Source organism: Bradyrhizobium sp. BR2003 (assembly GCF_009720285.1).
Taxonomy (GTDB): Bacteria; Pseudomonadota; Alphaproteobacteria; order Rhizobiales; family Xanthobacteraceae; genus Bradyrhizobium; species Bradyrhizobium elkanii.
On the sequence record NZ_SMYJ01000028.1, the window covers coordinates 171,059 to 227,371 of the forward strand.

Consider the following 56,313-nt stretch of genomic DNA (forward strand, 5'->3'; position numbering starts at 1 on the left):
CGCAGCGAGCCGCCGTCGTCGAGATGCTGCGGCACCACCAGGCTGCCGCGTTGCCAAAACTCCTCGAAGCTCGGGGCTTCGAGCCCGCGCGCGGCGAGCGCCTTGCGGGTCGGTTCATAGAGATGGTCCAGCCATTGCCGCGACGTGCGCCCTTCGGTGAAGGGCTCGCGGGCGCCAAGCCGCTCGGCGAGATCGGCGAAGATCTCGTAGTCATCGCGCGCAAGGCCGAACGGCTCGGCGATCCGGTGCATCGCGACCATCAAGGGATCGTTGCTGGAATAGCCGATGTCCTCGCGCTCCAGCGTCATGGTCGAGGGCAGCACGATGTCGGCGTGGCGGGCCGTGGCGGTCCAGGCCAGCTCGTGCACCACCAGCGTGTCGAGCCGCGCAAACGCCTTGCGCAGGCGGTTGAGGTCCTGGTGATGGTGGAACGGATTGCCGCCGGCCCAATAGACGAGGCGGATGTCCGGATAGGTCCGCGTCTCGCCGTTGTAGCGATAGGCAGTGCCGGGATTGAGCAGCATGTCGGCGATGCGCGCCACCGGAATGAAGTCGGCGACGCCGTTGCGGCCCTGCCCGAGCGTCGGTCCGGGCACCGCATTGACGCGGCGGCCGTAATAGCCGATCGCGCCGAGCGAATAGGCGTAGCCGCCGCCGGGCAGCCCGATCTGGCCGAGCGCCGCCGCCAGCACCATGCCCATCCACACCGGCTGCTCGCCATGCTCGGCGCGCTGCAGCGAATGCGAGACGGTGATCAGCGCGCGCCGCCCGGCGAGCCGCCGCGCCAGCGCCTTGATGGTGTCGGCGTCGATGCCGCAGATCGCCGCGGCCCATGCGGCGCTCTTGGGCTGACCGTCGGTCTCGCCGGTCAGATAGCGCAAAAACACCCGCCAGCCCTCGGTGTAGCGATCGAGGAAGGCCTGATCGTGCAGGCCTTCGCTGACCAGCGTGTGGACGATGCCGAGCATCAGCGCGGTGTCGGTGCCGGGTGTGGCCGTCAGCCATTCGGCGCCGGCCTCGACCGGGAGATCGTCGCGCAGCGGACTGACCAGCACGAATTCGCAACCGCGCCGGTGCGCGGCTGCCATGGCGCCGCGCTCGACATGCTTGCTGATCGAGCCGCCGGCGACCATCGAGTTCTTCAGCGGCATGCCGCCGAACGCCAGCACGATGTCGGTTTCGGCCGCGATCTGCTCCCAGGTGACGTTGCGCTTGGTGATGTCCTCGTAGCCGGTCAGGATCTGCGGCAGCAGCACCGAGGACGCGCCCGAGGAATAGGTGTTCACCGAGCGGACATAGCCGCCGAGTGCGATGTTGAGGAAGCGGTGCACCTGGCTCTGCGCGTGGTGGAAGCGGCCCGCGCTCGACCAGCCGTAGGAGCCGCCGAACACCGCGCCGGGGCCGATCGTGTCGCGGATCCGCGTCAGCTCGCCGCCGAGCAGGTCGAGCGCCTGCTCCCAGCTCACCGGGACGAAGTCATCGCGGCCGCGGCGATCGTCCGGACCGGGCCCGCGCTCGAGCCAGCCGCGGCGGATCGCAGGCTGCGCGATGCGCGCCTGGTGGCGCAGCGCGCCGGGGAAATTGTCGATGATGCGGTTCGGATCGGGATCGGCGGCATAGGGCCTGACTTCGAGACCCGCTCTGCCGAGCCGCGCCGAGAACACGCCCCAATGCGAGGTGTGCGGCTTGAACCCGTCGGACAGATCGAGGCCCGGATCGGGATGGCCAATGGTCTCGCTCATCGATGCTCCTTCATCCCAGCCCGGTTCATCCCAGGCCGGCGCCGCGCCTGTCGCAACATTCCCCGCCAGTATAATGATCCAATCGGCGCACGGTACCCGCTCACACGGATCGCACCGTGCCTTGCCGGCATGACGGCGGCGGAACTCGCCGCCGGGGCCGCGCCGCCAAAATATCGAAAACAACCCCATGCAAAGGAGCCGGCGGCTGCCCGGCACCCGACAGGGCCACTTGACGCGTCGGGCAAATCAGGGATACATTTCCAATATTCCGAAATCGTGCAAGCCCCCCTCGCCCCCAGCAGCGGGCGCGACGGATGCACGTGCGACCGAAACCCCTCCCCACAATTGACATCGCACCGGCTGGCGCAGCGAGCGATCGTTTGCGCGCTTGCCGCGCGCGTACCAGGGAATACCCGACATGACACCTGCACCTGACATCACCGTGCCGACGATGGCCGCCGCAACCGGCCAGACCCAGGCTGCCACAAGCCCGCGGATCAAATTCTCGCCGCACGGCTTCTGCATCGACCATCCTGATCCCGAGCTCGGCGCACAGCTGATGGCGAACGCACTGGGCGTCGCCGACCGCGACGCGATGGACGGCATCCTGCGGCAATTGGTCAAGGCCAGCGTGAGCGGCGGCAAGCCCTGCGAGGTCAACCTCGCCTTCATGATCTCGATGGTGAGGAGCATCGGTCCGCGGGATTCCGTCGAGGCCATGCTGGTGGCGCAGATGGTGTCGGTTCATGTGATGGCGATGCGATGCGCGCATCACCTCGCGCATGCCAGGGACCTCGCCCAGCACGACAGCGCCGCGCGTGCATTGGGCCGACTCGCCCGCACCTTCCCCGCCCAGATCGAGGTGCTGAACCGCTACCGCAGCCGCGGCGAGCCCGCCATCACCGTGCAGAACGTGAAGGTCGCGGACGGCGGCAACGCCATCGTCGGCAACGTCACGCAGCATGCGAGCCTGATCGTGTCCGACAACACCGCGGCCTCCGCGGCGCGGGCGCCGAAGGCTGCGAGCTCGCGGCGACGGCGCGATTCCGCCGATGCCGGGCAGGACGCACCGGCATGAGCATTCACGTCAACGATACCGGCCCGATGCTGGCGAGCCGGCGTTGCGGCGCCAGGACCCGCCGCGGCAGCGCGTGCCGCGCGCCGGCGGTGCGCGGCAAGACGCGCTGCCGCATGCACGGCGGCGCAAGGGGATCCGGCGCGCCACGGGCAAACCGGAACGCGCGCAAGCACGGCCGGTTCACGGGGGATGCGATCGCCGAGCGACGGCAGATCCGGGCGTTGCTCGGGGAGGTGCGGAAGCTGCTGGAGGGGATGCGTGACGGCGTTTGGCAACGGCCGCGCGCAAAATAAAGAGACGCCGGCGACGGATCACCCCCCATCGGCAAGGGTCGGCCGGCCGGACACTGCACGGCCACAGCACCGGCAAGCCGTTCGGATCGTCGATGGACATACGCGCGAGCGGATCGGGCAGGCGCGATCGGCTTTCGGGGCAAAGGCATGATCTGGAAACAGGCCGGCGCCGGGCGTGAAATCCCGGTGGCCCATTCCAGCTAAAGCGCGATGTGATTAGGTTGAATCGTCATCCCGCTTTAGCTCTTTGTTTGAGCATGATCTTTTCGGAAGACCGCTTCGCACTTTTCCGGATCATGCTTTAATGGATCATGAGGGCTGCGGCGATGCCGAACGCCGTCAGCGTTGCAACCGCCAAACTCATCAGGGTTATCGCTACAGGCCTGGGCATGACTATTAAACCCGCTGACGCAGTAAAAGGTTGCCGGTTGCCGACATTGCCGCGTTCCGCGAAGACGCCAACGCACCCCGTCGCGGCCCCGCCGGCAAGGATCCGGATTCCCGGGGTCAGTGCACGAAAGCCAGCATCAGCGCAAAGGTGACCAGCGCGTAAGTGCTGGTGACGGTGATGCCCAAGTACAGACGCTCCATTGCGGCCTCCTGCCCTCAAGGCGCCGCCCCCGCGCCATCAACCTAGCGCCCGCTCCGGCGCCGGGCAGTTGGAATTCCGGATCATGGTAGAACTACGGACCGTCCATCCGGGCTAGCCCCTGCAAGCTGCCGGCGCCAACCGGGCTCCTTGCGTCCGACTGAGGAAGTAACCCTCTCTTTCCAATTGCCGGCCTGTTGGGCCTATCACGGTGCAGACGGTGAAGGTGGAGGGCGGCGGCCGCGCTGCCGCATGCACGGGCGCCGCCACGGAACGACTGTGAAATGCGCCGATAAGCCGGATACCGCACTTGTTCTCGCATAACTCGCTCCGATAGAGTCTTGGCAAAGTCGCACGTAAAAGGTGACGCGAGTATGAAGGAAACGCGCCCGGATTGGGAGATTTACGAGCGAATGATCGCGCGTTTGATCGCGGATCAATCAGATACCGGCCTTTGCGTTACCGCGAACGCCAAGGTAATGGGCAAGATCAGCCGCACCTTTCGACAGATCGATGTATTGATCGATGCGCGGCACGATACCGACAACACGCGCCGGCTCATCGTCGATGCCAAACACCGACGACGAAAGGCAGACGTGAAAGACATAGAGGAACTGCTAGGGCTCGCGAACGATGTCGGCGCGACGCACGGCTATCTTGTGACTTCTTCCGGTTACACAAAGGCGGCTGAGAGGCGCGCTCAGCTGTCCGTATCTATTCGCATTGTGCCGGTTGACAGGCTGGAGAACTTCGACCCCTCGACTTGGCCCAAGTGCAAAAATCCGCACTGCAAGCAAGGTCGCATATTCTGGGACGGTTATGGCACGGAGCGACGAGTTCCTCGGGCCAATCGCGCCACGTTCCTCCTGGCTTTGAGGCTTGGATGCGCTTCAAATTCAAATCCGACAATTCGGAAGCTTGATGCAGCGGATCGGCTTCGCAGACTTGGCCTGCTTTCAGGCGTGGCAACTTCGAGATCGCTTGTTCGACGGTCTTGGTTTTTCGTTTCCGCTTTCGCGGAAGGCTTATGGGGCCGAGCTTCGACGCGAGAAGAACGAGCCGCCGTCTGGTTTGCGGTACGCCGAACTCCGAGCAGTCGATCACTTCATGTGAAACGCTGAATCCTTGCTTCTTCAACCGATTGACGAACTGGCTAAACACTTCTTGCTTGGCTAGGTTCGGCACGTTTTCCATGGTGATGAGGTCAGGCTGAACCTCTTCCGCCAAGCGGCCAAAATGGTTGAGAAGATTCCAGCGCCCATCCTCGGTGGTCGCCTTCTGGTGATAGCTAGAGAATGGCTGACAAGGAGCACAGCCCGCCAGCAATTTCAGGCTGCGGCCGCCCCCGACGTCCACATCTTCTGCCGACAATTCGACGACAGATTTGAGTAGAAATTCGCCATTATTGTTCGCGGTATAAGGATACTCGCACGCCGGATCGATATCGACACCCAAACGCACATCGATCCCGGCTTTGGCGAGCCCGTTGGTGAGCCCCCCTGCACCACAGAACAAATCCACGGCGACGATCTTCGGGCGATTCCTTTCCCGTGGCCGCTTGGCGGCGCCTCTTTTCTTCTTTTTGGCGACGTCACCACTTCTCACCGCAAACTCCCATGTCTCCGTTTAACCGTGGTTCGACAGATGCCCCGGCTCCGGTCCGTGCGCCGCACCTCCGCTCAGCGAAAGGGAATTCGGCGCCGATGCGGCGCACAGATTCATCTGCACGGCACCAGCACACCGTTACTGCGCCCCTCTCGGGGCCGGGCTAGGCGCCCGGCACGGCCCCCGATTCTGCAACTGTAGCGAGTGGCAGATTCCTAGCCAAGAAAAAACTAGCGCGTTGCGGGAAACGCAGGAGCACCGGCGGCGTGACGCCGCACATTGACGTCCGTCCGGTCGAGGCAATAGATGACGGTTATCATATAAGGCCCCGACCGACACCCGGGGGATCTCGCGTCCCGGACACGCCGGTTCGCACGAAGGGCGCGGCAGAAGGACCATGCGTCCAATTGTTGTGACGGGCCTGGGGACGGTGTCCTGCTGGGCTGTGGCACCGAACTAGTGTGGTCGAGGCTGCTTGCGGGATATTCCGGGCTCACAGCATTGCCGGCGTGGGCGGCCGCACTGCCGGCGCGCGTCGCAGGACAGCAAGCAAGCAAGTAACCCGCATGAGCGCAGCGACATGCGAGGACGGACCATCCCCGGATATCGCTACGCTCATCCGGGCTACGCTTGCTACGCTTGGTCGCGGCGTCAACGACGCGAGACGCTTCGTTCAGTCATAGCCGGGCTTCGTGATCAGCGCACGCGATCTTCGTCGCGCTCGCGGCGCAGGCGGCAACCGTTGTTCTTGATTCATGGACCACCCGGGACCGGCCGGGACCACCCACACAGCGGTCGGCAGGAAAAGCTCGAATTTGGGCCTGGCCCGGAGGGTATGGGGTTCGCTTTTTACGAATCTGACCGGTTCGTCAGGTCTGATTGGTTCGTCAGGCCCTTCGCCAAGATCTCGGCTTGCTCCTTGGTCAGCTTCTCGGCAAAGGGCCCATCTTTCCTGATCTGAGCCGGCCCTTTGAGTTCGCTGTCGTAGACCATCCAGCCGATGCTGCCTTGCCGGACGAGGAACCGGCCTCGCATCGGGCGTCCAATAAATTCCATTGCTACCACCTGTGAATTACAAGTTCGACATCAGCTCGCAGGATGGAGCGCGCGGCATTGAACCATGTGAATCGTGGCGATCGCTTGGACAACAATGCTTGCGCTTTCCCGTCGAATTGAAAGCGGCCCCAACCTGAGGGCCGCCAACCCGAGCAATGCGGGTTTTCCTCCGGCAGTCGGGGGGGCATGTGACCGACCGGAAGCGTCAATTAGACGTCCTGTCCTCTCGATGGTTCCTAGCCTACCGCGCATATTTTGGAGAAAAGTGACAGTTGCACAGGAGCGCGCCGACAATGGCTCCGCCGGGTCGCGCCCCGACATGATCGGACCACTCGCCTCGGCCGCTCGCGATATTCGAACAGGACCGCCTTACTCGTCCGGCTCTGTGCTGCGTCTCGGCGGCGCGTCATTGCAACGCTGGCATTCAGTTCCGGAAGGCCGGCGGCAACGTTGCCGCCTCGCACTGCTCCGTCCGGATTCACATGCGTTATTGTTGGTCGAAACCCGACATAGAGTCTTCCCACTCGCGGGGAGTATGCCGATGGATGGGCGTACATCTGCTCGAAGAGAGCCGTATTTCTGGATCTCGATGCTGCTCGGACTCGGTCCGATCTGGATCGTCGCCGGGCTCATCGTCTTCTTCAGGTGGTGATGCCGGATTCGTTCGTCCGCAGCGACACTTGACGTCCGGCCGGTCCGGACAATAAATGATAAGCATCATATAAAACGGACCGACGCCCTGCCAGTTTCGAATCCCGGCCATGCCGGTTCGCACCAGGGGCGCGACAGGAGCACCATGCGTCGAATTGTTGTGACGGGCCTGGGGACGGTGTCCCCGCTGGGCTGTGGCACCGAACTGGTGTGGTCGAGGCTGCTTGCGGGGCGTTCCGGGCTTGCCGCATTGCCGGCGTGGGCGGCAGCGCTGCCCGCGCGCGTCGCAGGACAGGTTCCTGACAAGGCCGGGGATGCCGAGGGCGGCTTCGATCCCGACTCCGCAGCGCCGCGCAAGGACCAGAAGAAGATGGATCGGTTCATCCTGTTCGCGCTGCTCGCAGCAAGCGAGGCCGTGGCGCAGGCCGGCTGGATGCCGGCCGACGCGCATGCCGAGGTGCGCACCGCCACCGTGATCGCATCCGGGATCGGCGGGTTTCCCGCGATCGCAGACGCCGTGCGCACGGCGGAAAACAGCGGCCTGCGCCGGCTGTCGCCGTTCACCATTCCCTCCTTCCTGGCCAATCTCGCGGCCGGACACATCACCATCCGCTACGGCTACAAGGGACCGATCGGCGCGCCGGTGACCGCCTGCGCCGCGAGCGTGCAGGCGATCGGCGACGGCGCGCGCCTGATCAGGTCGGGCGAAGCGGATGTTGCGATCTGCGGCGGCGCGGAGGCCTGCATCGATCCCGTGAGCCTTGGCGGCTTCGCGGCGGCGCGGGCGCTGTCGACGTCGTTCAACGACACGCCCGCCCGCGCGTCGCGGCCGTTCGACCGCGACCGGGACGGCTTCGTCATGGGTGAAGGCGCAGGCGTCCTCGTCATCGAGGAGCTCGACCACGCGCTTCGGCGCGGCGCGAAACCGATCGCCGAGCTCATCGGCTACGGCACGACGGCGGACGCCTATCACATCACCGCGGGCCCCGAGGATGGCGACGGTGCCGCCCGCGCGATGGAGGCGGCGCTCCGGCAGGCCGGGTTGCGGCCCGGCGAGGTCCAGCATCTCAACGCGCATTCGACATCGACGCCGGTCGGCGATCTCTCCGAACTGGAGGCGATCAAGCGGGTGTTCGGACGCGATGGAGGAATTGCGATCAGCGCGACCAAGTCGGCGACAGGACATCTGCTCGGCGCCGCCGGCGGCATCGAGGCGATCTTCACCATCCTGGCGCTGCGCGACCAGGTCGCGCCGCCGACGCTCAATCTGGAGAACGCCGATTCCGCTGCACAGGGCATCGACCTCGTCGCGAACGTCGCGCGGCCGATGACCGTCGAACACGCGATCTCGAACGGCTTCGGATTCGGTGGCGTCAACGCCAGCCTGGTGTTTCGACGATGGCCTTGAGGCGGTCGGGCTTTGCCCGCAATGGAAAGAAACCGCGCATGTCGCGTCATCGACGGATGAAAAGCGGAGATGCCTAACCGCCCGCTGCTGCGCTGCGCAGGCCAATCCGCTCCCCGTCCTGCTTGCGGACGTAGAGATGACGTTCCAGCACGGATTGCATGTTCTCGAACATCGAATAGAGATCGTCGCAATAGACCGACGGATTGTCGAAACCGTTCTTCCTGGAGAAGCGGTGCGGAAGATAGCCTCCGCCGCAGGCGTTCATGAATTTGCACTGCCGGCATTTCTCGCAAAGATTGACCGAGGCATCGCGCGCGGCCTTCCAGCGCGGCTCGGTCCTGACGTCGTCGATCGCGTGATCGAAGATGTTGAACCGCGTGTTGGTGAAACCGTCACCCGCAATTCGCAGCACGTCGTGGGCCTCCACCGTGCCGTCGGTCATCACCGTGCAAAGCTCGACCGGCTTGTGGCCCACGCCTTCAGTCGGCGCGTTGTTGCCGATCAGGGCAGCGACCATGTCGGAAATGATGCGAACATTCGACGTCGGCGTCGTGCGATTGGCTTCCAGCCACAGGTCGAAAAGCCCGTTATAGAACGGGGCGATGGACGACGGCTTCTCGTCCACCGTCGCGTCGGGAATCATGATGTCGTAATTGGCGATGCCGCACGCCGCGAAAAAATCCGCATACTCCTGCGGCGCGTAGGCCGGGTTGCAAACCGCGAGGGCGATCACGCCGATGTCGCGCGAGACCAGCATGCGCGCGGCACGTTCCACAGCGGCATGGGTGCCGGTACCCTGAAACGTCTTGCGGTGAGCGTCGTGAATATGTGCCGGCCCATCGATGCTGATCGCCACCGAAATATTGCGGGCCTCGAAGCAGTCGAGCCATTCATCATCGATCAGGACGCCATTGGTCGTCACCGCGATGGGGATCTCGCAGCCGGTGCGGGATGTAACGCCCTCGCAGCCTTGCGCAAAACGGTGAAAATTATCGACGCCCCAAAGCAACGGCTCCCCGCCGTGCAGGATCACGGGGAAGTCGACGAGGGAGTATCTGGCGACGTGCTGCTCGAGGCGCAGCAACAGCTGCTGCAGCACCTCCGCACTCATCAGCTTGGGCTTGTCGTAGACCGCCGCGTCGCGGAACCAGTAGCAATAGGAGCAATCGATGTTGCATCTCGCCGCTACCTTGACCAGCAACTGCGTGATCGGCTGCTCCTGGAACGCGACGGGATTTGAAGCGTCAACCGACATGCGGATACCGGCAAGCTGCGATCGGGCTAGATCATGATGCGTTTCCACGGAATCGCATCATGATCTCATCTGTTTGTTTGAGCATGATCTTTTCGGAAAACCGGCTTCCACTTTTCCGGATCATGCTCTAGTAGCCCCTGACGAAGCCACCTCGTCGGAACGCGCCTGCTCCAGGATAATATCCGCCGGCCCTGCGAAATGCGCCGGCGCCCGGATAGTAGCCGCCACCTCTGCGAAAGCCACCCGCATAAGGCCCCCTGGCAAAGGCCCCGCGCCTGAAATAGACCTGAGTCGCCTGGGGCTGTTCGGAAACCACCCCCAGCTGCAAGACGTCCTGAGGGCTCTGTTCTTGCGGGCTCTGTTCCTGAGCGCTCTGTTCCTGAGCGCTCTGTTCCTGAAGGCTCTGTTCGCGCACACCACTCAGCAATGCGTCGATACCCTGATGATCGCTTTCGATTGTCGCACCCGGCCCGTGCAGTTGCAGCAGGCTCGCCAAGACCGTCAGCGTAATCGCCATCGTCGAGCTCCTTTTCGCGATATGACAATCGAACGAAATGTCGGCGCGTGCCTTACGCCGGTCGAGCAACTGAAAGTATAGCAACGGATTTGCAGCGGAGTCTAGGTATCGCGCTTGATGCCAAGCCGAGGACCCGGCCTCCGGGCGGCGAAGCTCGCCTACCGATCATCTGCGCAGATCGGTTCGCAAGGGGAACGAACCAAGGCACAGGGTTTGCGGATGAGGGCTCAAATGGCGCTCCCTAGGGGAATCGAACCCCTGTTTCAGCCTTGAGAGAGCCGGAAATTTTTGGATCGGCAGTCCTCACTCGTTCGCCACAATCTCGTTTTATCAGTTACTTAAGCGCAGATCGTTCGCCTTCGTTCGCCCCCGTGCGCCGGTGCTTATTCGACCGATATTCGACGACTCCAAGATCGAATGCCATGACAAAAACACTCACCGAGACCCAAATCACGACCGCCAGAGCGCGCGCCAAGCTGGGGCTTGGCGTGCATTGGCGCCGCGTCGATGCCGAGGCCCACCTTGGCTATCGCAAGGGCAAGCGCAGCGGAATCTGGTTCGTGCGCTGGCGCAACCACTATGACGGCGCCAACTACAAGCAGGCAGCCGTTGGAGTTGCCAATGACGTCAACGACAGGGTGACGGAAGGAAAGTTGACCTTCGAACAGGCCGTTATCCAAGCGCGAGACCTCGTCAACCGGTACAGAACAGAAGCGGCTGCGCAAGCTGCCGGACCGGCACCCACCGTGCGAACGGCTTTAGAGACATACATCAGGGAGCGTAATGCCCGCGACAGTCGCAGGGCGGGTCGCGAGGTTCGATCCGATGCCGGTCACCGCTTGCGGCGCTACGTTCTTGGTCAAGGAGAGCGCGGTAGCCAGGAAGCCGTGGAGGCCGCCTCCCTCGCCGCAGTCGCTCTGCACGCACTGCAAGTTGACGACCTTTTGATATGGCGCGAGAACCTTCCTGTAGAGTTGAAGGCCACGACAAAGCAGCGCCTCATAAACGACCTGAAGGCTGCGCTGAACGCGGCTTGGCCTCGCCTATCGGCTGAACAGAAGAAGCTGAACCCAGCATTCCCTTCAATCATAAAGGATGGGTTCAAAGCTGAACGCATCGACGATGATGATGAGATATCCGTCGCGCGAGACAACCAGGTCCTAACAGATGCGCAGGTCAGCAACCTGCTTCGAGCCGCACGCGAGATCGACGGTGAGCAGGGATTCGAAGGCGACTTGTATCGCCTCGTCGTGTGCTTGGCAGCAACCGGCGCGCGATTTGCGCAAGCAAGACGGATGCGCGTCGGCGATGTTCAGGCAGAAGAGCATCGCCTAATGGTGCCAGGTTCCTACAAAGGCCGTGGCGGCAACGGTGGGTCCGTCCCGTTTCCCGTGGGCGAGGACATCATTGAGGCATTGTTGCAGGGAGTTTTGGACCGCCCCAAAGAGGCAACGTTATTTGAGCGATGGAGCTATGACCAGGAAGCCGGTAGCATAGTTTGGAGAAGGTCAAAACGTGGTCCGTGGAAGGCGGCAGAACTCACTCGCCCGTGGCGTTCGATCCGCGAACGCGCAAAGCTACCAGAAGCTATCCCCTACGCGTTGCGACATTCCAGCATCGTCCGCGGCTTGCGAAACCGACTACCGATTCAGCACGTTGCTAAACTGCACAATACTTCCGTGAAAATGATCGAGCGGCACTACGCCAAATACATTTCGACAGCCTTGGAAGATCTCGCTCGCGCGGCAATCGTGCCGCTGGTTCCGCGGCATGTCGAAACGGTGGTCGGAGGCACATAAGCGATTTAGCGCTCCTGCCCCCGAGCGCGATTCAGAAGCCGAAGACCTTGGTAAGAGTGGCTTGGCGGCGCCACGTTTCGCCCTTCGCCAAGACCCTGCGTGGCGGCCCAATCGCCGAGCAGTAAATTCCCAGCCGGCATGATCGTTGCTCTCCGAAGGCAAAGGTCACACGTTCGAATCGTGTCGGGTGCGCCATTTCTTCTTATTCTTCAGCCCCGATGAGTGCCCGCGAGTCGACACCTCAGCTCTGTCCGGTCGGGCGAGTAGCAATCGGGAGGAAATGCGTCAGTTCCGCTGAGCGGTCCAGTACCCCGAGCACCGCGTGCCTCCGGAATAGCCGCTCCATGTCCCGCGACCGGAGTTGCTCGACAGCCGACCTGAGCCGGACGCATATTTGTTCGGGACGGTCACCGAGGCGCGGACGGCGCCCGAGCGCGCCACCTGGCCCCTGAACTTCACGAGATTGGGATGCGTGACGACGCCGTCCGTGATGTTGACGGAGAAATTGTACGACGAATCGCACGCACCTCTTTGCGTCACGAACAAGAGGTCCCATGACCCGTCATAGGCCGAGCGGGCTTGTGCGACTGATATAGAGGCCGCCATGCAACTCGCGGCCATCGCATATGCGAGAAGCTTTTTCATTGTGTGCTCCAAGTGTCCTAGTCATTCGCTTCGTTCAAAACCGCAGCTCACTGCGGTTCGTCTAATCGGCCCCGGAAGGGGCGGCCGGTCCCCGGGAGGGGAAGGACCGGCCGCGGGAAGCCCGGCGAGGGACACGGGGGGAGACACGCGCCGGGGACCCAAACTGCCTTTCAGCAAATCGTGACAGATGCGGTGGCACCATGTTTGGCGAACCATTTGGGACCTGGCCCGCGCATGTAGTGACGCTCGGGCCGGTACGGATCGTAAGCCATCGCGATGAGCTCGCTCACTCGTCTCGCGATTTCGTTCACTCCTCGGTGAAGCGGCACAGTCGGCGATCGTCTCGCGCGCATGCTGGTCTCAATTCGGCTTGCCGAGGACGAAGGCGAAAGGAACGACGAACAGCTCATCGCCTTGGTCGTCGCTGACATGCAACACCCAGTCACGCCAATCCTCCAGGCTGCACTCGCTGGTGCGGGATCGCACGAGCCGGGTTGCATGATCGCGCGCCTCAGCGAGATCGTTCACCACCGCCCCGTGGTGATCGAGGAAAACCTTCTTCGTGGTGGAGCAGTGGAAATACACCTGGGTCATTTCCGACCTCCTTCGAACAGTGCCCCGCTCTCGGCAGCGGCCGCCGCCCGGGCCAATGCCTTGGCCGCGTCGACATGCGAAGCTTCCTTGGCTCGCCGCTCGTAGGCGTCGGCAAGAGCCTTCAGCTGAGCCGCAACTGCTCGATCGGTCATCGTGCTGGCGGAATAGAGCAAAGTCTGCGCCGTTTTCAGATATTCCCTGCCCCGTCGTGAGATTTGCAACGTCATGGAACCCTCCGTCGGCCGCCGATGAACAAGATCGCGTCGGCTTGGCTGCTGTTATGCGGAGTTCTCCCGGGCGTGGCTTTGCTCTGGTTGCCATGACTTTGTCATAGGTTGCTGTCGATGGAGGTCTGGGCATACCGCCGATGCGCCCCGGGACTCTCGAGGGGAGAGATGCTTCCCCTGGGAAAGCGAGCGGCCGCCCTGATGCTCGGCGATCGCAGTCAAAGGTGCCGGTCGTGCATCTCGTCGAATTCCTCGCGGCATGCCTCGCTGAACTCGCGCAGCAAGTCGATGGATCCGCACATTGCCATGTCACGCAGCTCGCCGAAGCTCTTGTCCGGCTCCAAATAGGTATCCATGATCGTCTTGGCGATGTGCTCGGCGCTGCGCACGACCGGCGTGGAGGACAGCACGCGCATTCGGTTGAGCTTCGCATACAACGCGACGAGGCCCGCGGTGCCCTCGCCTACGTCATGGTGTTGAAGCGCATCGATGTAACACCTCGAGGCCTCCTCAATGAAATCCCTGTAGAGGATCTGCCGCCGCTTCCTCTCATGGAGAAGCCATTGCGCGCGAAGCTGGCTTCGGTGGTTCAGCCAGTTGGCAACCCCGCTCGTCAGGCCGCCAATGGTTGCGCCGGTGAGCGCGGCGAACGCGGAGATGATGGAAGCATCCATATGGATCATCGCTGCATTTGCAGATTCATCATCTCGCCATGCGCCATCGTGTTCTCGTTCAAATTGGCCATGATCACGAGGGAGCCCGCGAGGACCAGGAATACGATGAGGACGCCGAATGCGAGCGCCAGGACATTGTGGGTGCTGTCCGGTCCCGTCGTGATATGCAGGAAGAAGACGAGGTGCACGCCCATCTGGGCGATGGCCAGCACGGCGAGGCCGGCCGGCACGCCCGGGGCCCAGATCGCCGAAGTATTCGCCACCCAGAAGGATGTGGCTGTCAGGATCGCTGCCAGCAGCAAGCCTATCGTGTAGATAAGAAAGCCGGCAGACACGCTTCGCTCCTCAGCCCGAATCGCCGGCCTGTCTCCCGGTGCGACATCCCAGCGTGTGTCGGTCATGGCAGCACTCCCATCAGATAGACAATCGTGAAGATCAGGACCCAGATGATGTCGAGCGCGTGCCAAAACAGGGAGAAGCAGTGCAAGCGGCGCACCAGGACCTGTTGGAAGCCCCGCATCGACAGCTGCACCATCATGAGAACGAGCCAGGCCAGTCCAACCGCCACGTGCAGCCCGTGGCAGCCGACCAGCGTGAAGAAGGCGGACAGAAACGCGCTACGTTGCGGGGACGCACCCACCGCAATCATGTCCTGGAATTCGCGGAGCTCGAGGTTGAGAAATGCCGCACCCAGGAGGAACGTCACCACGGCACCGAAGGCGGTTCCGAGCTGGTGCCGCGAATTGATAGCGAGGGACATTAGTCCACAGCTGTAGCTGGATAGTAGGAGAAAGGCGGTCTCCATCGCGGCGTTGCGCAAGTCGAACAACTGGCCCCCGCTCGGGCCGCTCGCTGTCGCCTTTGCGAGCACGGCATAGCTGGCGAAAAGCGCCGAGAACATTACGATGTCGCTCAGCAGGAATATCCAGAACCCAAAGCCTGCGATAATTCGCTTGGGTGCGGGCCCCGCCTCACTGACATCAAGCACTTCGGCTGTGCGGACGGAATCTGCATCGACCAGAACGTTCATAGCGATACCTCCACCGAGTGCTTCCGATCGAACTGACCAAGCTGCTCTGCCGGGATCTCGACTTCGTCCTCGGAGCGGAACATGAAGGCGAGCCACGTCACGGCGGCGCCGGCAAGTCCGAGGCCAGCCATCCACCAGATGTGCCAGATCAGAGCGAAGCCGGTAATCGCTGCGAAGAACGCGGTCGCGAAACCGGCGGGACTGTTCTTGGGCACCTCGATCGGTTCGTAGATGCGCTGCCGCCCAAGCAGGTCCTGCTTTGCGAGCACGCGCTGCTTCTTCGCCCAGAAGGCATCGATCTCATTTACCTGCGGCAGGACCGCAAAATTCCAGGCTGGCGGTGGCGACGCGGTGGCCCATTCAAGGGTGCGGCCATTCCAGGGATCGCCCGTCGTGTCGCGGAGCTGTTCGCGGTGGCGAATGGACACTACGAGCTGGATGACCTGACAAGCGATTCCGGCCATCACGATGACCGCGCCGGCCTCCGCGACCAGCAGCCAGGGCTGCCAGGCGAGGACATCGTAGTGCTGCAGGCGGCGGGTCATGCCCATCAGCCCGGTCACGTAGAGCGGCATAAAAGCGAGATGGAAGCCGATGAACCAGCACCAGAACGCAGCTTTGCCCCAGCGCTCGTCCAGCCTGAAGCCGAATGCCTTGGGAAACCAGTAATTGTAGCCGGCGATGGCCCCGAACAGGACGCCCGGAACGATGACGTGATGGAAATGGGCGACCAGGAAGACACTGTTGTGCACCTGCCAATCGACCGCCGGCAATGCCAGCAGGACTCCAGTCAAGCCGCCGAACACGAACGTCACCATGAAGCCGATGGTCCAGAGCACCGGCACCGTGAAACGGACGCGGCCGCCATACATCGTGAACAGCCAGTTGAAGACTTTGACGCCCGTCGGCACCCCGATGATCATGCTGGTGATGCCAAAGAAGGCGTTCACTCCCGCGCTTGCGCCCATGGTGAAGAAATGATGCAGCCACACGGTGTAGGAGAGCACGCAGATCGCCAGGGTCGCACCGACCATCGACCGGTAGCCGAACAGCGTCTTTTCGGAAAATGTCGCGCTAACCTCCGAATAGATGCCGAATGCCGGCAGGACAAGGATGTAAACCTCGGGGTGACCCCAGACCCAGAACAGGTTCACGTACATCATCGCGTTGCCGCCGGCGTCCAGCGTAAAGAAATGAAAGTCGAGGTAACGGTCGAGCAGCAACATTGCGAACAGCGCGGTGAGCACCGGAAATGCCGCCACGATCAGGAGATTCGAGGCGAGCGCAGTCCAGCAGAAAACCGGCATGCGCATGTAGCTCATGCCCGGGGCCCGCATTTTCAGGATCGTGGTGACGAAATTGACGCCGCTCAACAAGGTCCCGATGCCCGAGATCTGCAGGGACCAAAGGTAGTAATCGACGCCGACGCCTGGCGAGAACTGCAGCTCGCTAAGCGGCGGATAGGCGACCCAGCCGGTCTTTGCGAACTCACCGACGAAGAGCGAGACGTTGATCAGCAAGATTCCCGTCGCAGTCAGCCAAAGGCTCGCGGAATTCATCGTGGGGAACGCCACGTCCCGGACGCCCAGCTGCAACGGCACGGCAAAATTCATCAGTCCGATCACGAGCGGCATGGCCACGAAGAAGATCATGATCGTGCCGTGCGCCGAGAAAATCTGGTCAAAATGCTCGGGCGGCAGATACCCCTGCGCACCGCCGGCGGCGACTGCCTGCTGCGTCCGCATCATGATTCCATCCGCGAAGCCGCGCACAAGCATGAGCAGCGCTAGGACGATATACATTACGCCGATCCGCTTGTGATCGACCGATGTGATCCATTCGCGCCAGAGATACGGCCAGTATCCCCTAACGGTGACCCATGCGAGAGCCGTCACGACGACGGCGCCGACGCTTGCCACCGTGCCGATGATGATCGGTTCATGAAAAGGAATGGCGGCCCAGTCGAGTTTGCCCAGCAGGTTCATCGTTCTGCCCTCATGGATTTGGGATAAGCGACACAGAGGCCCGCGGCCGGCTGCATTGCGGCACTCATGATGTTCGCAAACAGGCCGCCCGCGACCGACCGATAGGTAAAGGGCGCAATCGCCTTGCTCGGCCTGACCAGACCGGCATAAGTCTGTGCGTCGAGCACGGGGCCGGCGCTGCGCGTTGCAGCCGCCCATTGCGCAAAGCTGTCGGGCGCCACCGCGTCGACCTTGAAGACCATGTCGGAGAAGCCCGCGCCGCTGTAGTTTGCCGACATCCCGCGATATGTGCCGGGATAGTCAGCGCGCAGGTTCAGCCGCGTCACCATTCCGGCCATGGTGTAGATCTGGCCGGCGAGCTGCGGCACGAAGAAGCTGTTCATGACGCCCGAGGACGTCAGTTCGAAGCTGACCGGCGTGCCGACCGGGATCGTCAGATGATTGACGCTCGCGATGCCCTGCTCCGCATAGATGAACAACCATTTCCAGTCGAGCGAGACGACCTGAATCTTGAGCGGCTTGGTGGAGGAGGCAATCGGCTTGGGCGGATCGAGGTCGTATGCGCCGATCCAGGCGACGGTGCCGACAAGGAGCACGGTCATCAGCGGGATCGACCAGACCAGCATCTCGATGCGGCCAGAATAGATGAAATCCGGCCGGTAGCGCGCCTGCTCATTCGATGCACGGAACCAGAAAGCAACGCCAAGAGTCGCGAGAGCCACCGGGATCACGATCGCGAGCATGATGCCGGTCGCGTTGAACAGGATTTGCCGCTCGGCAAGGGTGACCGGTCCCTTGGGATCGAGCACGCCGCCATCGCAGCCACCGAGTGTCGCGGCCGCCAGCAGGATCACGATAAGCGAACCGTATCGCATCTTAGGCCTCCCGAACCTTAGAAGTGCGCGCGTTGTGCGCGGCGCTCGGCTGTCGCGCGGCAGGCGAGGACGCGCTGGCCCGGTCGCCATGCGACAAACGCATCGGCGCGAATGCACCGCCGTTGTGGTCGAGCAGAAGGGCCGCAAACAGCAGGAACAGATAGGCGATGGAGAAGGCGAACAGCCTGTGAGCCGCGCGACGATCGTCCGCAACGCTCCTGTTCAGCTGACGTGCGAGCAAGGGGAACACCGCACCGCAGATCGCGACAATCACGCCATAGATTGCGCCGGCAAACCCGAGTGCCCATGGCAGCTCCGAAGCGAGAACAAGTAGGCCGCTGTAGATCAGGATCTGCCGCGTTGTTGCGGCTCGTCCGGCAACAACCGGCATCATGGGAATGCCAGCACGGGCGTAGTCATCGGTGCGATTGAGCGCAAGAGCCCAGAAATGGGGCGGCGTCCAGAGAAAGATGATGAGGAAAAGCGCAAGCGATTCGAACTCAACTTGCCCGGTCGCCGCGGCCCATCCGATCACGGGCGGCAGCGCGCCGGCGGCCCCGCCGATGACGATGTTCTGTTGTGTCGCCCGCTTCAGCCACGCCGTGTAGACGACGACATAGAAGAGAATCGTGCCGGCAAGCAGCGCAGCCGCCGCGAGATTCGTCGCCAGTGCGAGGATCGCGACAGCGATGGTGCCGAGGACGGTTCCGAAAACAAGCGCCTCAATCTTCGAGACCTTGCCGCGGGGAATTGGCCGCATCGCCGTGCGAGCCATGATCGCGTCGATATCGGCGTCGTACCACATGTTCAGTGCGCCGGCGGCTCCGGCGCCGGCGGCAATAGCCAACATGGCGATGAAGCCAGGAAGTGGCTCCAGGCGTATTGGTGCGATCATCAATCCGACCAACGCAGTGAACAGCGAGAGCGCCATCACGCGCGGCTTGGCCAAACTGATGAATTGGCGCGGTCGCTCCACCCAGCCGGACCGTGAGGTCAGCCGAAGGCGCGACACCGAAATCGCGATGCCGTTCATGGTGGGTTCCTCAAGCAGAAAACACGTCTGGCCCGTTGGAGCATTCGCTATTCGATGCGACGTCGCGGGGAGAGCTTCTCCGAACGCTTCGCGCGCAGTTCAAGGAGGTCGAGAAGAGTTTCATCTCGCTCCGCCTCAAGCTCCTCGATGGTGCGCGATCCGACCTCGGCTTGAACGCCGTCGATCAACTTCTTCTGGACCTCGGGCGTGAGCTCGGGCGTACCGAGGGTCTTCCACGTTGCGGTAAACGGGCCGGCAAACTGGTGAAGAAAATGCTCGATGCCGCCCGGGCCACCGCCGAGATGATTGAGCATCATGTTGCCCATGATGCCCCAGCGCAGGCCCGGCCCCCACGACAAGGCGTCGTCGACATCGGCGGCGCTCAGCACATCCTCGGCGACGAGGTAGTAGACCTCCCGCGCCAGTGCGCCCTGCAGGCGGTTGGCGACATGCCCCGGCATTTCCTTGTTGAGCCGTACGGCCTTCTTTCCGATCGACTTGTAGAACGCGATCGCGCGCAAGATCGTCTGTTCAGAGGTCCTGGTGCCACCGACGACCTCGACCAGCGGGATCAGGTGCGGCGGATTGAAGGGGTGGCCGATGACGCAACGTTCCGGATGCAATGCCGCGCCCGACTGAATGTCACTCATCTTGATGCCGGACGAGCTCGACGCGATGATCACGTCCGGATGCAGCAGCTCGTCGAGCTGCTTGTAAAGCTGCTGCTTGAAGTCCAGACGTTCGGGGCCGTTCTCCTGAACCAGGTCCGCGCCCGCCACCGCGGTCGCCAGATCGCGGGAGAACGTAAGACGCGACTGCGATGCGCCGGGTGCAAGTCCCAATCGTTCGAGCGCCGGCCACGCCGCCTTCACGAAGCGGCGCAGCGACGCCTCGGCATCCGGCGCGACATCGGTCGCAACGACGTCCAGGCCCTTGGCGAGGAACTGCGCGGCCCAGCTCGCACCGATTACGCCGGTGCCGATGATTGCTATCTTCCGAATTGGCTTGTTGTCAGACATATCAGTCTCCTTTTCAGGGCAGTTCGACGTAGGCGACGCCGGTGAGATTTCCTTGCGCGGCAAGAAGCATCCGCTTCTCCGTGCCGTCGAGCTTCGCCGCATAGAGCGAGCCGGCGAAATCGGTGACGAACATGCGGTTGCCGGGGACATCCAGCGCGATGCCGATACCTTCCATCAGGTCCGAGACGACGATCTGCGGCACGTTTTGCGCGGGCTTTGCATCGACCGGTGCGCGGTTCACCGTGTTGCCGCGCGGGGGATTGCCGCGGTCGGTCCAGTAGAGGACGCGATGCTCGTGATCGAGCTCGAGATCGATCGGCTCGGGAAGGCCGTTGAAGAAGACTTCGATGTCGCTGCGATCGACCGCCGTCTCACCCCTCAGGATGTCGATCCCTGCGCGCAGGATGCGGCCGACTTCGGCGTTGTCTCCGCCTTTCTGCGTCCAGTAGATCTGTCTCCGTTCGGGATCGACGGTGATCCCGACACACCATCTGCTCTGATCGCGCCGGTCACTGTCGCCCTGCCCGGTCTGGACGAGGGTCTCGATCTGCGAGCCGTCGAGATTCGAGCGCATGACTCGCATTCCCTCGCGATCGCACCAGTAGAGCTTGCCGTTCGCCTTATCGAGATGGAGCTGCTTCGGCGTGAACGTGCCGCCGGGTGCAACGATGAACTTGCGATTCTTGCCGTCTAGATCGGCGCGTTCGATGGAACCGTCGTTGCGGCTGGGAACGCCCATATTGGTCCAGTAGACGTGCCCCACTTTGACGTCGACGACGATCCCGTCGGGATGGGGGCAATCGGCCGCGATCACCTGGGGATGCGAGCCGTCCGGATCCATTGACAGGACGCGGCCGCCGCTCAAGTCGAGAAGAAACAACCGGCCTGAACGGGGCGCGTCCGATGCGGCTTTTGTCTGCGTGGCATGGAGTACGGTCATGGTCTGTCCTTTTGTGTCGCTTCGCCGACGTGGGGTCATTCGGCCGCGAGCGGCTTCGGCAGGTTGGTGAAATTAGGCGACCGTTTCTCGCGAAAGGCCGTGAAGGCTTCGATGGCTTCCGCGGAGCGCAGCCGCGCGCTGAACTCACGGCTTTCGAGCTTTGCGGCCTCTCTGAGCTGGCCGATCGACGCCTGCTTGATGAGCTGCTTGGAGGCCCGCAACGCGCCGGCCGGTTTTGCCGCGAGCTTTTGCGCCGTCGCGGTGGCGGTCGCCAGCAAATCGCCATCAGACACGACGCGGGTCACGAGACCGAGCTCAGCCGCCCGCGCAGCGGTGAATGGTTCGCCGAGCAGGAACAGTTCCGCGGCGCGGAGATGCCCGACGCGCGCCGGTACCGAAAAGCTCGAGCCGAATTCCGGCACCAGCGCAAGATCGATGAACGGCAGCTTGAACTTCGCGCTCTCGCCGGCGTAGACGAAGTCGCAGTGCGTCAGCATGGTGGTCCCGCCGCCGACCGCGGCGCCTTGCACCGCCGCGACGATCGGCTTTTCGAATGCGATGAACGCATTGATCAGGGCGGACTGTGGGGACTCGCCAGGTCCGGGCGGATTCTTGAGGAAATCCCCGACGTCGTTGCCGGCGCAGAATGCATCGCCTGCGCCGTGCCAAAGCACGACGCGGACTGCATCATTCTTGTCGGCTTCCTTGAAGATGCCAGCGAGGCTGGTGTACATGCCGGCCGTCATTGCATTCTTCTGGGCCGGCCGATTGAGCTCGACCCGGAGGATGCCGCCGGAAGTTTCCGTGATGATGTCGCTCATTGCGTGCTTCCTTGTTCGATGGGTTCTGGCGGTCAGGCCACATGTTCCTTTGCTTTGGCGACAGCGCCGCTTTCGCGCAGGCTCTCGATGCTCTTGGCGTCGAAGCCGAGTTCGCCGAGAATCTGCTCGGTGTGTTCGCCGAGATCGGGTGCGCGTTGGGCCGGCGTCTTCGTGACGCCGTGGATCTGGATCGGGCTGGAGATCGTCGAGGTCAGCTTGCCGCCCGCGCCGTTGAGCGGAACGATGATGTCGTTCGCCGTGAGTTGCGGATCGTTGATGACCTCCTGCGGCCCGCGCACTTCGCCAAAGGTGACGTTCACGCCGGCAAACACCGAGTGCCAATGCGCCATCGGCTGAGTGCCGAAGAGCTCGTCAAAGATTGCGGTGAGCTGCGGCATGTTGGCAACGACCTGCCTGGGATCGGAAAAGCGCGGATCGGTCAGCAGGTCTGAGCGGCCGATGGCGTTTGCGACAGCCGCGAGCTTGTCCGGCGTCACCATCAGAACGAACCAGCTTCCGTCGGCGGAACGATAGACGTTCATCGCCGCATTGGCGGGATGCGTGCGGTCATGCATCGGCGGAAACTTGGCGTCGGCGAGAGCGGCCTGAATCGAAACGCTCGCGGACCACACGCCCTGGGCCAGCAGCGACGTCGTGACATACGCGCCTTTTCCGGTACGCTCGCGCCGGTAGAGCGCGGTGACGATCGCCGAATAGAGACCGACGGCCGTGGCGTTGTCACCGCTGCCCCCTACCGGCCAGGTCGGCGGCGCGCCAGCATCGCGAGTCATCGACAACAGGCCGCTGCGTGCCCAGTAGGAGGTGATGTCGAAGCCTGGCAGATTGGCGTCCGGCCCGTGCTCGCCGAAACCGGTGAGGTCGGCGTAAATCAGGCGCGGGTTCCATCCTGCGACATCGTCATACTCGAGCTTGAGCTTCTTCCGCGCATGGTGCGGCGTATTGACGATGAACACGTCTGCCCAGTTGGCGAGCTCGAAGATGACCTGCTGTGCGGCCGGCGACTTGAGATCGAGGGCAATGCTGCGCTTGTTGCGGTTGGCGAGATGCCACTGATAGGCATCCTGGGCGTAGGGCTGAACCGGCGCCTTGTGCCCCTGCCGCCAAGGGTCGCCGTGTGGCGGCTCGACCTTGATGACGTCGGCGCCGAAATCGGACAGGATCACAGCGGTGCCCGGCGCCGCGACGAAGCTCGAGAAGTCGACGACTTTCAAGCCTGAGAAAATGTTTTCGTCCATCATGGTCTTCTCCTTAACGTTGAAGTTCGTAAGCAGGTGAAACGTGCCCCCGGCCGCCATCCAGTTTTTCAAGCAGCTGAGAGATCCAGCCGAGCAGACGGGTCTGGACGTCGCGGCGGTTGATCTCGTTGAGCATCTCGTGCCGCCCACCCGGATAGAAATCGAACGCAATGTCATGCAGGCCGGCGCGATGGTAGCGGTCGATCACTGCGTGAACACCGCGCAGCTGCTGCCCGACGGGGTCTTCGCTTCCCGAGAACAAGTAGATCGGCAGATCGGAGCGTATCTTGCGCAGCGCCACCAGGTTGGACAGCCGCGGCGCGGTGCCGAGGAAGGAAGCAAGAGCTTCGGGGCCAAGGGCCGCAAAGCAGAGGGGATCGGCCATGAACGCGTTAACGACAGCGTGATCGCGACTGAGCCAATCGAAGGGCGTGCGCGCCGGCTCAAAGGCGGCGTTGAGGAGATTGCTGCCCGGAGATGCCTGAAGCGCCGCCCGGGCGAGCCCATCGAGCGACCCCGACCCCGAGAGGACCAATCCGTCGATCTCGTGGCTGTAATCGATGACGTATCTTTGCGCGGCGAAGGATCCCATGCTGTGCCCAAGCAGGATCAGCGGCAGGTCAGGGTTTTCATCCCTGGCCAGTTCACTCAGGCGCAGCATGTCCTGCACAAGCAATTCGAAACCGCCTTCGCCGAATTCGCCAAGGTGCGATCGGGAACGAGCGGTGAGGCCATGTCCTCGGTGATCGCCAGCGTAGACGGTCAGGCCAGCCGAAACGAGGACATCAATGGTGCTCGTATAGCGCCCGATGTGTTCGCCCATCCCGTGGGCGATCTGAACCAAGCCGCGGGCCGGGCCGTCGCTGTCCCACCGTGCGCATGCCAGGGACAGCCCGTCGGAGCTGGTGAGCCGAAACGGCTCGGTAGGTGCGTGGGAGGGTTGAGGGGTCGCCATGGCTCGTTCCGGTTGCGTTGAGGTTCACCGTCCGTGAAATTGCGGCGCGCGCTTCTCGAGAAATGCGGAGGTGCCTTCCTTCTTGTCCTCCGTTCCGGCGCACAGCCCGAAGTAGGAGGCTTCGAGGGCCAGACCTTCGGCCTGGCTCGCCTCCATTCCGTGGTTCACGGCATCGAGCGCGTATTTGACGGCGATCGGCGCGTTGGCGGCGATCTCGTTCAGGATTGCCTCTGCGCGCGTGATCAGATCCGCGGCCGGGACGACCTCGTTGACGAGCCCGATGCGGTAGGCCTCCTGTGCGCTGATGATGCCGCCCGACAGGATGAGCTGGAGGGCACGGCCCTTACCGACGAGCCGCGGCAGCCGCTGCGTGCCGCCACCTCCGGGAAGCAGTCCGAGCTTGACCTCGGGCTGGCCGAACTTCGCGTGCTCCACGGCGATGCGCATGGTGCAGGCCATCGCGGTCTCGCAACCGCCGCCGAGCGCAAAGCCGTTGATCGCGGCGATCACCGGCTTGCCGAGGTTCTCGATCAGATCGAGAACCTGCTGTCCGATGCGGCTGGACCGCTCGGCATCGACCGCGGTCGCTTGCGCGAGCTCGCTGATGTCGGCACCAGCGATGAAGGCCTTGTCGCCCGCTCCCGTCAGAATGATGCCGCGCACGGCCGGGTCGTCTTTTGCGTTGGCGAATGCGGTGCGTAGATCTTGCCATGTTGCGGTGTTCAAGGCGTTGAGCACCTTGGGCCGATTGACCGTGACATGAGCGATCGCACCACGCTTCTCATAGAGGACATTCGCGAGCGTCATGGCTTGCGAAACGGTGGGGACGATCGCCGGTGACGGCGAAACTACTGCTGTCGACATATCGATTGTTCCTGTCTGAGGTGTGAGCCGGCCGGCGCGCAGGCGCCGGCCTGGTCCGCGAGATCACACGAAGGCGCTGAAGCCGGTAATCGCCTTGCCGACGATCAGGTTCTGCATCTGGTAGGTGCCTTCGTAGGAGTAGATCGCCTCGGTGTCGGCAAAGAAGCGCGCCACGTTGTAGTCGACCAGGATCCCGTTGCCGCCCATCGCCTCGCGGGCCCAGGCGACCGTTTCACGCGCCTTGCTCGTGCAGAACGCCTTGACGATCGCGGCCTGCGCATCCGTCAGCTTGCCTTCGGTTTCCAGCTGCACCGAGCGGACCAGCATGGACTGGCAGGCCACGATGTTGCCCAGCATCTTCGCCAGCAGATTCTGAATCAGCTGGAACGATCCGATCGGCTTGCCGAACTGCATGCGCTCCTGGGCGTACTTGAGAGCGTTCTCGTAGGCGCCCATCTGCGCGCCGGTGATTTCCCAGCCGACGCCATGCCGGGTGCCGCGCAGCACCAGCGCAGGGTCGCGGAACGAACCTTGGCCGTCCTGAAGACGATTCGCATCGGGCACGCGGCAGTCGGTCATCGTGATCTGGCCGTTCTGCACGACCTTCAGCGCAATCTTGTTCTGCATCTTCTCGACACTGAACCCGGGCGTCGTCTTGTTCTCGACGATGAAACCCCTGACCTGGTTGTCGGCGACGTCACGCGCCCAAACGATCGAGATGTCGCACCACGGAGCGTTGCCGATCCAGCGCTTCTGGCCGTTCAGGATCCAGGTGTCGCCTTCGCGTTTCGCCGTGGTCGTCAGACCGCCGCCGGCCCCGGAGCCGACCAGCGGCTCGGTCAGCGCGAAGCAGCCGATCTTTTCCAGGCGCGCCATCTGCGGCAGCCACTTCTGCTTCTGCTGCTCAGTGCCCGCGAGGTAGATGGAATTCATCGCGAGACCGGTGTGGACGCCATGGAAGGTGCAGAACGAAACATCGGTCCGCGCGATCTCGAGTGCGACCAGGCCGAACAGCAAGGGACTTCCGGCGGGGCAGCCGTAACCATTGATGCCGAGACCGGCGATGCCGAGCTCCTTGTACGACGGCAGCAATTCGAACGGGAACGCGTCCTCGACCCAGTATTTGTTGATGATGGGTTGAACCTTCGTCTCCATGTAGGCGCGCACCTTCTTGACGACCGCGCGTTCCTCCTCGGAGAGCAGTTCGGCGAATTGAAAGAAGTCGGCGTTCGGCGCCGGAAGCTGTTTCGGTGCCGAAGGCTTGAGCGCAGCAGCAGTTGCCATTTTCGATCTCCGTTCGATGTTCGGCCTGCGACTGCAGCAGGCGCCTCGTTCCAACGCATCGAACATAGTGGAGCGGCCGGCAGGCGGCTTTGCATCGAGTGCTGTCATTTTGTCATTTGTTGCTGGCGAGCGAGGCGGCAGATGCCGACGCGGGATAATGGCCGCGCCCTGCTCAAGACTGTCTGAGATGGTGAGGGTTGCAAGATGCTGAAGTCGCACGTGCTGCCCAGAGCAAGGAGCGCAAGTGTTCAAGCCCGTCACGCTGACGAAGCTCCGGCACCGGATGACGAGGCGGCCGACGGAGGCAAGCACGCCTTATCGCCCAGCGCAGATCGAACCGCGAGCAAGTAGAATGTATACGGTCTCCCGAACAACGCGACCAACGACGCGCGTATGACGCGGAACAGGAAGCCTTTGGCAGTTCCTCAGATAGGACTACCTGCTACTCCTGCCGAGGCGGGGTCATCGCCGCCCTCAAGCCGCCCGTGCGGCTCATCGTTTCAGCCGATTTGACAGGTCTTGCCAACTCCGGAGATATCGCAACCGCCCTGCTCACGAAGCGACCCTGCACCGGTTTTGGCGTCAGCTCGACCACCGCTGCATTGGACCCGCCCGCCTGAGCGACCATATCGGTGGTGACGAGATTGGTCAGTCGCAATTCGTCCCGAGACAGCTCATGCAGATCTTCCCACGGTGGGACGTTCAGCGACAGCGACAACAGATCGCCTGCGCCGCCCATATCGAAGGTGTATTTGGCGAGACGCCCAATATCGCGTTCCACGATCACCAGATCATCCGCGCTGTAGGTTGCGGACTTGGCGTTGTCGGCGCGGTCGCCGAGCCAGATCTGATGCACCCGGACATGGGCAGTCTCGGGCACGTAACGCGTCTTGCCCGACAGCAGAAGGAATACGCACATCGATTCGCAATAGGCTACGGGCGCCATATTGGCAGGAGCACTGTGGGCGGTATTGGTCTGGACGCTGACGCCGACGGTAGTCAGTGCCCCAAGCTCGCGGAAACGCCTTCCAAGCGCGATCGAGGCATTGACCGAACCGCCGCTCGAATCCAGCACAATGGTCGCGCCGCCGAGCTCTCGCCCACGGGCGAATTCATCAAAATCCCTTGGACTGTCGGCAATCACGATCCCGGTCGCGCTGACCCAGCCCCGGCAATTTGGCTGGCAATCGACCCAAGTGAACTTCATCGGCAATTTGCGTTCTTCGAGGGCGATGCCAGCATGAGCCGAACCGCTCAGCACGGCCATCAATGCAATGCAAAGGCCGGCGCCAACGAGCAGCATCCATCCGCGGACTTCCGCCCAACGAGCGCGATTAGAGGCTCCACGGGAGATGCGGATGCGCTCCGAGGGTTCGACCCTCGAGATTGTCGCCAGGTTGATCAAGAGCGAGACGGCAAGCAGGTACACCGGTATCACGAACATGATCGCGTAACCTCGACTGGCTATCGGATGGGGTTGGCCGTGCCGCGACGGCGTACATACACCGGCGACGGCTGATGGTGCCCGGCCGACGCTACGGCTTCAGAACCGTGCTTGGTCCGCCATTTTGGGCCGGGGCCGCGCATGTAATGCAGTTCGGGCCGGTAGCTGTCGCGCACGTCCATAATCAGGTTGTGAACGACGTCGACGAAGTCGGATGCCGAGTTAGCCGTCTTGCGAACAAGACCCGACAATGCGCTTGCATCTATGATTCCCATCACGAAGTTCCTTTTAAGTTGAGGCCATCAGCGTTGAAGAGTGAAGCGGTTGCGACCTGCGGATTCACGCTAGCATCGGAAGAGTCTGCCTGATGGCAGCCGATGCCGAATCGTATTGTCGCGATTCAAACTCGCGGCGATATTGGCCGGGCGCCCGACCTGTTGCTTGCCGGAATGCGCGCGTGAAACTGGCCTGGTCGGAAAAGCTGAGCGCCAGCGCAATATCCACCAACGGTCGATCACCTTGCATCAACAAGGCTTTCGCGCGATCAAGGCGCCTGATGCTGACATAGCGATGAGGAGAATGTCCGACGGCCTGCTTGAAGGCGCGGGCAAAATGGTATCGGCTCAGACAGGCGATCGAAGCCATGCCATCAAGGGTAATATCGCCTTCCAGGTTTGCCTCGATGTAATCCAGCACACGGGCCAGCCTGCGACGATCAAGGCCTTCCTTTGAAGCCGAGACGGTGGGCTGGCGTGTCGGTGCAGTGGAGTGCGTTTGAACGAGCCTGGCCGCCATGCTGTTGGCCAAGGATTCAACCAGCAGCCGGCCGGCCGAGGTCTCATCCTGCAGCTCCGACGCAACCGCGCGGGCGATCTCGCCCAGCAGCGGATCCCGGAACGCGTTGTCATATCTCAGCGCGCCGATCACGGACTTGTCGACGTCGAGGCCGAGCCTGCCCGGGGTGAACTGGCTCAGGGGAAGATGAATGTGCATGATCTCGGGCAGATCACCGGCGATAGCGATGGAACCCTCATTCCAGCTGGGAGGAGTGAGCCAAACAGTATCCCGCAGGGCGACAGTCGAGTCCTGGATCGCGGAGGCGCACCGTGTGACGAGCGACCCATTGCCGCACACATCGACGCAAACTTCGACGTCGGACAGCGCACCGCGCCAGGGCATCACGCCCTTTCCAACGTACCGCATTTCGGCCGACAAGCACGACCAGTGACGATTTTTCGAAGACAATACCAGTTTGGTCTGGCCACCAGCCGTCCAGGTGTCGCAACAAGGCTGCGGTTCATTTCGGTTCACAGCGGGCGGCTGTTCCAAGCTGATTTCCAAGGCGGCCTCCTACCCTTCCTCGCAGGTTTCCACGCATGGAAGGTAGATGCCCCAGGGGGGGAGCGGCATCCGTCAAATGACCAGTCCGATGGCAGGCCCGGTCATTGGGCCGTGTTGCCGGCTGCAGCCAGAACGGACGACAGGCCGGATCGCGAGGTGATCCCGATCTTCGAGAAAACCCGCTGCAGATGGTAGCCGACGGTCCGGTGGGACAGATAGAGTCTCGCCCCGATAATCTTGTTCGAATGCCCCTGGGCCGCGAGCTGCGCGATGTGCAGTTCCTGTGGAGTCAGACTTTCCCAGACTTGTGCGGTCCGGCGAAGGCTGGCCTCGCCGGCTGCGCGCAACTCCTCCCGCGCGCGATCACTCCAGGGCGAAGCGCCGAGCGCGTCGAAGACATCGCGGGCCTGGCGAAGCGGCGCCCGCGCATCGGCAGAGCGGCGCTGCCGGCGCAGCCACGCGCCGTAACCGAGGAGCAGGCGTCCCCGCAGGAAAGGCCAATTCTTCGCAGCCGGCCCAAGTCCCTTCAGGAAGTATTGCTCCGCCTCTTCATTCGTCGCGATCAGCGCCTTGCCGTAGCATAACATCGTTGCGACCCACGGTACCGGGTCCGGAGCCGAGATGCGTTCCACCTCATCGATAAAGCGACGCGCATCAACCGAATGATCGGAATAGACGGCTGCTTCGACAAAGTCGGCCAGCGCAAAAAACTGCAGGCCGGAGTTGAAGGCTGGATCGGCCGGCGAAAACAGGCGCCGCAGATGCTCGAAGGCCTCCAAATGCCGGCCGGCTCCGATGGCCGTTATACCGCGGCCCAATTGCAGCATCGCTAGCAGAAAACTGGCACCGGTGGCCAAGACAAGACGCTCCGCTTCCGTCGCGTATGCCTCAGCCTGTTCGAGCCTGCCCTGCATACCCGCAAGCTGCGCTTTCACGATCGTGGCCGCTGCCGTCCATACAGTGGATCCGGTCTCCTCGGCGAAACGGGCGGCTTCCTCAGCTTCTCGCCTCGCCCCGATCCAATCGCCGACTTCCATTTCAGCCCATGCCTGAGCGAACAACGCACGCGCCAAATTGCCGATTCGCGCCTGTTTGCGCAGCCCCGCGGTGGCCTCCGCCAGAAAACTCACACCAAGATCAAACGCGCCGATGACGTTCGCAGTGCTTCCCAGGATTCGTGCAACATGCGGATTGTGGCCTCCCTTTTGAGAAAGCGCCTTCAGCCCCGCGTATACCTCGCTGCTTCGTCGAAGCGGCTCGGAATAGGCGGATATGGCGATGCCACGTGGGTCGAGCTCCGACAACTCAAGTGATCTTGCCGCGGTAAGGACGCTCGCGCGAAGCTCGCTGCTCGCGTTGCTCCACCAGCAGCGTTGCGCCGCTCGCCAGAGAAGATTGCTCGCCAACTCCTTCGCACCAGCCACGCGCGCCTGGTCAGCAAGATTTACAAGCGTGGAAATCTTGCCGATATCAACGACCATGAGCGGCTGACTCATCTCGCGGCACCATCCGACGCGGGCGATGCCCAGCTTGTCCGACGGTTCCACCTCGGCGCCCCGCAACAGGTGCTCCAGCAATCCCGGCCGCCCAAGGTCGGTGGCAATTTCCGCGGCCTGCAAGAAGCGTTCTCTCCTGGCCTTCGTCGTGCTGCTCAGCTTTGCCGCGATCTGCAGAACCTCGATGGCCATGGTGTTGGCACCACGACGCTGCGCGCGGTTCGCCATGAGATCGAGTTCGGCAGCCAGGTCATCGTCGTGCCCAACTGTCGCCGCGGCGCGATGCCAAAGTCGTCGATCTTGATCTTCGATAATCGCCGCGAGCGCAGAGTGAACCTTTTGGCGCATTGCAACGTCGGCGGCCTGATGGATGGCGGATCGCACAAGCGGGTGTCGAAACCGCACCTGCATTGCATCGAGATCGATCAGCTGGGCCGAAACGGCGGGTGCAAGAGCGTCAACTCCGATCGCCTGGGTCAGCAGTACTTCACCAGCCAGCAGGATTTCGTGAAGGAATGTTGCGTCGTTTTCAGCAGCAATCTTCAACAGCGTCTGAGTGACATCGGGAAGACCGGACAAGCGGCTGGAGAAGGTGCGTTCAAGCCGCTCCGTCAATGGAAGCCATGGTGCCTCCCCATCGTCCTCCATTCGCAAGCTGCGCGGTAGCTCCACTAACGCCAATGGATTGCCGGCGGCTTCCCTCAAAAATCGCGTGCGTAGATTCCCGGACAGGCCGGAGGCCTGAATGTCGAGCAAGCGGACCGCATCGGCATCGCCGAGCGGTGGAATGACGTGCCGCAACGTATCGGCGGCATCAAATGGAAGTGAGAAACCCTCGCGTAAGGCGAGCAACAGAACGATGGAGTCCGAACTCAAGCGCCGGGAAACGAAAGACAGCACCTCACGCGTCGCCTCGTCCAACCATTGGGCGTCGTCAACGACCAGCAGGATCGGTTTGTGACTTGCGCCTTCAGTGAGCAGCGTCAGCGTCGCAAGCGCGACGAGCCAGACATCCGGGGATTCAGCGGCGTCCTCGCCAAGGCCGAACGCGCTTAGCAGGGCGGACTGCTGGCGAGGAGGCAAAGACTTTGCCTGCTTCATGAGCGGACGCAATGCCTGTTGAAGCCCAGCGAAAGCCAAACGAACTTCGGCGAGGACGCCTGTCATGCCCAGAACGACGATGCCCCGTTCACGCGCCCGGTTCCTGGCCTCCTCGAGGAGCGCCGATTTTCCAATTCCCGGCGCCCCGCTGATGAAGAGAGTGGTTCCACCGTGATCGATCCGGTCGAGAAGCTGCTCGATCAAGGCAATCTCGGTTTCTCGCCCAAGCAAGGACGGCCCCGTCGTTAGCGGGGCACGCGCGCGCTGATTTCGCTGCGGTGACGCAGTTTTTTTCAGCCGTTTCGCCATATCAAGGCCCGGGGCAGTCCGTTGGGTTGAGTTCTCAACCAGAACTCCAGGCAACATCCTACCATGCGCCGGCGATGAGGGCATCCGGTGCTATCCCCCTGCTTAAGCGGCGAGGTGGGAAATGCCTAAGTCTGGGCGTGTGTTCCGAGCCTCGATGGCCTTGACGGAGCTTTCAAACGCCTTTTCCAGAACTCCCTTGCCGATGGTCCCGAGCACGAAGCCGAGCAGCCGACCCATCAGGTTTTTGCCGTCGCGGATGACGACCACATCAATGTCGGTCGTGCCATCGGGTTGACGATTGAAGGTGTAGATGTGGCCAGATGCACCACCCCACACATTGGAGTCGGTCGTCGTGAGGACGACACGGTTGGGATCAGACCAATCGTAATGCAGACGCTCCCAGATGCCGCCCGAACCTTCGGTGACATCAGCAAAGGAGTCGCCCCGGTGATGCACCTTGAGATAGGCATCGGCGCTGTTGCCAAAGAGCTTCGAGCGACCAGGCCCGAAATCAGTGAGGCCGGCAACGTACTGTTCGGGCGTTGCCGTGGTCGTCCGCTGAAGGTGGATGGTAGACATGTGCAGTTTCCTTGCTGCATTCCGCTCAACTGGCGCACCCGTTCAACTCGAAATTCAGTTCGAGGCGGTGTGCGCGTTGCGAACGATAACGCTGTCGCCCTTCCGGCTGATCTCGATCGCATCAGCTTGTTGCGGTGTCGAGAGAACCACGCGCTGACCGGGTGCCAGAACGGATACGACGCGGAACGGCGTCCCGGCCTCGCCCTGCGCGAGAGTAGTGACGACGTGAAATCCATCACGCTCGACAGTGTAATAAGCGATGCCCGATACGCCGCCGAGGTCGATGCTCTTGCCCTGATTTGGGCGCAGTCCGTCTGCGTGGGCGGTCGTCAGAGAGGCGATACCGAATGCAGCGGCGAAAATCATGTTGCGGATAGACATGGCGATTTCTCCTGATGGTTGACTATCGAGCATGGGCAGGTCGTTGATTACGACAACGGTTCGCTGCCTCGGTGAATCCAGGTTCCGTTCACGACCATCGGTGCGTTGTCAGGCTGCTTGCTGACGGGATCAGCCGGCGGGAAGACGCTGTCGTACATCGCGCGGGCTTCTCGGATCAGGCGGAGCCGTTCGCGCTCGGCCTTCGAAACAAACTGGATAACTTCACCCATCTTCGCCTCCTATTCGTAACGCCGGTTTCCGGCGGGTCATGAATGGGAGGTGGGGCGAGAGGCCCGGGCCAACAGGCGTGGAAAACGGGAGTCATCCTTCCGGATTTTGGAAGCTCGAACCTGGCGCGGATCATCTCTGCCAGCGCAGCCGAGCAACCCGGGCGGAGATCACGAGCAGAGGCGGCACGTTTTGCGCCGAAAACGATCGTATCGTCTCAAGGCGGAGCTCGCGCTGTCGCAGCCTACTCCGCGAAGACGCGCTTGAGCCGCGGCGCTGCGAAGTCGAGAAAAGAGCGGACTTTGATCGGCAGGAACCGGTTGGCCGTGTACACGAGATTCACCGGCATTGAGGGTGGCTGGAATTCGTCCAGCACAGTCGTCAATGTTCCTTCCTCCCGTGCGGCCTCGATCTGATAAGCAAACGCGATGGAAATTCCTATGCCCGCGCGGGCCGCGGTACAGGCCGCCTCAGCGCTGCCGACAATCAGCCGCGTGTGCACCGGTGATGCGATCGTCGTGCTGCCTTTAACGAATGTCCAGGCATCGGGCAGCGAGAAGCCGGGATAACTGATGCAATCATGCCCGGCCAGATCTTCCGGCGTGCGCGGCGTTCCGCGTGCTGCCAGATAGGCGGGGCTGGCGCACAGGACTCGCCGCGTCCGGCCGAGGCGTAACGCTACCAGGCTCGAATCCGGTAACTCGCCGATGCGGACCGCGACGTCGATTTGCTCCTGAGCCAGACTGAGCTTCTGATCGGTGGGGATCATCCTGACCTTGATGTCCGGATAGGTCTTGAGGAAGTCCGCGATGATCGGCATGAGAACGATACGCCCAAGGCCCAATGGCGTCGTCACAGCCAGTTCGCCTGTGGGCGTGGTGTACTCACCGGACGCGATACGCTCCGCTTCGGTGACGTCGGTGAGAATGCGCTTGCAGGCTTCAACGTAGGACGTGCCTGCATCCGTGAGCACGAGCTGCCGGCTCGATCGGTTGAACAGCTTGGTCCGCAGGCGAGCTTCGAGCTCTGATACGTTGCGGCTGATTGTCGTGAGCGGGGTTTTCAATTGCCGCGCCGCCGCGGACAGGCTGCCCTGCTCGACCACGGTCAGAAAGGTCGACATCGCTTCCAGGCGATCCATCGAATTCCCTTCCATAATTTGGAAGCTTACCTTCCGATTTTGTCATATCTCCCCGGATTTCGGAAGACGACGTTGCTTGCGGGTGAGCCGGATTCATTCCGTCGACCTTCCGATCCTCGGAAGGAGCGTTTCCACGGACGGCCCTTTTCAAGGCTGGCTGTCCAATCGATCTCCTCGGGAGACGGCGACAAAACCGTCTTCAAACGCAAGGAGAGTTCGATGACGAGACATATCGAATCCTATCGGTACGAGATTCTTCACGGCGATGACGCCGACTTCGTCACGTATCAACGCAAGTCGACCGACGGCAACTGGCAGACGATTTCGACGTGGATGATTCCGGATCCGGCGGACTACTGAGTGCCGGCCGGCAGCTGCATAGCTCGCGGTCTTTCGCGTCAGCGGGCTTCGAAAATCCGGCGACGCACGACATTGCTCTCGGTGCAATGCTTTAATTGCACCGAGAATTATTTCGGATCATTCTACAGACCGAAGGGCAATGGTGCCGCGAAGCGCGGCGATTTTACGTGCCTGGAGCCATTCGTCAGCGCCATCCGCGAAATCCGGAGCTCGGAGCATTGAAGACTTAGCTCGGAGCATTGGAGACAAGAAATGCCTGCCATCCTTTCAACGATCATCGTTCCTGCTGTTACCGAAGGGCCCGGCATGGCGTCTCGGCTGCTCGTCGGCGCTTGCGAGGAGGTCTCGGGCTATCTCAGCCGTCGGACCGCCATTGTATGCCTTCATGGTCTTGATGACCGGCACTGCGGGACATTGGCCTCGCCCGTTTTCAGATCGAGGCCGCCGTCCATGGTCTCATCTCGTTTCCAGGCCGAGCGGACGAAGCGATGATGAGCTTTGTCCCCGCGGCGAATTCGCGCAAGCGCCAGCACCCGCCAACCATGGGGGCGGCGCCATGGAGCTGACCGTCGCCACGATCCTGGTCACGTTTGCCGGCGTGTTCCTGATCTGCTTCATGAAGGGCGCGTTCGGCGGCGGATTCTCGATCGTCGGCATTCCGCTGTTGTCGCTCGTGATGGATCCGGTCACCGCCGGCGGGCTGCTCGCTCCATTGTTCATCGCGATGGATCTGTTCGCGCTGCGTTACTGGAAGCCTTCGACCTGGTCGAAGCCCGACCTTCTGCTGCTGTTGCCCGGGCTCGTGACCGGCATCGGATTGGGCTACCTGCTGTTCCGCTTCCTCGACCATCGCGCCATCGCGATCGCGATGGCTGCGACCACGCTCATCTTCGTCGCGCTGTGGCTTGTTGCTGACGCGAAGGTGACGGTTCGTCCGCGCTCGACGCCGAAGGCGATCACGGCCGGCCTCGCCTCGGGGATCACGACCATGGTGGCGCACTCCGGCGGACCGCCGCTTGCGATGTATCTGCTGCCACTCGGCCTCAGCAAGGACGTCTACGCCGGTACGACCAGCCTATTCTTCACCGTCGGCAACGTGACCAAGGCGGTGCCATGGCTGCTGCTGGTGAAGCCGACAGGCAACGTCTGGACCTTGATGGCGATTTGCCTGCTCGCCATTCCCGCGGGCGTATGGGCGGGTTTGCGGCTCCACGGAAGCCTGGACCAGCGCCAGATCTATCGGGTCTGCTACGGATTGCTGGTCGTGACGGCGCTGAAATTGTTGTGGGACGGAGTCGCCGGTTATCTCGTGTGAAGCCAACCGGCGAGATCCCAGCAACAAATGACAAAACCATAGCAGCAGATGCAAAGCCCGCGGCCGGTGATTCAACTATCTCCGCATTCGAGAAGGCAACGAGCGTAGTCGCATCAAGTGGCGGTCGCTCGGCCAGCCACTACGGGTCTGCTTGCTATGCCAATACGCCAGTACTTTGTGTGGGTGGGAAGCGTCCTTCTGTTGGCCTTATTTGCCGCCGATTGGTGCCTTCCAGATCTCCCTGCACATCCACATTCGGCCCCTCCTCCCAACGAGAGACTCAGTCTGCGCATCCGTTCGGACCACAAATGGCCGGAACGGATAGAGTTCGACACGGCGCATGCGGGGGTGTCGGTAGCTTCCGAGCTTGAACGTAACATCGCTCCAAACCGAGACGTCGCGCAGGTCAAGCGGCGCGATCCTCATGATGCGTTCGCTGCGTTGGAAGCGATCGCGCCGGCAGCAACAAATGACAAAGCATCCGCAACCCGGGCAAAGCCGCGCACGCTGCAACCTCTTATGACTAGCGCGATCAAGGCCGACTGATCAGGTGCAGACATGAAAGACGTTCTTACCCTCGCCGTGTTCGCCGCCAAAGTGCTCTGCCTCTTCGTGTTCGTATCCGTCCTGAAGCCGGATGGCTGCATCGGCGCCGTCCGGACGACGACGGATCCCACCGGCTGCACGAAGGTGTCCGGAAACGCAGGCATGTGGGCCAGCGTCCTTCCCGTCCGTTTCGCAAGCCAGCGATAGGCCCTGCATTGCGTCTCCGCCCGGCATGCACCACCGAAACCGCATAAGCGAATGCCGCGATTGCCATGACCCAAACTTCCTCATTCTGGGACCGACATGCCGCACTCATCTTCGCGCTGAAGACGTTTGCAGGAGCAATGCTGGCGTTCTACATCGCGCTGCTGCTGGATATGCCGCGTCCTTATTGGGCGATGACGAGTGTGTACGTTACCTCCAGTGTGCTGACAGGGGCGACCTCCTCGAAGGCGGTCTATCGCATCCTGGGAACGTTGATCGGAGCGGCAGGGGCAATCGTTCTGGTTCCCAACCTCGTAGATGCTCCTGAAGTGCTCAGCCTCGCGATCGCGCTGTGGGTCGGCGCTTTCCTATATATCGCGCTGCTCGACGGCACACCGCGTGGCTACGTTTTCATGTTGGCCGGCTACACCATCGCAATTATCGGACTTCCGGTTCTCTCGACACCCGAATTGACGTTCGACGTCGCAGTCTCCCGCGTGCAGGAAATCGCGCTGGGAATCATCTGTGCAACCGTGGTCTCGATGCTTGTGATGCCACGGAGCGTCGCCTCCGCCGTTGCAAGTCAGGCCGACGCCTGGCTCGCGAATGCAAGCCGGCTTTGCGCAAATTTCTTGACCGGCGGCCGCAGCGATCCAGAGCGCGACGGCGAACGCATGCGCCTTGCCGCTGCGGCGTCCGCGATCGACGAGCTCTGCAATCATCTCGACTATGATGCCGCCACTTCGGCATCCATCGTGCGCGGCCTGCAGCGCCTGCGCCGGCACATGCTGACGCTACTCCCGATGTTCGCGTCGATTGAGGACCGCATGGAGGCGCTCGACACCAAGAGCCCGATGTCGGCCAATCTCAGGATGATCTGCGCAAGAATTGCGCATTGGATGGCTGAGGGTTGCCGGGATCGCGAGGAAGCGAATTTGGTGCGTGCGGCGCTTGCCGAAATGCGGCCCACGCTAGACGCGGATGCCAGCTGGACCGAGATGACGGCGGCGAGTCTCATGATCCAGCTCCGCAACCTCGTCGACATCATGCAGGATTGCCACGCTCTGCGCCTGGCGATCGCTGACGACCGCGATCCAGAGCAGGTTGCGCTCGCCTTCACTCTCGATGCTTCGGGGCAAGCCGCTGCGCATCGCGATCGCGGGGTGGCGATCTGGTCTGCCGCAGCAGCGGCGCTCTCCATGCTGGCATGCTTTGCGTTCTGGATCGGCACCGGCTGGTCGGATGGCACAACGGCAGCGCTGTTTTCCGCCATCCTTGGCACATTGATCGCCGGCACGGACGAACCTCTGCCAGCATTTCGCAGTCTCTACAAAGTGGTCCTTGTCGTCGTTGCACTGAACGGAATCTACATATTTGGCATCTTGCCAAGGGTTACCGCCATCGAAATGCTGATGGCCGCGCTCATGCCGATGTTCCTTCTGTTCGGATGGATGGCTGCACGTCCCGCAACGGCCCCGATTGGCGCCCTCCTCGCCAATTTCATCTCCGTGCAGCTGGCGCTGCAGCCGTCCTACACGGCGGATTTCGCTTCGTTTGCCAATTCCAGCGTCGCCCTGATGCTGGGCGTTGGGCTCACAGGCGTCATATGCGGCATCGTTCGCTTTTTCGGAACCGCCTGGATCGCAAGAAGGTTGCTTCTCAGCAACCGCGCGACCCTGGCCGCGGTCGCCGCACGCAAGTCATGGCGTGACCGCGTCGCACTGGCCAGTCTGATGCAGCATCGTCTCGCCCTGCTTGCTCAGCGCATTGCCGCGGTTCCCGCGGAGGCGCGTGGCGACGCCGTCACTCTTCGTCTTCTGCGGACAGCGCTGAACATCATTGATGTCAGGCAGGCAAGCCTTGGCCTGTCGCTGCCCACAAGAGCCACGATCGAAGCTCTGCTCGCGCGTCTTGCCGCGATACTGGCAGCCCCGGATACCGGCCTGCTCCCGGACGACGTCCTCGGGCAACTTGATAGTACGATCCCATTCACGTTGCGGGAGCCGGCCAGCGAGACTCGTGACAACGCACTCATCGCTCTCGCCGGAATCCGTTCCGGTCTTTTCCCGGACGCACCGGCCTACCAACCAATTCCGCCTGAACGACGGGAAATAGCCGCATGAGATACGAGCTTGATTTGTTCGGCGTGCTTGTTCCAAGCCTGGTGCTATGGAGCGTGATCGCCTTTGTGCTTGCGCGCATCATCAGCAAGCTGATTACGCGGGCCGGGCTGTATAGCCAGATCTGGCATCCCGCCCTGTTCGATTTCGCTCTCTTCATGTGCCTGGTCACCGGGCTGGTCGTCGCTTCCACGGAGTTCTTCTCATGAAAACTCATGTTTCGTTCGCGAAAGCCCTATGGCGCGGCTTCACGATGAAATGCCCGAACTGTGGTCAGGGTCACCTGTTCGACCACTTCCTCAAGGTGGTCAATAACTGCGCTGCCTGCGGCGAAGATTACACGCCGCAACGCGCAGACGACCTCCCGGCCTATCTTGTGATCGCCATCGTTGGTCACCTTGTCGTGCCGGCGCTTCTTGCCCTCGAGATGGCCTATTCACCTCCCGCCTGGCTTCAGTTGCTGATCTGGATACCCGTCACCGGGTTTGCGGCCCTGCTTTTACTGCAACCCGTGAAGGGGACAATCGTCGGCCTGCAATGGCAGACCGGCATGCACGGTTTCGAAGCCGCCAAGCGCCGTCGGGAAGCCCAAGATGCTGTCGTTTCCCGGCCGAACCTCGTCTCCAAGGAGTTGGTATCATGAAAGCCGTTCTGAATTCGCTGCGCCGCTTCGCCGTGACTGGTCTGATGGTGCTGCTCGCACTCTGGGCCGGCTACAAGCTGTGGGACTATTATTTTGAGGCGCCCTGGACCCGTGATGGCCATGTTCGGGCGGACATTGTGCCGGTTGCGCCTGACGTTTCCGGCTTCGTGAGCGAGGTACTGGTCCTAGACAACCAGCAAGTACGACAGGGCGACGTCCTGTTCCGGATCGATCGGGCACGGTACGCCATCGCGTTGGAGCAGGCCGAGGCGGTGCTGGCCGCCAGACGTGCCACGCTCGACAATGCCAATGCCGACCTGAAACGATATAGCGCGCTGACAACCGATGTCGTTGTGTCCAGGCAGCGAATGGACCAGGTCGTCGCCACACAAGCCACCGCAAAGGCCAGCTACGATCAAGCCGCCGCCGACCGCGCGCTTGCGCAACTCAATCTCGAGCGCAGCGAGGTGCGCGCCTCAGTGAGCGGCATTGTCACCAACAACGAGCTGCGGCCGGGGGCCTATCTCACCCCCGGCAAAGGCGTAATGGCACTGCTTGATACCGACACGCTCCACGTCCAGGGCTACTTCGAGGAAACCAAGCTTCAGCGGATCCACATCGGCGATCCCGTCAATGTGCGGCTGATGGGAAGCAGCCATGTGCTGCAGGGCAAGGTGGAGAGCGTTGCGGCCGGCATCGAAGATCGCGATCGCAGCAATGGTTCTACCCTTCTGGCCAATGTCAATCCCACCTTCAACTGGGTGCGATTGGCCCAACGGGTCCCGGTCCGGATCGCGCTCGTCCGCGCCGACGAACGCGACGAACTCGTTGCCGGAGCGACCGCCACGGTCGAGGTGGTGGGATCGGCGTCGAGCGGGGGCGGTCACGTGGCTCAGGATCGGCCAAGCCATCACAGCGCTTTAGCGCTAACGTCACGAACCAGTCCTCCTCGGGCAGAGCGATGATCGACGTCACGAATTTCCTGGCGGCATTTTTGGCCTTGGCGAGCGCCGGTGTTTTCGTGGCCCATATTCTCGACGCGCTGCGCAGTGGCACTTGTCGCGAGGACGACCGGCTCCAACGCTCAGCTGAAGCGGCGGACGGGTAGAGTCCATTTCCCTAGGCCGTGAGCCCGTAGATCTTGCCGGCAAGCGGCTTGCTGGAATCCGCGATGCCCCCACAGTTATTCAGCGAAACGACGCGCCTTCCATGGTTTGGTAGGGCACCTTCCGCATCCACCTGTTGGCAAGGTCGGCTGTCGCCTCCAATTCTCGGAGTGAGAGCGTGAGGCTGATTCAGCATGCTGTTTCAAGCCATGCGCAGTGCCACCATCCGGCACGACATTGCCAACCAAAGGAGAGAACGATGGCCGAGGTTCAGAAGATGCGGGGAGAGAAGATTTACGAGTGTGACTTCAATATCACCGGCATGACCGACTACGGCGTGACGCTGAATGCACTCCTAAGCGGCAAGGAAAAGGTGCCCCTGCAGGGAGCTCGAATTGATGTGGCTTTCGAGGGCGAGATCAAAGGCCGCATCACGGGCAAAGTGCGTAGTGGTGTCGAATACCTCCATCTGCGTGCCGATGGACGCACTGACCTCGACGGCAGAGCCACAGTTGAAACTGATGACGGCCATCGCATCGCGATGCACATTGAGGGCGTTGCAACGCCGCGATCGAATGAACCGATGATGGACCTCGTTGCCAATGTGCGTCTCACCACCGCGGCTCCGAAGTATGATTGGGTCAACACGAGGCAGATCTGGGGTCTCGCCACTGTAAACCTGGCGACGGCGAAGATACACGTTGAGTCCTTTATGCAGTGACGCTATCGCTGACCGGCGCTGGTTTCGCTGCACTCGTGAACACGATCAGGTCTCCGGGCGCCGCGGAACAACCGTGATAGGAGTAAACTCGTAAACGGCCTGCCCCTGTTGATTTGACATGGTCCATTTCATGACCACGGTGCCTTGTGGTTTGGTCTTCGAGGGCGTCAGGTCCTTGACCTCGCCCTCCATGCGCAAGACATCGCCCGGGCGGACCGGAGCCATCCAGCGCACCTCACCACCGAGACCGATGATGGGATGGGGGCCGAACGGGCGCGCCTCAACGAGCAGCCGCATCGCAATTCCGGCGGTATGCCATCCCGATGCGGCAAGGCCCTTGAAAAGCGTCTTCGCGGCAGTCGCTTCGTCCAGATGCATCGGCTGCGGGTCAAACTCCGCCGCGAAGCGTTTGATTTCTGGCGCAGTGATCTGGGCCTCACCGGTCTTGAACTTCATCCCAATGGAAAGGTCGTCGAACCATTCGATCACGGCATAGGGCCTCTCTGCTCACTTACCAAGCGGGTGTTCTGCCGCTCGTTGACCCGGTCCGGGTGGCCCCGCTAATTCACCAAGGCTCGCGTAGAAGGCTGGATTGTCAGCCGGTAGGCGATCAGCTTGGTTCCGTCGAAGACCTCAAGCGCGCTGTCACAGACCGGGCAGTGGTATTCGCCCTTGTCACCGGGTTTTGACCAAAGCTCGATCCGCCGAAAGCCAGCTCCACAATTGGAGCATGTCACGTCCGTCTTCTTCATAGCCCGCCCGGAACTTGCACTGGGTGAGCTTAGCGTAATGCACCAAGCAAAACCATATTATCCCTGCGGGAGCGGACCCTCCGTGAGAAGCCGGTTCCCTAGTGTCCACCGGAAACGTCCGCCAGAGACGCGAGGATTGAGAACGACCCGCCGACCACACTGGACTAATTCCGGCGCGCCGTTGAGCCGTTTTTCGGCCTAAGCCGCGGATAGCCCACGCAACCAGTCGCGCAGATCGCTCATGCCGTCGATTTCCCCACCCGGCGCTACCAAAGGAAGACTGGCACATCTACATGGCCTTGGGATACAGGACTTTGGGTGCGGACAGCAGAAGGAACCAAACCCTGGGGCATTCTCGACAGATGCTGAGGCGGGTATGGGCTAGATGATTCTCGGTCGCGGCCTAGTTACTCCGTTGTGCGGTCCAATATCCCGAGCAGCGCCCGCCTGCTGCGTGGCCGCTCCAGGTCCCGCGGCCGGTGTCTTGCGTCAACCTTCCCGACCCCGATGCGTATTTGTCATGGACGGTCACCGACGCGCGAACCGCGCCCGATCTTCCGACATGGCCGCTGAACTTCACCAGATTGGGATGCGTCACGACGCCATCATTTATGTGCACCGAGAAATTGTAGGTCGGATCGCAGCTTCCGCGTTGTGTAACGAAGGTGAGATTCCAGGGGCCGTCGTAGGTGGTACTGGCTTCTGCAGCCGTCGCCAAAGTAAGGCAGGCGCAGCCAATGACATTCGCGATCAGTCGCTTGTTCATGATCTTCTCTCCAGAGGAATAGGTTGATGTTCAGTAGGCAGTTCGTATGTGCTTGGGTTGGTCTGGTGCAGCTGTTCGTCGACCATCCTCCTTCACCGAACATTTTCACGAGCCAGTGCGCATTTCGCGCGGCCCTACGCGGCCGTCCAGCCGCCGTCGATCGAGAGGTTGGCACCGGTGATCTGCGCGGCTCCTTCGCCACACAGGAATAGGGCGAGCGAAGCGACCTGCTCGACCGTGACGAACTCCTTTGTCGGTTGGGCCGCGAGCAGGACGTCGTTGATCACCTGATCCCTATCCATGTTGCGCGCCGTCATCGTGTTCGGGATCTGCTTCTCGACCAGCGGCGTCCAGACGTAACCGGGGCTGATGCAGTTGCAGGTGATCTTCGACCGGGCGAGTTCCAGCGCCACCGTCTTGGTGAGTCCCACGATGCCGTGCTTGGCCGCGACATAGGCCGACTTGAAGGGGGACGCGACCTGCGAATGCGCCGAGGCCGTGGTGATGATACGGCCCCAGCCGCGCCTCTTCATGCCGGGAGTAACGGCACGGATCGCATGGAATGCGGAGGAGAGATTGATTGCGATGACTGCGTCCCACTTTTCGACCGGAAAATCCTCGATCGGCGAGACATGCTGGATACCGGCATTGTTGACGAGCACGTCCACGCTGCCAAACGTCCTCTCGGCAAACGAGATCATGTTGGCGATTTCCATTGGCTCGCCCATGTCCGCGGGCGAATAGATTGCCTTCACCCCGAAATCGTTCTCGATTGCAATCCGAGTCTTTTCGACGTCGGCCGGCGCACCCATTCCATTGAGCAGGATGTTAGCACCTGCGCCTGCGAAGGCTCGCGCATACGCGAGACCGATGCCGCTCGTCGAGCCGCTCACAACTGCGACTTTACCTTTCAAGATACTCACTACTTTTCCTTGTTGATCTATGACGGCCCCCGGCTCGTCGCCGCAGGTGTTTCCAAACTCGCGAAGCGGATTGCAGCCGTCCATCATGTGACCAAAGCTCTCTCGTAGCTCCGGAGCGTGCGTCGGGCCGGCTGCTGCAGATAGTCATGAACCACCTTGCCCAGCCCCAGGGTAAGGTCCACACGGATGTGGATCGCGGACACGATCTCGAGGACCGGCAACTCGGCCACGGGAGCCAGGGCGTGAGGCGTCAAGGAGAGAGCCGCAGGTCCGGTCCACGCCCCTTTCAAGACAAGTTGCTCAAGGTGATATTCGACAAGCTCGCAGATCCGCGGACTGCCGTCGACATGCGGAATGATCTTGAGAAGAAAGTTCGGCTCCTCGAGGGCGGCCTTGACTTGCGCTAGATCGGCTTCGCGGTGCTTGTATCCCATCGTGCCGGTTGCTACCCGCAGCGGACCGTAATCCAGAGTGCCGATCAACGCATCGATCTCCGTCCGCAACGTGGGCTGGCCCAGTTTCTTGGGGAAGCCCCAGAGCTCCCGGCCGCCCGCGATCGGCCCCTCATCGTCCAGGAACATGCAGTGGGTGTAGCCGCCCCTGCGACCGCGGAATGATACCGGGATGACCTGGCCGCTCTCGGTGTAGTCGCCAAAACCATTGGAATCCGGCATGCGGATGAATTCGTATTTCACCAGCGCCTCGCGTTCGTCAAATTCGAGCGGGGCCGGTACGACCGATCGCAGCTTCGCCGGATCGGTGCGGTAGGTTACGATCAGGTATTCGCGGTTGACGAAGCGATACGGTCCCGGCGGATAGGCGGGATTGGTGAGCGGCATCGCGAACGCCCGCCTCACCACTTCATTTTCGTGCATTGAATTTCTCCTGTGAGTGAATGACCGGATTGGCCTACTCGCGGCCATCCTGCTCAAGATCGAACGTCGACACGCCGTCCGCGCTGGTCGGGCGGGCAAGCACCTCGGGATGCCGAAGGGTGCGAAGCGCATCGTGATAACCGGCGCGCCAATGATCCTGCATCGAGAGACGGGAAAACTCGTAGTCCTTGGAGTGGCCTTCGTAGTTTCGCGCGCGATAGATCAGGTGGACGAGGCTGTGCACGTTGTGAGAGGCAGCCGTCCTGAGCAGCCTGACATCATCTTGCTCGCGCAGTTCTTCAGGCAGCCTGCTCAAGAGAGCTGCCAAGTCCCGCTGCAACCGGTGCAGGCTCTTGAACTGGTCCGTGCTCGCTCGCGTCCGGCTCGAGTATTGAATCTCCTTTTGACGCGTGACGACGTCGGCCATATTGCGCGGAATCTGACCGCGCGCGCTCCAGAGATCGACCTGAAACACGAGCGTGTCCTGACGGGCGCCACACTCGATCACCCACTGCAACGGCGTGTTGGATACGAGGCCGCCATCCCAATAGTGTTCGCCATCGATTTCGACGGCCGGAAAGCCCGGCGGCAGCGCCCCACTCGCCAGGATGTGCTCGGGCCGAATCGTATGCGTCGCCGTGTCGAAATAGACCAGATTGCCGGTCCTCACGTTGACGGCGCCTGCGCTGAACCGCGTCATACCGGCGTTGATGCGATCGAAATCGACGAGACGCTCCAGCGTCGTCTTCAGCGCGCTCGTGTCGTAGATACTTGTGGCGGCAAGCGTTCCACCTGCTTGCAACCAAGGGGCCAGCGGTCGCGCCGAAAAAAAGCCACTCGCGCCAAACATCGCCGCGAAGGTCGCATTCACCTGATTGAGAAAGTTGCGGGTGTGATCACTATTCATCAATTCGGTGAAGGGCGCGTCCAACGTCACCTGCGTCCAGAACTCGCGAAGCCGGTCAACGCGGGAATTGGGCGGATTGCCTGCGATGATTGCAGCGTTGATCGCTCCAATCGAAATTCCGGCAATCCAATCCGGATGGATATTGGCTTCCGCCAGGGCCTCGTAGACGCCACCCTGATAAGCACCCAGGGCGCCGCCGCCTTGCAAGAGCAACGCGATGCAATCGAATGGCAGACGCCGGTCGGCGGTCGTGAGGTGTGGTCGAGGCTGAAAGTTCATGGTTCGTGTACTCTTGGTTTACGGTAGCTGAAGTCCGCGTTCTGTCCGGATCGCGGTCATCGCTGGCTTCGCCGCCTTAATAAAATATACCGTATAGTTTATTTCTTGTTGCGTCAAGCGGGCGCGTTCACAAGCTCGGGCTGCAACTGCTCGAGGCCCACTTACGCCCGACCTGTGTTGACTATCGCAACCAGGTCGACACATTGACGCAATGCCAAGGTCCGCCCCGCCCGCTAGTTGCAAACCAGAACGCGTCGGTGGCGACTGTAGGCGTAGTAGCAGTCGCCTTCGGAATAAGAGCCATCGGTCGGGCTGCCATAGGCATAGCCGGCATAGGCTCCGGCGGCGTAAGCTGCATCATAACCGTATCGCCGCCCGCCATAGCCGTGGCTGAAGCTTCCGTAACGGCTGTAACTGACCGATGCAGAGCGAGCCTGGACCGAGCCTGCAACCGCGGGTCCATCACGACCGCCGGCACGGACGCCGCCAAGCGCCTTTAGATCGCCGCGAGGACCAGTGCCGGCGGCCACCAGCCGAGGAGCAGGACCGCCGAGGCCGCCATGGGCAGCGCCACCAGGCCCCACGGGAGGTGGACTTGCAAATGCGGGAGGACCGCCGGCCGCGATCGGCGGAGGACCGCCCGGCCCTATTGGGGGCGGACCGGGGAATTGCGCAAACACCGCAGTCGGCGCCAACGAAATCGTTGCGAGCGTTACGCTGACGGACAGCATCAAGAGCGTCTTCCTGGACATGATAGTCTCCGTTTTAGATTTGCGTTTCAAGGACCGGCACCGGCGCAGCCGGCGCGAGAGTCGAGTTCGTCGAACGGGTGTCGTGCGTCGGATCAATGGTCTCGCTCGTCGGTCGGTCGTGACCGGGATAAATCCGGAACCACGCCACATAGAGCGCCGGCAGAAAGAGCAGCGTCAGCAGTGTGCCGACGATGATGCCGCCCATCATCGCGTAGGCCATCGGGCCCCAGAAAATCTCGCGCGCGATCGGAATCAGCGCGAGACTCGCGGCGGCCGCGGTCAGCAAGATCGGCCGCATGCGATGCTCCGTCGCTTCAACAACGGCGTCCCAGGCCGGACGCCCCTCCTTCCTTAGATCCTCGATCTGCACGATCAGGATCACCGAGTTTCGGACCAGGATGCCGATCAGCGCCAGCACACCCAGGATGGCAACGAAGCCGAGAGGTGCGCCGCTCGGCAGCAGGGCCATGACAACGCCGATCACGGCAAGCGGAGCGACCGCGAACACCAGGAACAGCCGATGGAAGCTCTGCAACTGAATCATCAGGACGGTAGCCATGACGAACAGCATGAGCGGAACAACGGCCACGATCGGTGACTGGCTCTTGGCGCTTTCCTCCACGGAGCCGCCGATCGCCACCGAATAACCCGCCGGCAGCGCTTTGCTGAACTCCGCCACCCTTGGTGCCAACTGATCCATGATTGTCTTCGGCTGGACGTTGGTGACGATGCCGGCCTTCAGCGTGATCGTGGGAATTCGAGCGCGGCGCCATATCGTCGGCTGCTCGATTTCGTAGCGCAGATTGGCCACGGCCCCGAGCGGCACCGACTGCCCGCTCAGCTGCAGATCCCGGAGCGTATCGATCGAGCCGCGATCGACGGCGGTTGCGCGTCCCGTGACATTGACAAGATAGATGCTGTCGCGAACCTGTGTGATCGGCGTGCCCTCGAGCACCGAGTTCACGGCCGTGGCGATGTCTTCCGACGTCACGCCGAGCTGGCGGGCCTTGTCCTGGAGAACGTCGACCTTGACGACGCGCGCAGGCTCCATCCAGTCGAACACGACATTGCCGAGATCGGGATTGCTCCGGACGATGCCAGCGAGTTCCTGCGAGAGATCCCTGACCTTCGCGACGTCCGGTCCGCTCACGCGATATTGCACGGGACGTCCCACCGGCGGACCGACCTCAAGCAACTTAACGTAGGTGTCGGTGCCTGGAAACGTCTTCCTCAGATATTCCTCAAATTGCGCCTTGACGAGGTCGCGCGCCTTTATGCCGCCCTTGGTCACGACGACTTGCTGGCCAAACCATGCATTGGCCGTCTGCACGTCGAACGACAGCACGAACCGCGGCGCGCCGGTGCCGACATAAGTCGACCAATGCTCCACGGAGCCATTGCCCTGCAGCTGTTCGCGCTCAAAGCGCGCCATCTGCGCATTGGTGTCGGCGATCGAAGCGTTCTGCGGGAGATTCCAGTCAATCACCAGCTCGTCACGGTCCGACGAGGGAAAGAACTGCTGCTGCACGAAATTCATGCCGAACAAAGCGACGAAGAAAGCTGCAACCGTCACGCCGACGGTGATCCAGCGGTGATTCATGCAGACGAGCAGCAGGCGGGCGAACATATGCGCCACCCGGCCCTTCTCCTCATGGTGGCCCTTCATCATGGCGGGCAGAATGGTGACGCCGAGCAGCGGCGTGAACAGCACCGCGACGACCCACGACACGATCAGAGAGACCGCAATCACCACGAACAGGGTGAAGGTGAACTCGCCGGCATTGCTGCTGTTCAGCCCGATAGGAATGAAGCCCGCGACCGTAACCAGGGTGCCCGTCAGCATGGGAAAGGCGGTCGACGTATAGACGTGGGTTGCTGCCCTTTCCAGGGGATCGCCGACCTCCAGCCGGGCCACCATCATTTCGACGGCAATCATGGCGTCATCGACCAGAAGGCCGAGCGCGATGATCAATGCACCAAGCGAAATTCTCTGCAATGAAATGCCGGCATAAGCCATCACCACGAAGGTAATGGCAAGAACCAGCGGGATCGCGATTGCGACGACGAGTCCGGCGCGCATGCCCAAGCTGAGAAAGCTGATGGCGAGAACGATGACCACGGCCTCAAACAGCGCTTCGGTGAAGCCCGACACGGCATGCTCGACGACAACAGGCTGATCGGCAACCAGATGAACGCCGACGCCGATCGGCAGGTCGGCAATGACCTTTGACATTTCCTCCTTCAGCGCCTCGCCGAAGTGGAGCAGGTTTGCGCCGGACTTCATGCCGATAGCAAGCCCGATTGCAGGTTGGCCGTTGTACCTGAACAAGGTCTTGGCCGGATCGACGTAACCGCGCGTGATGGTCGCGACGTCAGTCAGCGGAAAGAAGCGGTCGTTGATCCGAAGATTGACCGCGTTCAGGCTTGCCTCCGACGTGAACCGGCCGTTCACCCGCACGCTGATCCGCTCGGGCCCGTCCTGGAACACCCCGGACGGCGCGACCGCGTTTTGCCCCTGCAGGGAGGTCATGATCGAGTGGACGTCGAGGCCAAGGGCCGCGACCTTCCGGGTGGAGAATTCGAGGTAAATCACCTCGTCCTGCGTTCCCAGAATGTCGACCTTACCCACATCTGGAACGGTCAAGACCTTGGCGCGGACGTCCTCGACCTTGTCGCGCAGCTGACGCTGGGTCAAACCGTCGCTGGTGAAGGCATAGATGTTGCCGAACACGTCGCCGAAGCGATCGTTGAAGCCCGGCCCAATCACACCTTGCGGGAATTCGCCCTTGATATCCGCGATCATGTTGCGGACGCGGACCCAGGTCGGCTTGACGTCAACCGCCTTTGTCGTGTCGCGCAGATAGACGAATACGGTGGTCTGGCCCGCGACCGTCACGCTCTTGGTGTAGTCGAGCGACTCCAGCTCCTCGAGCTTCTTTTCGATCCGGTCGGTGACCTGGCGCGTCATCTCTTCGGGCGATGCGCCCGGCCACTGTGCCTGGATCACCATGGTCTTGATGGTGAAGTCGGGATCTTCCTGACGACCAAGCTGAAGATAGGCAAAGAGGCCGGCCGCCATGAAGGCGATCATGAAGTACCAGACGAGCGAACGGTGGCGGAGCGCCCAGTCGGAAAGGTTAAACGACGTCATGGCTTCTGATCCTGTTCGATACGGACGTGTTGTCCTGGCTTAAGGCTGTGGATTCCGGCGGTCACGATGCGCGCGCCCGGATAAAGCCCGTCGGTGACGCGGGCGCCTGCGGGATCCCCCGCGAGATCAACCTTGTGCAGCGACACGATGCTCGCGGACTGATCGACGACCCAGACGAAATTCGCGCCATCCTTGGCGAGCACCGCCGAGGTGGGGACACGCAATTTCGGAGTCTGCGTTTGGCTGAGCTTCGCCGTAACGGTCGTGCCCAAGCGGAAGCTTTCAGGCGGATTGTTCAGGGCGATACGGACTCGCCGCAGGCGCGTCACGGGGTCTGCCTGCGGGGCGATCTCGCGAACCTTGCCTTCAACCTGAACAGCAGGGAATAGCTGCAAGCCGACCGTGAACGGCAAACCAGTTTCGAGCGGCACCGGGAAATCCTCACCGATATCGACCACCGCCTCCCTGAGGTCGGGCCTCGCAACTGTCACGACATTCTGGCCGGGAGAGACCACCTGTCCGACTTCTGCGCCCACCGCAGTGACGACGCCGGCGAAATCGGCCTTGAGCTGGGCATAGCCCCGTTGCTCGATGGCCTTGATCAAGTTCGCCTGTGCGTGCGCGACCGCCGCGGCGGCACCGGCTCGCGCCTGCTCGGCATTGTCCAGCGTCTGCTTTGTGGTGGCGTCGGTCGTGATGAGGGTTCGCTGCCGCTCCTCGGTCGCCTTGGCAGTCGCCAGGAGCGCCTCGGCCTTCGTAAGCTCAGCTTTGGCCGAACGCACTGCAAGCTCCAGAGCCGTGGAGTCGATGACACCGACAGTTTGTCCTTCGCTGACGAGGTCGCCGACGGAGACGGGACGCCCGGTCAGACGTCCCAGGACGCGGAACGCGAGATTGGTCTTGTATTGCGGCTCAACGACACCAACGGCGACGATGCCGTCCGGGCGGCTCGGCTCGAGGACCATCGACAGCACGGGTCGCACAGGCTCGGGCGCCTTCGCATCCTGCTGACATCCAGCCAGCGCGAGCGCTGCTATAAAGGTGCCGGCTGCAATCGTGACGCGCCGCTTCATGACGGGTCTCCCTCATATGTTACGGCCAGGCCATTGCTGAGCAGCTTGCCGCCATCAATCACGACGCGCTCGCCCGGCTTGAGTCCCGCATTGATCAGCACTTCACGAGCTTCATAACCGCCGATCGTCACCGGCTTGAGCGCAGCTGTTTTGGTCGCCGGATCGACGGTCCAAACCGCGGGCTTCGATCCGGCCACCGCCAATGCGCTCCAGGGCAACGCGATCTGCTGCTGGGCTTTCGCTTTGACAGTTCCCGCAACGGCGCTTCCAAGCGTCATCGCTGCCGGCGGATCGTGGATGGCAATCTTGACGCGGATGGTCGCGCTCTTCGGGTCAATTGCGGGCGACACTTCCCTGACATGCCCGCTCGCCGTCACGTCTGCGTCGGAGACAAGCGCCAGCGATACGCGGCTGTCGTCGAGATCGCCAAACAAGAGAGATTCGTAGATATCGAACACCGCATCCCGTTCACCGTCCTGCGCCAGCGAGAAAACGGGTTGCGCGGCCTGTACGACCTGGCCGACTTCCAGATTGCGCGCGGTGACCACGCCTCCCGCTTCGGCGCGCAGCGTCGTATAGCCAAGGGCGTCTTTCGACGTTCCGAGCTCTGCTTTTGCGGCTTCAAGCGCACCTTCTGCGGTTCGCAACCCTTCCTGCGCCTGATCGTAGACCGTCCGCGTGGTGAAACCGCTTGCGATCAACGTCTTCTGTCGTTCGAAAGTCACCTTGGCCACGCGCAGCTGAGCTTCTGCGGCCAGCACCGCCGCGGTCGCGGCATCGACGTCGGCCTGCTGCTCGGTGGGATCGAGCACAGCCAGGACCTCCCCACCCTCGACGTGAGCGCCGACATCTACATAGCGCGCGAGCACGCGTCCGCTGACGCGGAATGACAGGTCGGCGTGGAAACGGGCCTGGATTTCGCCGGTCATGGTGACGGAGGCTTGACGCTCGCGCGGCTGCACGATCTCCGTCCGCACGATCGCCGTACGCGCGATGGGAGCGGCGGCGTGATCGTTGCAGCCACTCAGCGCGATGGCGGCAAGCGCGGCCGCCAGGCCACCGAGGCCCCTCAGCTTGCTTTTGCGGGCAGCTTGATCGATTTCGCTGTGGTTCGTAGCGTGACAGGTCATAGCAAGTCCATGCGGTGGCGGGGGGACAACAACGCGCCCAGCGCATCCGCCGCTGGACGGGCAGACAACAGTTTGGCTCCGTGAACTGGAGGTCGCGTTGCAACGGGGCGGCTGTCCCGATCGGGGCGGTTCGCTCCTATGCAAAGCGCCGAGGCGTCGGACGTGCTGACGTTTGACCGGTGAGACGACCGCATGCTGCGACGCTTCACCGTCGCCCCGTTCGCCTGCCGCTCACGCTCTGACAGAGGAAACGACACAACGACGGACGTGAATTCGTCACCAAAGCCGTGCTCGACACGGCCCCCGAGCCCCTTGGCAAGATCATTGCTGAGCCGCAGTCCGCGCCCCGCAACGCTCCGTGACGGCCGCGATCCATTGTCCAGGACGATGCAGTTCACCAGCGCGCCGATTCGTGTCAGCTTGATCTTGATTTCTCCGATGCGCGCCTCGAAGCACGCATGGTTCGCTGCATTGGTGACGAGCCCATGGACGATCAATCCGAGCTGCCGGCAGCGCTTGGGTTGGAGCGGAAGAGATTCGGCGGCGATTGCCAGCCGGATATTCATTCGATCCAGCAACGAGCGGCGCAAGGCGCTGCCCATCATGCGGATGTAGGTCGCAGCGTCGATCAGCGCCTTGCCCTTGGGTCCTGCGAGCGCCTGTTGCACATCGGCATAGCCATGCAGCAACTCCACGACATCGCTTAGGGCGCGCTTGGCCTCCGCCCCCTCGACCCTGACGGCCGCGGCGGAGACAATGTTGATCGCCGAGACAAGTCCACCATTGATCCGCTGATTCAATTCGCGCAGCAGGATGCCCTGCTCCACTAATGGCGTATCCGGGCTGCACACAGTCACGACGATCTCCTTTGGTTGCGCCGGACAGGTGGCGACCGAGCGCAGTTGCGGTCGGCCGGTCATCCGGATCAGCTGGCGGAGGCACGGCCATCAAGGCCAACCCAGGCGGGCTGAATTAAACTATACCGTATATTTTCCTTTCATTGCATTTCCTGCCGGGGCATGTCAAGTGGAATCCAGACATGCAAAAGCTCGTGACGAGGAGATCATGATGGCGAAGAACAAGAGCCCGAAACGCGGCAGGCCGCCCAAGGACTTGGCCGGCGACGTCCAGGCGCGGATTCTCGATGCGGCCCAGCAGCTCTTTCTCGAGAAAGGCTTTCGGAGTGCCAGCATCGACGATATCTCCGAGTTGGCTCCTGCGAGCAAGCCGACCATCTACGCGCATTTCCCCGGCAAGGAGGCGCTGTTCACGGCTGTGGTAGCCCGGACGATCAACGGATTGACGGATTTCGAAGGGTTCACACCGACAGGCCGCACCATCCAGGAAAAGCTTGCCAATCTCGGTATCGAAATCGTGGAGAGATTCGTCGAGGACACGTTGGACCTCACGCGTGCGACGATCGCCGAGGCGCGGCGATTTCCCGAGTTAAGCCGGAATGTTCACGACGCGGCGCGCGACCGCGCGGCGGGGGCAGTTTCGCAACTCTTGAACGAGGCGACGCAGAGGGTCGCGCGCTCAGACAAAGGACCCTTCAGCGCAAAGCGGAGCGTTGCCACCGCTCAAATGTTCATGGATCTCATTCTGCTTCCGATGCTGATGAGATCACTGATGGGTGAGGAACTGAAGGATCTCAAAAAAGAGCTGCCAACGTTCCTGCACGAACGCGTCAATTTTTTTCTCGCGGCTTGTGAGGCGGACTGGAAGCGGTGAACCAACCGAAGGCCCCACCGCTATTTTTGCGCCACGGCTTTGGGACGGATTTCGGCGGTCAAGTCGACTGCCACCCACGGTCCATGACGCAGGGCGTCCGCGCAGAAATTCATCATCTCGTCGAACGTGGGCCGAACTGCAGCCGCATTGATCCGCGATGGATTGATATACCCCTCCATCGCTTCAAGCAGGCAACAGGCCATTGCCATTGCACACCCCGGTCGTAGCTCGCCGCTGGCCTGTCCAGCAGCAATGGTCGCGCTCACAAGCCCCCCGGATCCGGTCTGCGTAAGACAGGGCGACTGCCCAGTTCTCTCGGACCGCCGCAGCGACCAATTCGTGTTGCTTGCTGTCGTGCTCCAGCCGATGTTGGTGCAGCTGCGAGATCGTCCTCAAAGCAGCCGTCAGGCGCTCCAGGGCGGAGTCGCCGCGAGTCGCAAGAGTTGCAGCCGCGGACATGCGATCGAACAGATCCGCCACGACCGTCTCTTCGATCGCCTGCCTTGAAGGGAAGAATCGATAAACGTTAGCGGACGACATCGAGGCCCCGCGAGCGATATCGGCGACGGTCGTCTTCCTGAAACCGATCTCACCGTGCAGTCGGATCGCTGCTTGGACGATTCGCCGACGAATGCACGATGACTCGACTTGGCGCATCCGCTTCTGCATCGCCCGCGACCTCAGCGAGATGCGATCGAATGCAATTCATCGCCGGCAGGTTTCGCCGAAGTGACGCAAGGGGTCCATCTCCTCCATGAGCTCTGGCAAATCGACCAGTTCGGGGTTTGGCGAAAGGTAGGTTTCGACGATCAGGCGACCTGCCCGCTCTGCGGCTTGAACCACCTCATCGCTAGAAAGAATCCTCATGCGCCCGACAAGCGCGTACAGATTGACCAATTGCGGAATCTCGGACCTGTCGCTGACGAGCGCCTCGGCATAGAGACGGGAGGCTTCCTCGATGAAACTCCGATAGAGCCGCTCGCGCTTGGCGATCGAGCGGGCATTATGTCGCTCGCGAAGCTTGCGGCGCCGGGTCACCCATCCCGTCACGATCGTGGAGATCGCTCCGAAGGCCGAGCCCCCGAACGCGGCGAAAGCGGGTGCATAAACCGTGTTCATGCGATCAATCCTCTCTCGCGCCGCGACGGGGCGCCCCAATAGTGCCGGCCGAAGCAGCTTCCGCAGCGCGGTCAAAGACGGCTCTGCAAGCATCGCTCAGCGCAGACTCTCTTTGCCGGAGACAGGCCTCTACGTTCGTGGGGTCGGGGATGTAGCTAAGGCACAGCCGGAAGGCGTCAGGCGCGCATGCGGCCCTCTGTTCGGGAGTGCCGCGGTTCTCCTGCGCAAAGGCAGCCGCGTTGCCGAGCGATGCCGCCAGCATGACGACTAATGTGTACTTGATCATACAAAATCCTTCTTCTGCCGAGGCATCGCGCTTTCGAACGGGAAACGCAGCGTCATGCTCCGATTCTCCGCCCGTCGAATTGCCTGAAAACGAGCTTGTGAGTCTTCGCTCTTGACACACCCCGCGGTCCGGGATGTATATGAACTATACGGTTTAGTGTATTTATGGAGCTGAGAATGTCAACCCTTTTGTGGTCGCTCGCAAAGGAAAATCCGTGGCCGGGGCTTGCGCTCGCGGGCCTGAACCTGGTCGTGGCCCTGTCCCTCGTGGCCCTGAGCCTGCTGCTGGGCGTTGCGATAGCGTTGCTCGCCGGGCTACGCGCGTTCGCCGACGAGCGGTCCTGCATCGCGCCGAAAGGACATCAGCGCGGGAGCCCGGCGCTGTGAGCAGAACATCCGTCGTGTCAATGCGTGCGCGCGGCTCAGTCGATGCTCAAGCCCCCGTGTGGGGTTACTTTATGTGGGTCGGCGGAGCGTTGCTCGTGCTGCTCTTTGCAGCCAATTCCCTGCTGCCGGAGCCCCCGCCAAACAAGCTCATCGAATCTCACTCTACGCTTCCGCCGATCCGGATCGCCTCCGAGCTAAAGGGACCGGAAGCAGTTATCATCGATACCAGCCAGCACGGTTTCCCGCCCATTCTCCCGAACGGGGAGACTGCAGTCCCCTCGCCGCTTACCTCGGATGTGGCCGATGCCGCACGACAGCCGCCGGCGTCAATATCCGAGCCAGCCGATGCGAGCGACGTTAGCCCCGCAATCCCGCCCCAGGTCCGTGAAACGTTGGCGCAGTTAGATCCGGGGGTTTCCGATCAAGCCGACTTAAGCACGAGGGCGGTCGGGCTTGCCTTGGAACCACGACGCAAATTCGCACAGACTCGGTCCGGGAAGCGGCGGCGACCTGGTCGGCAGAGTTTCGGTACCACACTCGAACGGTGCGCTTCACTGAGCCAGGGTTCGTGTCGATAGGCCCGTCGTGGACCCTCGCACACCCTTAAGACCACCGATCAGTTTTTCACGGATAGCCACGGGATTTAGCTCATGTCGAAGAAGCGATTGTTAGCGATTATCGTCTTGTCCGCCACGCTTGCTGCTACGGGCGCGAACGCGGATGTCACCCACTCAGCTTCGGACGCCGCAAATAGGGGCGCAGCCACCCAAGGCGATGCCGATGAGGCGGCGATACGTCGCCTGATCGAGCATATTCGCACGATAAAAATACCACTCAGCCAGGCGGTAGCGATCGCCGAGGATTTACATGGCGGTTCGAGGACCGCGTATGTCAGCCTTGAGATTTCCGGTTCGGCCATTTATCGCGTGCGGACGGTAGGCAATGAACGACTT

General features: G+C 62.1%; 57 protein-coding genes, 1 tRNA gene and 1 pseudogene (2 of these 59 only partly in view). 18 read left to right on the top strand and 41 right to left on the bottom strand.

Translation table 11 applies throughout. The annotated features are described in order from the left end of the window. Positions 1-1,742: the 5' portion of a molybdopterin guanine dinucleotide-containing S/N-oxide reductase gene (locus E2I15_RS23165; RefSeq protein ID WP_137478040.1), read on the bottom strand. It extends 580 nt beyond the left edge of the window; only the first 1,742 of its 2,322 coding nucleotides appear in the window; it begins with the start codon at positions 1,740-1,742; the stop codon falls past the left edge of the window. Positions 1,743-2,160: 418 nt separating this feature from the next. Between E2I15_RS23165 and E2I15_RS23170 the strand changes: the two genes are divergently transcribed. From E2I15_RS23170 to E2I15_RS39870, 3 genes and pseudogenes are all read left to right on the top strand, one after another. Further along, positions 2,161-2,820: a hypothetical protein gene (locus E2I15_RS23170; protein WP_137478041.1), complete on the top strand. Its 660-nt coding sequence runs from the start codon at positions 2,161-2,163 to the stop codon at positions 2,818-2,820. After that, positions 2,817-3,113 carry an HGGxSTG domain-containing protein gene (locus E2I15_RS23175; protein ID WP_137478042.1) on the top strand — a complete coding sequence of 99 codons (297 nt, stop codon included), beginning with the start codon at positions 2,817-2,819 and terminating at the stop codon, positions 3,111-3,113. The genes E2I15_RS23170 and E2I15_RS23175 overlap by 4 nt, the downstream gene beginning before the upstream one ends. A gap of 1,068 nt (positions 3,114-4,181) precedes the next feature. Continuing rightward, a pseudogene (locus E2I15_RS39870) lies at positions 4,182-4,388 on the top strand (restriction endonuclease); the annotation flags it as partial. Positions 4,389-4,416: 28 nt separating this feature from the next. On the opposite strand, the gene E2I15_RS23185 reads toward E2I15_RS39870, so the two are convergent. Both E2I15_RS23185 and E2I15_RS23190 read right to left on the bottom strand, forming a co-directional pair. Next, a complete protein-coding gene (locus E2I15_RS23185; protein WP_137478043.1) occupies positions 4,417-5,307 on the bottom strand; it encodes a DNA cytosine methyltransferase in 891 nt (296 codons plus the stop codon). A gap of 849 nt (positions 5,308-6,156) precedes the next feature. Beyond that, complete coding sequence (locus tag E2I15_RS23190; protein WP_137478044.1) at positions 6,157-6,363, bottom strand: hypothetical protein; 207 nt, start codon at positions 6,361-6,363, stop codon at positions 6,157-6,159. 796 nt (positions 6,364-7,159) lie between these two features. Between E2I15_RS23190 and fabF the strand changes: the two genes are divergently transcribed. Next, a complete protein-coding gene (gene fabF / locus E2I15_RS23195; protein WP_137478045.1) occupies positions 7,160-8,422 on the top strand; it encodes a beta-ketoacyl-ACP synthase II in 1,263 nt (420 codons plus the stop codon). A 73-nt stretch (positions 8,423-8,495) separates the two neighbouring features. On the opposite strand, the gene E2I15_RS23200 is transcribed toward fabF, so the two are convergent. Beyond that, the gene (locus E2I15_RS23200; RefSeq protein ID WP_137478046.1) at positions 8,496-9,677 is read right to left on the bottom strand and encodes a radical SAM protein; all 1,182 of its coding nucleotides are present in this window, start codon (positions 9,675-9,677) and stop codon (positions 8,496-8,498) included. Positions 9,678-9,804: 127 nt separating this feature from the next. After that, positions 9,805-10,194 carry a hypothetical protein gene (locus E2I15_RS23205; RefSeq protein WP_137478047.1) on the bottom strand — a complete coding sequence of 130 codons (390 nt, stop codon included), beginning with the start codon at positions 10,192-10,194 and terminating at the stop codon, positions 9,805-9,807. A 422-nt stretch (positions 10,195-10,616) separates the two neighbouring features. Here E2I15_RS23205 and E2I15_RS23210 point away from each other — a divergent pair, with 422 nt between their 5' ends. Beyond that, positions 10,617-11,993, top strand: coding sequence for a tyrosine-type recombinase/integrase (locus E2I15_RS23210; RefSeq protein WP_137478048.1), 1,377 nt, complete (start codon positions 10,617-10,619; stop codon positions 11,991-11,993). Between the two features lie 118 nt (positions 11,994-12,111). Further along, positions 12,112-12,188, top strand: a tRNA-Ser gene (locus E2I15_RS23215). 90 nt (positions 12,189-12,278) lie between these two features. On the opposite strand, the gene E2I15_RS23220 is transcribed toward E2I15_RS23215, so the two are convergent. The 24 genes from E2I15_RS23220 to E2I15_RS23335 all read right to left on the bottom strand — a co-directional run bounded on the left by E2I15_RS23220 (position 12,279) and on the right by E2I15_RS23335 (position 34,215). Further along, positions 12,279-12,638, bottom strand: coding sequence for a hypothetical protein (locus E2I15_RS23220; RefSeq protein WP_246667988.1), 360 nt, complete (start codon positions 12,636-12,638; stop codon positions 12,279-12,281). 360 nt (positions 12,639-12,998) lie between these two features. Beyond that, positions 12,999-13,232, bottom strand: coding sequence for a DUF6894 family protein (locus E2I15_RS23225; RefSeq protein WP_137478050.1), 234 nt, complete (start codon positions 13,230-13,232; stop codon positions 12,999-13,001). After that, positions 13,229-13,459 carry a hypothetical protein gene (locus E2I15_RS23230; RefSeq protein WP_137478051.1) on the bottom strand — a complete coding sequence of 77 codons (231 nt, stop codon included), beginning with the start codon at positions 13,457-13,459 and terminating at the stop codon, positions 13,229-13,231. The genes E2I15_RS23225 and E2I15_RS23230 overlap by 4 nt, the downstream gene beginning before the upstream one ends. Before the next feature lie 218 nt (positions 13,460-13,677). Then, positions 13,678-14,133, bottom strand: coding sequence for a hypothetical protein (locus E2I15_RS23235; RefSeq protein WP_137478052.1), 456 nt, complete (start codon positions 14,131-14,133; stop codon positions 13,678-13,680). Between the two features lie 5 nt (positions 14,134-14,138). Beyond that, positions 14,139-14,534 carry a cytochrome o ubiquinol oxidase subunit IV gene (cyoD, locus tag E2I15_RS23240; RefSeq protein WP_137478053.1) on the bottom strand — a complete coding sequence of 132 codons (396 nt, stop codon included), beginning with the start codon at positions 14,532-14,534 and terminating at the stop codon, positions 14,139-14,141. Continuing rightward, the gene (locus tag E2I15_RS23245) at positions 14,531-15,163 is read right to left on the bottom strand and encodes a cytochrome (ubi)quinol oxidase subunit III (protein ID WP_137478054.1); all 633 of its coding nucleotides are present in this window, start codon (positions 15,161-15,163) and stop codon (positions 14,531-14,533) included. The genes cyoD and E2I15_RS23245 overlap by 4 nt, the downstream gene beginning before the upstream one ends. Next, positions 15,160-17,142 carry a cytochrome o ubiquinol oxidase subunit I gene (gene cyoB, locus E2I15_RS23250; RefSeq protein WP_137478236.1) on the bottom strand — a complete coding sequence of 661 codons (1,983 nt, stop codon included), beginning with the start codon at positions 17,140-17,142 and terminating at the stop codon, positions 15,160-15,162. The genes E2I15_RS23245 and cyoB overlap by 4 nt, the downstream gene beginning before the upstream one ends. Before the next feature lie 2 nt (positions 17,143-17,144). Beyond that, entirely contained in the window at positions 17,145-18,023 is an 879-nt protein-coding gene (gene cyoA / locus E2I15_RS23255; RefSeq protein WP_137478055.1) for a ubiquinol oxidase subunit II, read from the bottom strand. A 1-nt stretch (position 18,024) separates the two neighbouring features. After that, on the bottom strand, positions 18,025-19,056 hold the full coding sequence (locus E2I15_RS23260) for a heme o synthase (protein ID WP_137478056.1): 1,032 nt from the start codon (positions 19,054-19,056) through the stop codon (positions 18,025-18,027). Positions 19,057-19,103: 47 nt separating this feature from the next. Further along, the gene (locus E2I15_RS23265) at positions 19,104-20,075 is read right to left on the bottom strand and encodes a 3-hydroxyacyl-CoA dehydrogenase NAD-binding domain-containing protein (protein WP_137478237.1); all 972 of its coding nucleotides are present in this window, start codon (positions 20,073-20,075) and stop codon (positions 19,104-19,106) included. Between the two features lie 13 nt (positions 20,076-20,088). Then, complete coding sequence (locus E2I15_RS23270) at positions 20,089-21,015, bottom strand: 3-hydroxyacyl-CoA dehydrogenase (RefSeq protein WP_137478057.1); 927 nt, start codon at positions 21,013-21,015, stop codon at positions 20,089-20,091. Positions 21,016-21,050: 35 nt separating this feature from the next. After that, positions 21,051-21,836 (bottom strand): enoyl-CoA hydratase, encoded by a 786-nt coding sequence (locus tag E2I15_RS23275; protein WP_137478058.1) that lies wholly within the window; start codon positions 21,834-21,836, stop codon positions 21,051-21,053. Positions 21,837-21,868: 32 nt separating this feature from the next. Further along, on the bottom strand, positions 21,869-23,152 hold the full coding sequence (locus E2I15_RS23280) for a CaiB/BaiF CoA transferase family protein (RefSeq protein ID WP_246729436.1): 1,284 nt from the start codon (positions 23,150-23,152) through the stop codon (positions 21,869-21,871). Further along, a complete protein-coding gene (locus E2I15_RS23285) occupies positions 23,106-24,047 on the bottom strand; it encodes an alpha/beta fold hydrolase (RefSeq protein WP_137478060.1) in 942 nt (313 codons plus the stop codon). The genes E2I15_RS23280 and E2I15_RS23285 overlap by 47 nt, the downstream gene beginning before the upstream one ends. A gap of 24 nt (positions 24,048-24,071) precedes the next feature. Beyond that, entirely contained in the window at positions 24,072-24,911 is an 840-nt protein-coding gene (locus tag E2I15_RS23290) for an enoyl-CoA hydratase-related protein (protein WP_210241875.1), read from the bottom strand. A gap of 63 nt (positions 24,912-24,974) precedes the next feature. Further along, positions 24,975-26,195: an acyl-CoA dehydrogenase family protein gene (locus E2I15_RS23295; protein WP_137478061.1), complete on the bottom strand. Its 1,221-nt coding sequence runs from the start codon at positions 26,193-26,195 to the stop codon at positions 24,975-24,977. 442 nt (positions 26,196-26,637) lie between these two features. Further along, positions 26,638-27,498 (bottom strand): COG3904 family protein, encoded by an 861-nt coding sequence (locus E2I15_RS23300; protein WP_422109824.1) that lies wholly within the window; start codon positions 27,496-27,498, stop codon positions 26,638-26,640. 161 nt (positions 27,499-27,659) lie between these two features. After that, positions 27,660-27,914: a hypothetical protein gene (locus E2I15_RS23305; RefSeq protein ID WP_137478063.1), complete on the bottom strand. Its 255-nt coding sequence runs from the start codon at positions 27,912-27,914 to the stop codon at positions 27,660-27,662. Between the two features lie 64 nt (positions 27,915-27,978). Beyond that, positions 27,979-28,980: a helix-turn-helix domain-containing protein gene (locus E2I15_RS23310; protein WP_246667990.1), complete on the bottom strand. Its 1,002-nt coding sequence runs from the start codon at positions 28,978-28,980 to the stop codon at positions 27,979-27,981. A gap of 101 nt (positions 28,981-29,081) precedes the next feature. Beyond that, complete coding sequence (locus E2I15_RS23315; RefSeq protein WP_338134459.1) at positions 29,082-31,943, bottom strand: helix-turn-helix transcriptional regulator; 2,862 nt, start codon at positions 31,941-31,943, stop codon at positions 29,082-29,084. A gap of 45 nt (positions 31,944-31,988) precedes the next feature. After that, entirely contained in the window at positions 31,989-32,465 is a 477-nt protein-coding gene (locus tag E2I15_RS23320) for a hypothetical protein (RefSeq protein ID WP_137478065.1), read from the bottom strand. Positions 32,466-32,519: 54 nt separating this feature from the next. Continuing rightward, positions 32,520-32,846, bottom strand: a complete 327-nt coding sequence (locus tag E2I15_RS23325) for a hypothetical protein (protein ID WP_137478066.1) — start codon at positions 32,844-32,846, stop codon at positions 32,520-32,522. A gap of 47 nt (positions 32,847-32,893) precedes the next feature. Further along, complete coding sequence (locus tag E2I15_RS23330; RefSeq protein WP_137478067.1) at positions 32,894-33,076, bottom strand: hypothetical protein; 183 nt, start codon at positions 33,074-33,076, stop codon at positions 32,894-32,896. Positions 33,077-33,318: 242 nt separating this feature from the next. Beyond that, positions 33,319-34,215, bottom strand: a complete 897-nt coding sequence (locus tag E2I15_RS23335; RefSeq protein ID WP_137478068.1) for a LysR family transcriptional regulator — start codon at positions 34,213-34,215, stop codon at positions 33,319-33,321. A gap of 219 nt (positions 34,216-34,434) precedes the next feature. Here E2I15_RS23335 and E2I15_RS38855 point away from each other — a divergent pair, with 219 nt between their 5' ends. From E2I15_RS38855 to E2I15_RS23375, 9 genes are all read left to right on the top strand, one after another. Continuing rightward, positions 34,435-34,575: a hypothetical protein gene (locus E2I15_RS38855; RefSeq protein ID WP_170991458.1), complete on the top strand. Its 141-nt coding sequence runs from the start codon at positions 34,435-34,437 to the stop codon at positions 34,573-34,575. Positions 34,576-35,131: 556 nt separating this feature from the next. Then, positions 35,132-35,890, top strand: a complete 759-nt coding sequence (locus tag E2I15_RS23340; protein WP_137478069.1) for a sulfite exporter TauE/SafE family protein — start codon at positions 35,132-35,134, stop codon at positions 35,888-35,890. A gap of 558 nt (positions 35,891-36,448) precedes the next feature. After that, positions 36,449-36,643 (top strand): hypothetical protein, encoded by a 195-nt coding sequence (locus tag E2I15_RS23345; RefSeq protein WP_137478070.1) that lies wholly within the window; start codon positions 36,449-36,451, stop codon positions 36,641-36,643. A gap of 65 nt (positions 36,644-36,708) precedes the next feature. Then, positions 36,709-38,763, top strand: coding sequence for an FUSC family protein (locus tag E2I15_RS23350; RefSeq protein WP_137478071.1), 2,055 nt, complete (start codon positions 36,709-36,711; stop codon positions 38,761-38,763). Continuing rightward, positions 38,760-38,969, top strand: a complete 210-nt coding sequence (locus E2I15_RS23355) for a DUF1656 domain-containing protein (RefSeq protein WP_137478072.1) — start codon at positions 38,760-38,762, stop codon at positions 38,967-38,969. The genes E2I15_RS23350 and E2I15_RS23355 overlap by 4 nt, the downstream gene beginning before the upstream one ends. After that, positions 38,966-39,403, top strand: coding sequence for a DUF983 domain-containing protein (locus E2I15_RS23360; RefSeq protein WP_137478073.1), 438 nt, complete (start codon positions 38,966-38,968; stop codon positions 39,401-39,403). Before E2I15_RS23355 ends, E2I15_RS23360 begins: the two co-directional genes overlap by 4 nt. Continuing rightward, complete coding sequence (locus tag E2I15_RS23365) at positions 39,400-40,368, top strand: efflux RND transporter periplasmic adaptor subunit (RefSeq protein WP_137478074.1); 969 nt, start codon at positions 39,400-39,402, stop codon at positions 40,366-40,368. The genes E2I15_RS23360 and E2I15_RS23365 overlap by 4 nt, the downstream gene beginning before the upstream one ends. After that, positions 40,365-40,511 carry a hypothetical protein gene (locus tag E2I15_RS23370; RefSeq protein ID WP_155262527.1) on the top strand — a complete coding sequence of 49 codons (147 nt, stop codon included), beginning with the start codon at positions 40,365-40,367 and terminating at the stop codon, positions 40,509-40,511. The genes E2I15_RS23365 and E2I15_RS23370 overlap by 4 nt, the downstream gene beginning before the upstream one ends. A 257-nt stretch (positions 40,512-40,768) precedes the next feature. After that, positions 40,769-41,230, top strand: a complete 462-nt coding sequence (locus tag E2I15_RS23375; protein WP_137478075.1) for a DUF3237 family protein — start codon at positions 40,769-40,771, stop codon at positions 41,228-41,230. A gap of 45 nt (positions 41,231-41,275) precedes the next feature. On the opposite strand, the gene E2I15_RS23380 is transcribed toward E2I15_RS23375, so the two are convergent. From E2I15_RS23380 to E2I15_RS23420, 9 genes are all read right to left on the bottom strand, one after another. After that, entirely contained in the window at positions 41,276-41,719 is a 444-nt protein-coding gene (locus E2I15_RS23380) for a MaoC family dehydratase (RefSeq protein ID WP_246667992.1), read from the bottom strand. A 666-nt stretch (positions 41,720-42,385) separates the two neighbouring features. Beyond that, a complete protein-coding gene (locus E2I15_RS23385; protein ID WP_196238930.1) occupies positions 42,386-42,748 on the bottom strand; it encodes a hypothetical protein in 363 nt (120 codons plus the stop codon). 134 nt (positions 42,749-42,882) lie between these two features. Next, the gene (locus E2I15_RS23390; RefSeq protein ID WP_170991464.1) at positions 42,883-43,671 is read right to left on the bottom strand and encodes a 3-hydroxybutyrate dehydrogenase; all 789 of its coding nucleotides are present in this window, start codon (positions 43,669-43,671) and stop codon (positions 42,883-42,885) included. A gap of 83 nt (positions 43,672-43,754) precedes the next feature. Then, entirely contained in the window at positions 43,755-44,546 is a 792-nt protein-coding gene (locus E2I15_RS23395) for an acetoacetate decarboxylase (RefSeq protein WP_137478077.1), read from the bottom strand. Positions 44,547-44,580: 34 nt separating this feature from the next. Further along, complete coding sequence (locus E2I15_RS23400; protein ID WP_137478078.1) at positions 44,581-45,732, bottom strand: DUF3734 domain-containing protein; 1,152 nt, start codon at positions 45,730-45,732, stop codon at positions 44,581-44,583. Positions 45,733-46,497: 765 nt separating this feature from the next. Continuing rightward, the gene (locus E2I15_RS23405; RefSeq protein ID WP_137478080.1) at positions 46,498-49,635 is read right to left on the bottom strand and encodes an efflux RND transporter permease subunit; all 3,138 of its coding nucleotides are present in this window, start codon (positions 49,633-49,635) and stop codon (positions 46,498-46,500) included. After that, the gene (locus E2I15_RS23410; protein ID WP_137478081.1) at positions 49,632-50,708 is read right to left on the bottom strand and encodes an efflux RND transporter periplasmic adaptor subunit; all 1,077 of its coding nucleotides are present in this window, start codon (positions 50,706-50,708) and stop codon (positions 49,632-49,634) included. The genes E2I15_RS23405 and E2I15_RS23410 overlap by 4 nt, the downstream gene beginning before the upstream one ends. Beyond that, positions 50,705-51,838 carry an efflux RND transporter periplasmic adaptor subunit gene (locus tag E2I15_RS23415; protein WP_137478082.1) on the bottom strand — a complete coding sequence of 378 codons (1,134 nt, stop codon included), beginning with the start codon at positions 51,836-51,838 and terminating at the stop codon, positions 50,705-50,707. The genes E2I15_RS23410 and E2I15_RS23415 overlap by 4 nt, the downstream gene beginning before the upstream one ends. After that, positions 51,835-52,758 carry a sensor histidine kinase family protein gene (locus E2I15_RS23420; RefSeq protein ID WP_246667993.1) on the bottom strand — a complete coding sequence of 308 codons (924 nt, stop codon included), beginning with the start codon at positions 52,756-52,758 and terminating at the stop codon, positions 51,835-51,837. The genes E2I15_RS23415 and E2I15_RS23420 overlap by 4 nt, the downstream gene beginning before the upstream one ends. 148 nt (positions 52,759-52,906) lie before the next feature. Between E2I15_RS23420 and E2I15_RS23425 the strand changes: the two genes are divergently transcribed. Beyond that, positions 52,907-53,569 (top strand): TetR/AcrR family transcriptional regulator, encoded by a 663-nt coding sequence (locus tag E2I15_RS23425; protein WP_137478083.1) that lies wholly within the window; start codon positions 52,907-52,909, stop codon positions 53,567-53,569. 20 nt (positions 53,570-53,589) lie between these two features. Here the strand turns inward: E2I15_RS23425 and E2I15_RS39330 are convergent, their stop codons facing one another. Genes E2I15_RS39330 through E2I15_RS23435 form a run of 3 tightly spaced genes read right to left on the bottom strand, consistent with a single transcriptional unit; the run spans position 53,590 to position 54,688 of the window. Further along, complete coding sequence (locus E2I15_RS39330) at positions 53,590-53,835, bottom strand: hypothetical protein (RefSeq protein WP_246668005.1); 246 nt, start codon at positions 53,833-53,835, stop codon at positions 53,590-53,592. Beyond that, positions 53,753-54,238: a TetR/AcrR family transcriptional regulator gene (locus E2I15_RS23430; RefSeq protein WP_338134460.1), complete on the bottom strand. Its 486-nt coding sequence runs from the start codon at positions 54,236-54,238 to the stop codon at positions 53,753-53,755. The genes E2I15_RS39330 and E2I15_RS23430 overlap by 83 nt, the downstream gene beginning before the upstream one ends. Before the next feature lie 36 nt (positions 54,239-54,274). Continuing rightward, positions 54,275-54,688 (bottom strand): hypothetical protein, encoded by a 414-nt coding sequence (locus tag E2I15_RS23435; protein ID WP_137478084.1) that lies wholly within the window; start codon positions 54,686-54,688, stop codon positions 54,275-54,277. A 462-nt stretch (positions 54,689-55,150) separates the two neighbouring features. On the opposite strand from E2I15_RS23435, the gene E2I15_RS23440 reads away from it, so the two are divergent. Beyond that, positions 55,151-55,360: a hypothetical protein gene (locus E2I15_RS23440; protein ID WP_137478086.1), complete on the top strand. Its 210-nt coding sequence runs from the start codon at positions 55,151-55,153 to the stop codon at positions 55,358-55,360. A 650-nt stretch (positions 55,361-56,010) separates the two neighbouring features. After that, a protein-coding gene (locus E2I15_RS23445) for a PepSY domain-containing protein (protein WP_137478087.1) crosses the window boundary here: on the top strand, positions 56,011-56,313 show its 5' portion. 300 nt of this gene lie beyond the right edge of the window; only the first 303 of its 603 coding nucleotides appear in the window; its start codon is at positions 56,011-56,013; its stop codon lies off the right edge, out of view.

Bases quoted from the DNA above. Each gene is read 5' to 3' on its own strand.
- E2I15_RS23170 (WP_137478041.1), top strand. From the start codon at position 2,161: ATGACACCTGCACCTGACATCACCGTGCCGACGATGGCCGCCGCAACC.
- E2I15_RS23175 (WP_137478042.1), top strand. From the start codon at position 2,817: ATGAGCATTCACGTCAACGATACCGGCCCGATGCTGGCGAGCCGGCGT.
- E2I15_RS23190 (WP_137478044.1), bottom strand. From the start codon at position 6,363: ATGGAATTTATTGGACGCCCGATGCGAGGCCGGTTCCTCGTCCGGCAA.
- fabF (WP_137478045.1), top strand. From the start codon at position 7,160: ATGCGTCGAATTGTTGTGACGGGCCTGGGGACGGTGTCCCCGCTGGGC.
- E2I15_RS23200 (WP_137478046.1), bottom strand. From the start codon at position 9,677: ATGTCGGTTGACGCTTCAAATCCCGTCGCGTTCCAGGAGCAGCCGATC.
- E2I15_RS23205 (WP_137478047.1), bottom strand. From the start codon at position 10,194: ATGGCGATTACGCTGACGGTCTTGGCGAGCCTGCTGCAACTGCACGGG.
- E2I15_RS23210 (WP_137478048.1), top strand. From the start codon at position 10,617: ATGACAAAAACACTCACCGAGACCCAAATCACGACCGCCAGAGCGCGC.
- E2I15_RS23220 (WP_246667988.1), bottom strand. From the start codon at position 12,638: ATGAAAAAGCTTCTCGCATATGCGATGGCCGCGAGTTGCATGGCGGCC.
- E2I15_RS23225 (WP_137478050.1), bottom strand. From the start codon at position 13,232: ATGACCCAGGTGTATTTCCACTGCTCCACCACGAAGAAGGTTTTCCTC.
- E2I15_RS23230 (WP_137478051.1), bottom strand. From the start codon at position 13,459: ATGACGTTGCAAATCTCACGACGGGGCAGGGAATATCTGAAAACGGCG.
- E2I15_RS23235 (WP_137478052.1), bottom strand. From the start codon at position 14,133: ATGGATGCTTCCATCATCTCCGCGTTCGCCGCGCTCACCGGCGCAACC.
- cyoD (WP_137478053.1), bottom strand. From the start codon at position 14,534: ATGACCGACACACGCTGGGATGTCGCACCGGGAGACAGGCCGGCGATT.
- E2I15_RS23245 (WP_137478054.1), bottom strand. From the start codon at position 15,163: ATGAACGTTCTGGTCGATGCAGATTCCGTCCGCACAGCCGAAGTGCTT.
- cyoA (WP_137478055.1), bottom strand. From the start codon at position 18,023: ATGCGATACGGTTCGCTTATCGTGATCCTGCTGGCGGCCGCGACACTC.
- E2I15_RS23260 (WP_137478056.1), bottom strand. From the start codon at position 19,056: ATGAACGGCATCGCGATTTCGGTGTCGCGCCTTCGGCTGACCTCACGG.
- E2I15_RS23265 (WP_137478237.1), bottom strand. From the start codon at position 20,075: ATGTCTGACAACAAGCCAATTCGGAAGATAGCAATCATCGGCACCGGC.
- E2I15_RS23270 (WP_137478057.1), bottom strand. From the start codon at position 21,015: ATGACCGTACTCCATGCCACGCAGACAAAAGCCGCATCGGACGCGCCC.
- E2I15_RS23275 (WP_137478058.1), bottom strand. From the start codon at position 21,836: ATGAGCGACATCATCACGGAAACTTCCGGCGGCATCCTCCGGGTCGAG.
- E2I15_RS23280 (WP_246729436.1), bottom strand. From the start codon at position 23,152: ATGGCGGCCGGGGGCACGTTTCACCTGCTTACGAACTTCAACGTTAAG.
- E2I15_RS23285 (WP_137478060.1), bottom strand. From the start codon at position 24,047: ATGGCGACCCCTCAACCCTCCCACGCACCTACCGAGCCGTTTCGGCTC.
- E2I15_RS23290 (WP_210241875.1), bottom strand. From the start codon at position 24,911: ATGTCGACAGCAGTAGTTTCGCCGTCACCGGCGATCGTCCCCACCGTT.
- E2I15_RS23295 (WP_137478061.1), bottom strand. From the start codon at position 26,195: ATGGCAACTGCTGCTGCGCTCAAGCCTTCGGCACCGAAACAGCTTCCG.
- E2I15_RS23300 (WP_422109824.1), bottom strand. From the start codon at position 27,498: ATGCTGCTCGTTGGCGCCGGCCTTTGCATTGCATTGATGGCCGTGCTG.
- E2I15_RS23305 (WP_137478063.1), bottom strand. From the start codon at position 27,914: ATGGGAATCATAGATGCAAGCGCATTGTCGGGTCTTGTTCGCAAGACG.
- E2I15_RS23315 (WP_338134459.1), bottom strand. From the start codon at position 31,943: ATGTTGCCTGGAGTTCTGGTTGAGAACTCAACCCAACGGACTGCCCCG.
- E2I15_RS23320 (WP_137478065.1), bottom strand. From the start codon at position 32,465: ATGTCTACCATCCACCTTCAGCGGACGACCACGGCAACGCCCGAACAG.
- E2I15_RS23325 (WP_137478066.1), bottom strand. From the start codon at position 32,846: ATGTCTATCCGCAACATGATTTTCGCCGCTGCATTCGGTATCGCCTCT.
- E2I15_RS23330 (WP_137478067.1), bottom strand. From the start codon at position 33,076: ATGGGTGAAGTTATCCAGTTTGTTTCGAAGGCCGAGCGCGAACGGCTC.
- E2I15_RS23335 (WP_137478068.1), bottom strand. From the start codon at position 34,215: ATGGATCGCCTGGAAGCGATGTCGACCTTTCTGACCGTGGTCGAGCAG.
- E2I15_RS38855 (WP_170991458.1), top strand. From the start codon at position 34,435: ATGACGAGACATATCGAATCCTATCGGTACGAGATTCTTCACGGCGAT.
- E2I15_RS23340 (WP_137478069.1), top strand. From the start codon at position 35,132: ATGGAGCTGACCGTCGCCACGATCCTGGTCACGTTTGCCGGCGTGTTC.
- E2I15_RS23345 (WP_137478070.1), top strand. From the start codon at position 36,449: ATGAAAGACGTTCTTACCCTCGCCGTGTTCGCCGCCAAAGTGCTCTGC.
- E2I15_RS23350 (WP_137478071.1), top strand. From the start codon at position 36,709: ATGACCCAAACTTCCTCATTCTGGGACCGACATGCCGCACTCATCTTC.
- E2I15_RS23355 (WP_137478072.1), top strand. From the start codon at position 38,760: ATGAGATACGAGCTTGATTTGTTCGGCGTGCTTGTTCCAAGCCTGGTG.
- E2I15_RS23360 (WP_137478073.1), top strand. From the start codon at position 38,966: ATGAAAACTCATGTTTCGTTCGCGAAAGCCCTATGGCGCGGCTTCACG.
- E2I15_RS23365 (WP_137478074.1), top strand. From the start codon at position 39,400: ATGAAAGCCGTTCTGAATTCGCTGCGCCGCTTCGCCGTGACTGGTCTG.
- E2I15_RS23370 (WP_155262527.1), top strand. From the start codon at position 40,365: ATGATCGACGTCACGAATTTCCTGGCGGCATTTTTGGCCTTGGCGAGC.
- E2I15_RS23375 (WP_137478075.1), top strand. From the start codon at position 40,769: ATGGCCGAGGTTCAGAAGATGCGGGGAGAGAAGATTTACGAGTGTGAC.
- E2I15_RS23385 (WP_196238930.1), bottom strand. From the start codon at position 42,748: ATGAACAAGCGACTGATCGCGAATGTCATTGGCTGCGCCTGCCTTACT.
- E2I15_RS23395 (WP_137478077.1), bottom strand. From the start codon at position 44,546: ATGCACGAAAATGAAGTGGTGAGGCGGGCGTTCGCGATGCCGCTCACC.
- E2I15_RS23400 (WP_137478078.1), bottom strand. From the start codon at position 45,732: ATGAACTTTCAGCCTCGACCACACCTCACGACCGCCGACCGGCGTCTG.
- E2I15_RS23405 (WP_137478080.1), bottom strand. From the start codon at position 49,635: ATGACGTCGTTTAACCTTTCCGACTGGGCGCTCCGCCACCGTTCGCTC.
- E2I15_RS23410 (WP_137478081.1), bottom strand. From the start codon at position 50,708: ATGAAGCGGCGCGTCACGATTGCAGCCGGCACCTTTATAGCAGCGCTC.
- E2I15_RS23415 (WP_137478082.1), bottom strand. From the start codon at position 51,838: ATGACCTGTCACGCTACGAACCACAGCGAAATCGATCAAGCTGCCCGC.
- E2I15_RS23420 (WP_246667993.1), bottom strand. From the start codon at position 52,758: ATGACCGGCCGACCGCAACTGCGCTCGGTCGCCACCTGTCCGGCGCAA.
- E2I15_RS23425 (WP_137478083.1), top strand. From the start codon at position 52,907: ATGGCGAAGAACAAGAGCCCGAAACGCGGCAGGCCGCCCAAGGACTTG.
- E2I15_RS23430 (WP_338134460.1), bottom strand. From the start codon at position 54,238: ATGCAGAAGCGGATGCGCCAAGTCGAGTCATCGTGCATTCGTCGGCGA.
- E2I15_RS23435 (WP_137478084.1), bottom strand. From the start codon at position 54,688: ATGAACACGGTTTATGCACCCGCTTTCGCCGCGTTCGGGGGCTCGGCC.
- E2I15_RS23440 (WP_137478086.1), top strand. From the start codon at position 55,151: ATGTCAACCCTTTTGTGGTCGCTCGCAAAGGAAAATCCGTGGCCGGGG.